The organism is Paenibacillus sp. RC67, from assembly GCF_030020805.1.
Classification (GTDB): Bacteria; Bacillota; Bacilli; order Paenibacillales; family NBRC-103111; genus Paenibacillus_S.
The window spans coordinates 3,398,872-3,456,542 of sequence record NZ_CP125098.1 but is presented as its reverse complement, the minus strand read 5'-3'; the positions used below and the strand labels follow the sequence as shown (position 1 = coordinate 3,456,542).

Annotated in this window: 52 protein-coding genes (2 of these 52 only partly in view); 10 read left to right on the top strand and 42 right to left on the bottom strand. The window is 44.7% G+C overall.

Annotated features, from left to right (window positions below):
- From QMA13_RS15840 to pdxR, 9 genes are all read right to left on the bottom strand, one after another.
- Positions 1 to 2,012, bottom strand: the 5' portion of a protein-coding gene (locus QMA13_RS15840; RefSeq protein ID WP_282942536.1) for a DUF5682 family protein. It extends 391 nt beyond the left edge of the window; only the first 2,012 of its 2,403 coding nucleotides appear in the window; it begins with the start codon at positions 2,010 to 2,012; its stop codon lies off the left edge, out of view.
- Entirely contained in the window at positions 1,970 to 3,061 is a 1,092-nt protein-coding gene (locus QMA13_RS15835; protein ID WP_282942535.1) for an ATP-binding protein, read from the bottom strand. The genes QMA13_RS15840 and QMA13_RS15835 overlap by 43 nt, the downstream gene beginning before the upstream one ends.
- Complete coding sequence (locus tag QMA13_RS15830; protein ID WP_282942534.1) at positions 3,037 to 4,854, bottom strand: HEAT repeat domain-containing protein; 1,818 nt, start codon at positions 4,852 to 4,854, stop codon at positions 3,037 to 3,039. The genes QMA13_RS15835 and QMA13_RS15830 overlap by 25 nt, the downstream gene beginning before the upstream one ends.
- Before the next feature lie 22 nt (positions 4,855 to 4,876).
- Positions 4,877 to 6,355 (bottom strand): SWIM zinc finger family protein, encoded by a 1,479-nt coding sequence (locus tag QMA13_RS15825; protein ID WP_282942533.1) that lies wholly within the window; start codon positions 6,353 to 6,355, stop codon positions 4,877 to 4,879.
- Positions 6,356 to 6,599: 244 nt separating this feature from the next.
- Positions 6,600 to 7,589 (bottom strand): GNAT family N-acetyltransferase, encoded by a 990-nt coding sequence (locus QMA13_RS15820; protein ID WP_282942532.1) that lies wholly within the window; start codon positions 7,587 to 7,589, stop codon positions 6,600 to 6,602.
- Positions 7,590 to 7,873: 284 nt separating this feature from the next.
- On the bottom strand, positions 7,874 to 9,037 hold the full coding sequence (locus tag QMA13_RS15815; RefSeq protein ID WP_282943416.1) for an MFS transporter: 1,164 nt from the start codon (positions 9,035 to 9,037) through the stop codon (positions 7,874 to 7,876).
- A gap of 202 nt (positions 9,038 to 9,239) precedes the next feature.
- Complete coding sequence (locus QMA13_RS15810; RefSeq protein ID WP_282943415.1) at positions 9,240 to 9,920, bottom strand: M24 family metallopeptidase; 681 nt, start codon at positions 9,918 to 9,920, stop codon at positions 9,240 to 9,242.
- A gap of 41 nt (positions 9,921 to 9,961) precedes the next feature.
- Positions 9,962 to 10,732, bottom strand: coding sequence for an HAD-IIB family hydrolase (locus QMA13_RS15805; RefSeq protein WP_349254227.1), 771 nt, complete (start codon positions 10,730 to 10,732; stop codon positions 9,962 to 9,964).
- A gap of 117 nt (positions 10,733 to 10,849) precedes the next feature.
- Positions 10,850 to 12,235, bottom strand: a complete 1,386-nt coding sequence (gene pdxR / locus QMA13_RS15800) for a MocR-like pyridoxine biosynthesis transcription factor PdxR (RefSeq protein WP_282942530.1) — start codon at positions 12,233 to 12,235, stop codon at positions 10,850 to 10,852.
- A 236-nt stretch (positions 12,236 to 12,471) separates the two neighbouring features.
- On the opposite strand from pdxR, the gene QMA13_RS15795 reads away from it, so the two are divergent.
- Positions 12,472 to 12,900, top strand: coding sequence for a PH domain-containing protein (locus tag QMA13_RS15795; RefSeq protein ID WP_282942529.1), 429 nt, complete (start codon positions 12,472 to 12,474; stop codon positions 12,898 to 12,900).
- Between the two features lie 100 nt (positions 12,901 to 13,000).
- Here the strand turns inward: QMA13_RS15795 and QMA13_RS15790 are convergent, their stop codons facing one another.
- From QMA13_RS15790 to QMA13_RS15750, 9 genes are all read right to left on the bottom strand, one after another.
- Positions 13,001 to 13,819 (bottom strand): hypothetical protein, encoded by an 819-nt coding sequence (locus QMA13_RS15790; RefSeq protein WP_282942528.1) that lies wholly within the window; start codon positions 13,817 to 13,819, stop codon positions 13,001 to 13,003.
- Positions 13,820 to 13,887: 68 nt separating this feature from the next.
- Entirely contained in the window at positions 13,888 to 14,217 is a 330-nt protein-coding gene (locus QMA13_RS15785) for a sialidase family protein (RefSeq protein ID WP_282942527.1), read from the bottom strand.
- Positions 14,218 to 14,230: 13 nt separating this feature from the next.
- On the bottom strand, positions 14,231 to 15,133 hold the full coding sequence (locus QMA13_RS15780) for a carbohydrate ABC transporter permease (RefSeq protein ID WP_282942526.1): 903 nt from the start codon (positions 15,131 to 15,133) through the stop codon (positions 14,231 to 14,233).
- 10 nt (positions 15,134 to 15,143) lie between these two features.
- Positions 15,144 to 16,100 carry an ABC transporter permease gene (locus QMA13_RS15775; protein WP_282942525.1) on the bottom strand — a complete coding sequence of 319 codons (957 nt, stop codon included), beginning with the start codon at positions 16,098 to 16,100 and terminating at the stop codon, positions 15,144 to 15,146.
- A gap of 43 nt (positions 16,101 to 16,143) precedes the next feature.
- Complete coding sequence (locus QMA13_RS15770; RefSeq protein WP_282942524.1) at positions 16,144 to 17,778, bottom strand: extracellular solute-binding protein; 1,635 nt, start codon at positions 17,776 to 17,778, stop codon at positions 16,144 to 16,146.
- Positions 17,768 to 18,730 (bottom strand): dihydrodipicolinate synthase family protein, encoded by a 963-nt coding sequence (locus QMA13_RS15765; protein ID WP_282942523.1) that lies wholly within the window; start codon positions 18,728 to 18,730, stop codon positions 17,768 to 17,770. The genes QMA13_RS15770 and QMA13_RS15765 overlap by 11 nt, the downstream gene beginning before the upstream one ends.
- A gap of 77 nt (positions 18,731 to 18,807) precedes the next feature.
- Positions 18,808 to 20,283, bottom strand: coding sequence for a hypothetical protein (locus QMA13_RS15760; protein WP_282942522.1), 1,476 nt, complete (start codon positions 20,281 to 20,283; stop codon positions 18,808 to 18,810).
- A 2-nt stretch (positions 20,284 to 20,285) separates the two neighbouring features.
- Positions 20,286 to 20,885, bottom strand: a complete 600-nt coding sequence (locus tag QMA13_RS15755) for a hypothetical protein (protein WP_282942521.1) — start codon at positions 20,883 to 20,885, stop codon at positions 20,286 to 20,288.
- 405 nt (positions 20,886 to 21,290) lie between these two features.
- Positions 21,291 to 23,522: a helix-turn-helix domain-containing protein gene (locus QMA13_RS15750; RefSeq protein ID WP_282942520.1), complete on the bottom strand. Its 2,232-nt coding sequence runs from the start codon at positions 23,520 to 23,522 to the stop codon at positions 21,291 to 21,293.
- Between the two features lie 314 nt (positions 23,523 to 23,836).
- Here QMA13_RS15750 and QMA13_RS15745 point away from each other — a divergent pair, with 314 nt between their 5' ends.
- A complete protein-coding gene (locus tag QMA13_RS15745; RefSeq protein ID WP_282942519.1) occupies positions 23,837 to 25,450 on the top strand; it encodes a type 2 periplasmic-binding domain-containing protein in 1,614 nt (537 codons plus the stop codon).
- A 125-nt stretch (positions 25,451 to 25,575) separates the two neighbouring features.
- On the opposite strand, the gene QMA13_RS15740 is transcribed toward QMA13_RS15745, so the two are convergent.
- Genes QMA13_RS15740 through QMA13_RS15725 form a run of 4 tightly spaced genes read right to left on the bottom strand, consistent with a single transcriptional unit; the run spans position 25,576 to position 30,732 of the window.
- On the bottom strand, positions 25,576 to 26,874 hold the full coding sequence (locus QMA13_RS15740; protein WP_282942518.1) for an NCS2 family permease: 1,299 nt from the start codon (positions 26,872 to 26,874) through the stop codon (positions 25,576 to 25,578).
- A 59-nt stretch (positions 26,875 to 26,933) separates the two neighbouring features.
- On the bottom strand, positions 26,934 to 28,439 hold the full coding sequence (locus QMA13_RS15735; RefSeq protein ID WP_282942517.1) for a bifunctional metallophosphatase/5'-nucleotidase: 1,506 nt from the start codon (positions 28,437 to 28,439) through the stop codon (positions 26,934 to 26,936).
- A 12-nt stretch (positions 28,440 to 28,451) separates the two neighbouring features.
- A complete protein-coding gene (locus tag QMA13_RS15730; protein WP_282942516.1) occupies positions 28,452 to 29,909 on the bottom strand; it encodes a sulfatase family protein in 1,458 nt (485 codons plus the stop codon).
- A gap of 1 nt (position 29,910) precedes the next feature.
- Entirely contained in the window at positions 29,911 to 30,732 is an 822-nt protein-coding gene (locus tag QMA13_RS15725; protein WP_282943414.1) for a purine-nucleoside phosphorylase, read from the bottom strand.
- 327 nt (positions 30,733 to 31,059) lie between these two features.
- Between QMA13_RS15725 and QMA13_RS15720 the strand changes: the two genes are divergently transcribed.
- Positions 31,060 to 32,277 (top strand): ROK family transcriptional regulator, encoded by a 1,218-nt coding sequence (locus QMA13_RS15720; protein WP_282942515.1) that lies wholly within the window; start codon positions 31,060 to 31,062, stop codon positions 32,275 to 32,277.
- Positions 32,278 to 32,448: 171 nt separating this feature from the next.
- On the opposite strand, the gene QMA13_RS15715 is transcribed toward QMA13_RS15720, so the two are convergent.
- From QMA13_RS15715 to QMA13_RS15680, 9 genes are all read right to left on the bottom strand, one after another.
- Positions 32,449 to 34,629 (bottom strand): arylsulfatase, encoded by a 2,181-nt coding sequence (locus tag QMA13_RS15715; RefSeq protein WP_282942514.1) that lies wholly within the window; start codon positions 34,627 to 34,629, stop codon positions 32,449 to 32,451.
- Between the two features lie 65 nt (positions 34,630 to 34,694).
- Positions 34,695 to 36,104 carry an MFS transporter gene (locus QMA13_RS15710; protein ID WP_282942513.1) on the bottom strand — a complete coding sequence of 470 codons (1,410 nt, stop codon included), beginning with the start codon at positions 36,102 to 36,104 and terminating at the stop codon, positions 34,695 to 34,697.
- Between the two features lie 377 nt (positions 36,105 to 36,481).
- The gene (locus QMA13_RS15705) at positions 36,482 to 37,810 is read right to left on the bottom strand and encodes an ABC transporter substrate-binding protein (protein WP_282942512.1); all 1,329 of its coding nucleotides are present in this window, start codon (positions 37,808 to 37,810) and stop codon (positions 36,482 to 36,484) included.
- 284 nt (positions 37,811 to 38,094) lie between these two features.
- Positions 38,095 to 39,237, bottom strand: coding sequence for an NAD(P)/FAD-dependent oxidoreductase (locus QMA13_RS15700; RefSeq protein WP_282942511.1), 1,143 nt, complete (start codon positions 39,235 to 39,237; stop codon positions 38,095 to 38,097).
- A gap of 24 nt (positions 39,238 to 39,261) precedes the next feature.
- Entirely contained in the window at positions 39,262 to 39,975 is a 714-nt protein-coding gene (locus tag QMA13_RS15695; protein ID WP_282943413.1) for a methyltransferase domain-containing protein, read from the bottom strand.
- Positions 39,968 to 41,119 carry a type III polyketide synthase gene (locus QMA13_RS15690; RefSeq protein WP_282942510.1) on the bottom strand — a complete coding sequence of 384 codons (1,152 nt, stop codon included), beginning with the start codon at positions 41,117 to 41,119 and terminating at the stop codon, positions 39,968 to 39,970. The genes QMA13_RS15695 and QMA13_RS15690 overlap by 8 nt, the downstream gene beginning before the upstream one ends.
- A 316-nt stretch (positions 41,120 to 41,435) precedes the next feature.
- Positions 41,436 to 42,629, bottom strand: a complete 1,194-nt coding sequence (locus QMA13_RS15685) for a GTP-binding protein (protein WP_282943412.1) — start codon at positions 42,627 to 42,629, stop codon at positions 41,436 to 41,438.
- 200 nt (positions 42,630 to 42,829) lie between these two features.
- Positions 42,830 to 43,048, bottom strand: coding sequence for a DUF6171 family protein (locus QMA13_RS36595; RefSeq protein ID WP_481858179.1), 219 nt, complete (start codon positions 43,046 to 43,048; stop codon positions 42,830 to 42,832).
- Positions 43,049 to 43,099: 51 nt separating this feature from the next.
- Positions 43,100 to 44,587 (bottom strand): alpha-N-arabinofuranosidase, encoded by a 1,488-nt coding sequence (locus tag QMA13_RS15680; protein ID WP_282942509.1) that lies wholly within the window; start codon positions 44,585 to 44,587, stop codon positions 43,100 to 43,102.
- 199 nt (positions 44,588 to 44,786) lie between these two features.
- Between QMA13_RS15680 and QMA13_RS15675 the strand changes: the two genes are divergently transcribed.
- The gene (locus QMA13_RS15675) at positions 44,787 to 45,695 is read left to right on the top strand and encodes an ArsR/SmtB family transcription factor (protein ID WP_282942508.1); all 909 of its coding nucleotides are present in this window, start codon (positions 44,787 to 44,789) and stop codon (positions 45,693 to 45,695) included.
- 63 nt (positions 45,696 to 45,758) lie between these two features.
- Here the strand turns inward: QMA13_RS15675 and QMA13_RS15670 are convergent, their stop codons facing one another.
- Both QMA13_RS15670 and QMA13_RS15665 read right to left on the bottom strand, forming a co-directional pair.
- Entirely contained in the window at positions 45,759 to 46,418 is a 660-nt protein-coding gene (locus QMA13_RS15670; RefSeq protein ID WP_282943411.1) for an NAD-dependent epimerase/dehydratase family protein, read from the bottom strand.
- 417 nt (positions 46,419 to 46,835) lie between these two features.
- A complete protein-coding gene (locus QMA13_RS15665; protein WP_282942507.1) occupies positions 46,836 to 47,240 on the bottom strand; it encodes a YhjD family protein in 405 nt (134 codons plus the stop codon).
- Between the two features lie 143 nt (positions 47,241 to 47,383).
- Here QMA13_RS15665 and QMA13_RS15660 point away from each other — a divergent pair, with 143 nt between their 5' ends.
- Entirely contained in the window at positions 47,384 to 47,620 is a 237-nt protein-coding gene (locus QMA13_RS15660; protein ID WP_282942506.1) for a hypothetical protein, read from the top strand.
- A 39-nt stretch (positions 47,621 to 47,659) separates the two neighbouring features.
- On the opposite strand, the gene QMA13_RS15655 is transcribed toward QMA13_RS15660, so the two are convergent.
- Complete coding sequence (locus QMA13_RS15655) at positions 47,660 to 48,022, bottom strand: winged helix-turn-helix transcriptional regulator (protein WP_282942505.1); 363 nt, start codon at positions 48,020 to 48,022, stop codon at positions 47,660 to 47,662.
- A 193-nt stretch (positions 48,023 to 48,215) separates the two neighbouring features.
- On the opposite strand from QMA13_RS15655, the gene QMA13_RS15650 reads away from it, so the two are divergent.
- Positions 48,216 to 48,944, top strand: a complete 729-nt coding sequence (locus tag QMA13_RS15650) for an SDR family oxidoreductase (protein ID WP_282942504.1) — start codon at positions 48,216 to 48,218, stop codon at positions 48,942 to 48,944.
- 263 nt (positions 48,945 to 49,207) lie between these two features.
- The gene (locus tag QMA13_RS15645; protein WP_282942503.1) at positions 49,208 to 49,534 is read left to right on the top strand and encodes a hypothetical protein; all 327 of its coding nucleotides are present in this window, start codon (positions 49,208 to 49,210) and stop codon (positions 49,532 to 49,534) included.
- A 19-nt stretch (positions 49,535 to 49,553) separates the two neighbouring features.
- Here the strand turns inward: QMA13_RS15645 and QMA13_RS15640 are convergent, their stop codons facing one another.
- The 4 genes from QMA13_RS15640 to QMA13_RS15625 form a co-directional block, all read right to left on the bottom strand.
- Positions 49,554 to 50,096 carry a P-loop nucleotide/nucleoside kinase family protein gene (locus QMA13_RS15640; RefSeq protein ID WP_282942502.1) on the bottom strand — a complete coding sequence of 181 codons (543 nt, stop codon included), beginning with the start codon at positions 50,094 to 50,096 and terminating at the stop codon, positions 49,554 to 49,556.
- A gap of 100 nt (positions 50,097 to 50,196) precedes the next feature.
- The gene (locus QMA13_RS15635) at positions 50,197 to 50,757 is read right to left on the bottom strand and encodes a GNAT family N-acetyltransferase (RefSeq protein ID WP_282942501.1); all 561 of its coding nucleotides are present in this window, start codon (positions 50,755 to 50,757) and stop codon (positions 50,197 to 50,199) included.
- A gap of 50 nt (positions 50,758 to 50,807) precedes the next feature.
- Positions 50,808 to 51,992, bottom strand: a complete 1,185-nt coding sequence (locus QMA13_RS15630; RefSeq protein WP_282942500.1) for an MFS transporter — start codon at positions 51,990 to 51,992, stop codon at positions 50,808 to 50,810.
- 122 nt (positions 51,993 to 52,114) lie between these two features.
- Positions 52,115 to 52,426: an ArsR/SmtB family transcription factor gene (locus QMA13_RS15625; protein WP_282942499.1), complete on the bottom strand. Its 312-nt coding sequence runs from the start codon at positions 52,424 to 52,426 to the stop codon at positions 52,115 to 52,117.
- Positions 52,427 to 52,814: 388 nt separating this feature from the next.
- On the opposite strand from QMA13_RS15625, the gene QMA13_RS15620 reads away from it, so the two are divergent.
- Positions 52,815 to 53,051 (top strand): hypothetical protein, encoded by a 237-nt coding sequence (locus QMA13_RS15620; protein WP_282942498.1) that lies wholly within the window; start codon positions 52,815 to 52,817, stop codon positions 53,049 to 53,051.
- Positions 53,052 to 53,057: 6 nt separating this feature from the next.
- On the opposite strand, the gene QMA13_RS15615 is transcribed toward QMA13_RS15620, so the two are convergent.
- Positions 53,058 to 53,645 (bottom strand): NAD(P)H-dependent oxidoreductase, encoded by a 588-nt coding sequence (locus QMA13_RS15615; RefSeq protein WP_282942497.1) that lies wholly within the window; start codon positions 53,643 to 53,645, stop codon positions 53,058 to 53,060.
- Between the two features lie 119 nt (positions 53,646 to 53,764).
- On the opposite strand from QMA13_RS15615, the gene QMA13_RS15610 reads away from it, so the two are divergent.
- Positions 53,765 to 54,196, top strand: a complete 432-nt coding sequence (locus QMA13_RS15610; protein WP_282942496.1) for a MarR family winged helix-turn-helix transcriptional regulator — start codon at positions 53,765 to 53,767, stop codon at positions 54,194 to 54,196.
- Between the two features lie 108 nt (positions 54,197 to 54,304).
- On the opposite strand, the gene QMA13_RS15605 is transcribed toward QMA13_RS15610, so the two are convergent.
- Positions 54,305 to 55,411 (bottom strand): AbrB family transcriptional regulator, encoded by a 1,107-nt coding sequence (locus QMA13_RS15605; RefSeq protein ID WP_282942495.1) that lies wholly within the window; start codon positions 55,409 to 55,411, stop codon positions 54,305 to 54,307.
- 28 nt (positions 55,412 to 55,439) lie between these two features.
- On the bottom strand, positions 55,440 to 56,177 hold the full coding sequence (locus QMA13_RS15600; protein ID WP_282942494.1) for an MBL fold metallo-hydrolase: 738 nt from the start codon (positions 56,175 to 56,177) through the stop codon (positions 55,440 to 55,442).
- A 147-nt stretch (positions 56,178 to 56,324) separates the two neighbouring features.
- On the opposite strand from QMA13_RS15600, the gene QMA13_RS15595 reads away from it, so the two are divergent.
- Positions 56,325 to 57,209, top strand: coding sequence for a TetR/AcrR family transcriptional regulator (locus QMA13_RS15595; protein ID WP_282942493.1), 885 nt, complete (start codon positions 56,325 to 56,327; stop codon positions 57,207 to 57,209).
- Positions 57,210 to 57,310: 101 nt separating this feature from the next.
- Here the strand turns inward: QMA13_RS15595 and QMA13_RS15590 are convergent, their stop codons facing one another.
- Positions 57,311 to 57,671, bottom strand: partial view of an MFS transporter gene (locus tag QMA13_RS15590; protein WP_282942492.1) — the 3' portion only. It continues 1,055 nt past the right edge of the window; 361 of the gene's 1,416 nt are visible here — the last part of the coding sequence; the start codon falls outside the window, past its right edge; the stop codon is at positions 57,311 to 57,313.

The window sequence follows — 57,671 nt, the reverse complement described above, 5'->3', positions numbered from 1 at the left end:
AGGATGGCAAAGGCAAAGCCAGACAACTTAGCATTGCGATCGTCACGAGAGGCCAGTTCTTGTAGTTTACTTTGCCAAAGTACATCGTCAACTTCTTCAAAGTGATCTTGAGCAATGCCGTGGAGCTGTTGAATTGCGCCTGCTATGCCATGAGCGGCATCATCGTTGCAGGCAGAAGCGGTCGGCAGCAGCAGCGCACCCCGCAGGAACAGCTGCCTGAGCAACGGCACAAGTGCAGCCGTCTCGATGCGGCGAATCGAACCGTAGCCAATCAGTACAGACAGCTCGTATGCGGAGGAAGCAATCTGCTCAAAGCTCCCAGCCTCCACCGCCAGCCCCTGTAGCGCTTCTTTAGCCTGCTCCATAAGCGGCATGAGCGCACACTCACAGGCAATACGAATGATCCGTGAAGCTTCAGCGATATCCGTGCATGCGTCTAGTCTCTCTTTGAGCAAGAATGCTGCAACCAGCTCTATGGTCTCACCTTTCAACGTAGACTCTACCGCTTGAATCTCCGCTTCCGGCGTCCAGCGAAGAGTCCAATTCTCAGCCCATGTAGCCGAATTCTGCTGAACTCGCTGCTTCTTAGCAAAGTCAATGCCTAACAGTTCCAAACGGTGGAGCAGCACGGAACGGTTCAAATCCAAATACGTCGCTTCCTCTGATTTCACCCTGCGATTTTCTCGCAAGTCGAGTTCTAACGTCGCAGCGACTGGTGTTCTATACTTTTCCAGCTTAAGCCGCTTCAGTTCTCTATTTAAATCATCCTGAACCGGTGTCTGGCTGACTCCTTCCGGAAGGCGACCGATGGCCGTGCCTACGTTTGTCCTTGCCAGCGCCTCAGAGATCGTGGACATCTCCCCGTAGCCTAAGCACACGATGGCCGCATCTTGCAAATCCCTCCATGTTGGATGACTACCGTCATGCAGGGTTGCGAGTGCCTCAGCCAAACGGACGGCTTCAATCAGCGATGCAGTTGAGCGGAACGTTCCGTGAGCACGCAAATGGGCGGCAACCTGTGAGAAATATAGCGCCGGCAATCTACTAAGATCCCTTGCTTGCAGACACTGCCAGAACAATTCAAAATAAGCAGGGGCTTGATTTCCTGCTCCGTAGCCGGAATGTGTGGATAGTTTATAGTATGAATAGGGCATTAATGTGAGCTTCGTTCTCACCCTGGGAAGCGCTTTGAATTCCTTATCCGACATAATCGGTAGACGGAAATCCATCGCAGAAGAATGATGCGCTCCAGTCACAACGACGATTCTCTCCGGATCGTGACCCGCCAGAATCGCTTTCTGAATACTGCGTCGCATATACGACTCACGTATTTCATTATAGGCCGCATCATGAGGGGCATACTGCCACTCTTGATCCTCCGTCAGCTCCCTCATTTGTTCAGAGAATCGGTGAATCCCGGATCGGTATGCCCCCTCCTCCAAGCGATGCTCGAAATGACGCTCCCAATAAGCTTCGTAATCGGGTTCCCCGGATAACTCGGTTAATTGCTCATAAAGCTTTCTCTGCTGATGGAGATAGGTTTGATAGTCATCAGAATCCCCTGGTTGACGGATTTCTTGAGCCGGTTCTTCTCCCTCCGTCACAACTTTCCCCGAAAAACCTCCGGTTCGTTTCGTCTCATGCAAAGCCAAAGCCTGCTCGGTAGGCAAATCGATGAAGGTCGCCCAGGCTCCGTTGCGGTTAGCCCACTTAAAAGCCTGATATTCCGGCGAATACTCCGCATACGGATATAACAATGTCCGAACCGGAAGCTGATCCGTATAGGCAAGAATCGCAATGGGAGGTACAACGCCGCGTGAAGTTACTTCAGAAATAAAGGCAGAAGCATCGCTCGGCCCTTCTATCAACACAGCCGTTGGCTTAACCTCATCAAGAAAAGTAAGTAAGTGAAAGGCGCCGGCAGGAGATAGATGCCTTATACCGAAAACATGAAACCCTTGATTATGGTTCAGTTGTTCATCTCCGAGCACGCGTAGTACAGATTTCGCCATGTCGCTCCCCGCTTTTTCATCACATTTTCCAAATATTCTTTCCATACAAGACGATCTTTTTCTTCATCCTTCACAATGGCGCCTTGCAAACCTGCCGCGATATCCTCTTCACTGATCTGTCCACTTCCAAAGCTCCCAGCAAGCGCCATGCTCCCGGTGAGAAGAGATATCGCTTCCGCTGTTGATATAACGCCGCTCGGCCCCTTTACCTTCTCCTTTCCATCCAACGTCATCCCGCTGCGCAGCTCACGGAATATCGTCACAACTTTACGCACTGCTTCTTCCTCTGGAAGCGATGCACGCAGCTCGTAGCTTGCAGAGATTTCGCCCACCCGTTTACGGACAATCTCGACTTCTGTCTCAATGTCTGAAGGTGCAGGTAACACAATAATATTGAAGCGCCGCTTAAGGGCGGCAGACATCTCATTCACTCCACGGTCCCGTGTATTTGCCGTTGCAATAACGGAGAAGCCTCTTGAAGCCGACACTTCGCGTCCAAGCTCGGGAATCGAGATCGTCTTCTCGGACAATATGGAGATTAAAGCATCCTGTACCTCCGATGCACAACGTGAAATTTCTTCAAACCGGGCGATGCCACCTGTTTCCATAGCTCGAAAAATAGGACTTTTGATAATTGCTTGATCGGATGGCCCTTGTGCCAATAACATAGCGTAATTCCAGGAATAACGGATATGTTCCTCGCTTGTCCCTGCGGTGCCTTGAATTACTTTACCGGAATCGCCATGGATTGCCGCCGTCAAATTTTCGGATAGCCACGATTTCGCCGTTCCCGGTTCGCCTATCAGCAGCAGTGCGCGGTCCGTTAACAGGGTAGCGATAGCCATCTCGACCAATCGTTTATTACCAATATACTTGGGTGTAATAGTAACGCCTTTAACGCTGCCCCCTGTCAGAAAGGTAAGCACCGCTTTTGGCGAAAGCTGCCAGCCGGCAGGTCTCACATCCTGGTCCAATTCCTTTAGCGCCTCTAGTTCCTCCGCATATAAACGTTCGGAAGGCAATCTTACGACATCTTGCTTCTGATCCATCCCCATAATCCCTGTCCCTTCTCTTCAATTTCCGACACTTTTTCTCCATCCGTCTTTACTGCTAACGTCTCAGTAATGTCCAACAATTGATCCTTCAAGCTCTGATAACTTAGTTTCTCGGCATACTCACGGAGTCGTTGAGCATATGACTTTGGAAGCAATGACAACAGCGTCAACTGCACACGATCCAGATAGTAATACTGTTTATTGCCACCCTTCTCCAATATGTCCATAAGCAATTGAGGAGCGCTTGGTTCTTGCATTCCGAATAGTACAAGCAGCATATTCGATGTCTGGCCCCGGTTGAAATGAGGCTGTTCCTCACATTTAGCTTTTAGGTATGCAATGACCTTCACATCCGCAGCTTCTACCAGTCGGCATACCAAATCTGCCTCATCCACTTCTACAAAAAGCTGTACCCAGCGTGGATCCCACACACCCTTAAGATCCGCATCAGCTCGAGCAGGATCGTACCCCACCCTGTGTTGGTAAGGAAGCGTTTCTTCATGAAAAGCACGCAAAAGCGTCTTGGCATTAGACTGTTTTTTGTTTCTAAAATAACTGTGAAACCTGTCATAGACTTCTTGAGGTGGAAGAATCTTCACTGCTGCTTTGAAGCTATAAGCGATAAACCTCCCATCGTACGCTTCGTGCAAGCTAACCGCGAAATCATCCGCTTCCGGTAGGTCGATATCAAGCAGCAGTTCTGCCGCAGCCTCCTGTGCAGCTTCCGTTTCAGTCTTAATGAACGCAGGCGTTGATAGCAGCTTTTCCAGCAAGCGTACAACCTCCAGCGTTCGCTTTCCTTGTAGACAGTGAATGTCAGAGAGCATATGCTGCACAGTCTCTTCGATACCGTTCTCGAGTACGATTCGCTCCAGAGTGTGTTCCGCATGAGCTACGACCTTTTGTGTCAAAGAATTGGCTTGGCACCGTCGGATCGGCTCGATTGCCAGCTCACGATCTTTGGATACTAACGCTTGATACAACCTCTCAACGGCCTGCTCAGAGCCTAATCGTGCTAGAGCAAACAAAGCAGCACTGCGGATCTCCTTCTTCTTATCTTCGGCTTGTTCCAAAATAAAATGGATCTGCTCTGGATAATTACCAAGCAGCTCAATAGCAGCCGAACGTACTTCAACCGAACCCTCACGAGCCGCTTGCCCGATTAGCGACAGTCCCTCGCCATGCAATAACTCATGAATCAGCTCTAGACGCCTACCATCGCCTTTACCCCCGTCCAGCTTGAATTGTTGGAGCAGAGCAGGCAATGCCTCTTTACCATAGGCAGGTAGCACTTTATGTTGAATAAAATCAGGAATTTCCGTGTAGCTGTCATCCAGAGCGGTAACGGCGGGCAATATAGAGCGAAAGTCTTGGAATAGCCCTTCTTCATAACCCTGCCGCAGCTTCTCCAGCCGCCCTTGACCTTTTGCTGTCAACGCTTGTATCAGTGGAGACAGTTTTCGGTAAGGAAGTGAGGTCGATAGATTGGCATCGGCTCCTTTGACAGGAAAGAGCACGTCTGTCGTTTCCGTCTTGCCAAGAGTATAAAGCATGGAGTTGAGCAGGATACCCAATTCAAGCAGTTTAGGCGCTGATTCCCCCGAGCCCGCTTCCACGACTTGGGTAACAGCTTGCGCCACGCGACCCATTACTGGAACCGATTCAGACAGCTTATCAAGCTGGGGAATCATTTTTTGCAATCGAATGTCTCCTGCTGCTACAGCGCTTCCTGCAATAAATAAACGCCGAACTTCATGTTGAAGCTCAAACAAAACATGTACACTCATAGTTCGTCTCCTAATTATTTCATCAATAAAGCAAACGGATAACCTTATCCGCAGTCACAATGCTAAGCGGTTGAGCTTCTAACCGGTTCCGCTGCATGTTTTGTTCGAAAATAACCAATATCGCTTGATTCAGCAAATAAGCCCTATTTAACAGGGGCAGCAAATGGGTCGTCGGTGCACTAACGAAGGGAATGTCTGTCAAGGGCAGCTGTTTGCCTTGATCATCCACAAGGACATAAGCTGTATCTTCCTTGAGTATTTCTTTGAAATGCAAAAGAGCAACCGGATTTTTGTGTGATAACGGGTTTTTGATCTGATTTTTAATCCGTTTTATTACTTCTGCAAAGGATCGCTCCGCCGAAGCCATCACGTTCATATAATCCTTTGAACTAGCCTCCCGATAAACGGCTTCGTCCCAGCGCACCCGCTTGTTCAGATCACCTGGATATTCTGCCAGTTCCTTGGCTGTTACCACATGGAAGATCGAGTCTTCCTCACGAATATATTTAGATGCTCGAAAAGGACGATAGGTCCGGGTGAACTGGATCTGACCCGTACTCAGATTTGCCCAGCAGCCCTCGTCCACATATTCACCACGAGGCGCATCTGTATAGGAACGGAACGCCAACTGCAGCAGATCTACATCGGTGCGAACGTGGCCTTGCTCCCGCAGCTCAGCGATTTGCCAAGCATGGCCTATGCGTTCCTCTAGCGTTGTATCGGCATCTACTGGTGCATCGGGATTTCCCAGCCTGCCTTCTAAATATTTCTTGCTTTTTTGAATAAGTGAATGCAGCATCGTTAGCTGTTCGATGGCTTGTGTATAAACCGTTTCACGTTCATTCTCGGAACGGAAGAGCTCTGTTAGCTGACGAAGCGCAATCTGAATACCAGGAATGTAATAATTGCCAAGCTGCTTTGCCTGCTCATCCGCAGTTTGCAATACTTTCTTGTCTAGACTTCCAAATCCCTGCTGTGTAAGCTGTAAAAGGAGTTTCTCTGCAATGGCTATACCTTCTAACTGAGCAGCTATTTTTTTGGTAAGAGCTGCCTTATTCGTCTTCCGTTTTGCAGCCGGAGCGTCAGAGACGGCCGTTTCCTTCTTTTTCTCCTCGCGCTTCTCGGCTTTCTCCCTCTTCTCAGCAAGGTCTTGCGGAACCGGTGCCGTCTCAAAGGACTTGCCTGAAGTGTAGGCATACATCAAGCCCAAATTATGCTTGCATGGGAACTGACGGCTGGGACAAGTGCAGCGGAATACAGGATTTCCTTCCTTAGCCCAATCCACAGAGCATCGATAAGGGTCTTTACCGCTTCCCTTGCATTCTCCAAAAATGACGCTAGCATCCTCAGATTTGCACAACAAGGGAAAGCTATTCTTTTTTACTAAATCCTTCCCATTCTTAATCGCAGCGCTGTTAAGCGCCAAACTGTCTACATAAGCTTCCGTAAGCTGCTCCATGGTTTCCCTCTCAAAAAATGGTTTGTTCTTATTGTTTTCCACACAATTCCTGAATCACCTTCATTTCCACCCTTTACCTTACGCCGATAAAATGAGAAATATAATAACAGACTGCCAAAAAAACAATCTAAATTAATGAAATCATTCCATGTTTTTCATCTGTTTGCAAGTCCTGTGTCCAGAACCGCTTAGTACATTACAAAGTCCCTTATGAAAAGAATTGATATGCTCCAAATTGAACAAAAGAGACTGCCGAACGGTGTCGGCACCCTCTTTTGTTAGGGCTTTATTTCAACGAAACGACCATCAGATACTTTCCAAGCAGTGGCAAATAGCCAAGCCGTCTGTTAATAGTGAGGATAGGCTCATTGGTAGAGTCGTTGTCGGTTCGGATATAGTCAGCTTTTCTCGAAACGGCCAATTCAATCGCTTTGACCTTAAGAGCTAATCCAATGTTACGGCGACGATAGTCACGTCTGACTCCCGTATATTCGTGATACATTCCGTTAGTTTGCGCATTATGAAGCACATTGGTCACTCCCACATATCGTTCACCGTCTGCAGCGATCAGTACCTGCTCAGGAGCGTAACCGTTGGCCATTAAGTACCATTTGCGCCATTCTGAGATTTCTGGAACTTTACCCGTGAAACCGGGAATGTCCTCCATCGTTTCCTTGTAAAGCTGGTGCAGCTGGATCTCTCCCTTATCTACACCTTCTTCTGCGAGTGTTGTGAATCGTATGCCCTCTCTCTCCAACTGCTTGGAAGCATCGCCTCCATATATATTAGCAGCATCTAAGCCATCTAACGAAAGAACAGATTGAAACGTATGACGTTCAACCACAAACCCATGATTGCGGGCAAAGTGCAATGAAGCTTCATCATTGTCCCATACCTCGGTTACAATCTTACTCGCACCAAGAGTATGAGCCCAGTCTAAGGCCTGATGGAGCAAAAGCTTACCGACTCCCCGCCGGCGAAAGGTTTGATCGATGACCATCGTGTGGTTTAGGGTTCCATGCTCGGTCCACGGAGCACGCCATGTCCACAAGTAGCCAACAGCTTCATCCTGCTCGGTGACAGCAAGCTGCCTCAGCCTATCATAACCACCAAGCTGGCCATTTTCATCTAGGAACGTACGGCCAATAGAAAATAATTTGCTGTCATCTTCCTCGAGCCTTGCAGCATCTGTGGGCTCCGACCAATAAGTATTTACTAATCTTGCGATATCTTCATAATCATCTGGTAACCTGAGCGACCTTACTGTAAACGACATGCAATCCCCCCTAAATCCTCTAATCAACCTATGACTCAAGCTAAGAATGGCATATGTAAAATGGGATTTAAAGGTAATAAATGTTTTATATTTGTATTTTCACATGCAGGTCCGTTAGCACTGGCATCTTAGTTTCAACCGTTATATGCTATGCCATCCATCATCATAAGGCAATCAGAGTCGATAAAAACGAGCAGACTGCCAGCGCGCCTGCTCGTTCATTATATGCGTTCTTTTATTATGTACCATGAAACATTCAAATCTTTTGACGCTAGTGTACGACGTCAATTCTCCAACTCAATGCCCTTGGTCTCCCTCCCAAGGAAAAATACACTGAGTGCTCCAATTAAGATAGCCACGAAAAATAGATAAAAAATCGTCTGCAGCTCCACACCCCGAGCTACAAGGACTCCAACCAGGAAGGGGGCTATGACGCCGCCAACACGGCCAAAGGAGGTTGCCATGCCGACTCCTGTCGAGCGTACTCTTGTAGGGTATAGCTCAGGAGTATAGGCATACAGCCCGCCCCACGCTCCAAGATTGAAGAAGGACAAGCAGATACCAGCAGCGATCAGGCTCGTTTCCGTCTGGGCAGAACCGAACCAGATTGCACTTAATGCCGTGAAAACCAGATATAAGACTAGAACGAATTTGCGCCCGAACTTCTCTATGGCGTACGCCGCGGTAAAATATCCGGGTAATTGAGCCAGAGTCATAATGAGCACATACTGGAAACCTTTGACCAGACCATAGCCCTTCATTACCATCACAGTCGGAAGCCACAGGAACATGCCATAATATGAGAAAACTACAGTGAACCAGAGAATCCACAGCATTACGGTAGAACGACGGTATTTCAACTGCCACACCGACGACCATTGTTCGCGAAAAGATGGCTTTCGTTCAGCTTGACTCTTAATGAACCTCTGAGGATCTTCAATTGAGCGCCGCAGATAAAGTGCATACAGCGCTGGAACCGCACCGATAAGGAATCCGGCCTGCCAGCCGTACCTTGGAATGACAAAATACGAAATGAGTGCGGCTGCAAGCCACCCTCCTGCCCAGAAGCTTTCGAGCAGCACAACCGTTCTCCCTCTCTCCTCTGCCGGTACTGTCTCCGATACAAGAGTTGAAGCTACTGGAAGCTCTCCTCCCAGTCCTACACCCGCAATAAACCTCAAAATGCATAACACCGTGAAGCTCGTAGCAAGCGCGGATAAGCCACTGGCCACCGAGAAAATAAGCAGCGTCCAGAGTAAGACAGATTTACGCCCAAACCGATCAGCCATATACCCTGCAATAGCTGCTCCAAAAACCATACCAACCGAGTTAATGCTTGTAAATACCCCCACTTGCTCAGGGGTCAAATGCCATTGTACCGTCAATGTCGCTACAATGAATGAAATAATCCCAACATCCATTGCGTCAAACAGCCAGCTTATTCCCATACTAACTAACAATCTACCGCGCTTGGAGCTGCGCAGGTCTGCTGTCTTCTCCAAATTGCTCCCCCTGCCTACGGTTCTGTCGTTTGATATTTATGGAAATTAGTATTTCCAGTGTGAATGACAATAACCATGGGATCTATTTGCACCTGCCTAACGACTCGACTCCACTATGATTTATGTCCTTCTTCGGCAGGACTCTCTTCTAGTCGACTGTTAATAATTGCTCTAAGAATCCACCGATCTCCAACTCCCGATCGATAAAATGGATTTCCAAGATCCAATCTCGAGGATGACCGTTGGTATCCGGATCACGCATTGGAATATGGTTGTCGGGATGAATATAATTGTCCACTTCATCGCCTTGGATCTGCTCGTGAGGGAATTCTCCGATGAGATGACCCGCATGAGGCCCTCCGTACTCCCAACCATATTTGGTAGCAAGCTCGCATGCATATGCAAAGAGCTCACTGCCTGTAATATCGGGCTTGGAACGGAAATAAGCCTTCCCTTCCTCCCAAGCCAATGCAATATCCCTCTGCAGCTTTAATTTGATCGGATCATCGCCAAGCACATAGGTTCTTCCAAAATCGGCCTCCCAATCTTCAAAGATCGGACCAAAATCAAGAAATATAATATCATTATCATTGACTGTCAAATCAGGAGGGTTTTCTCTGTACGGGTATAACGTATTTTTCCCTGCTCTTACAATGCGTTTATGCCAGTATTTCTTAATTCCAAACATTTGGAATGCCAGGTCATAGATTTCGCGATTGATTTGCTTTTCGGTAACGCCGCTGCGCATAATTTGTTTTTCCTCGATGGCTTTAAACAGCTGTTCGGCTTTTCTTTCAGCCTCTCGCAGCGATGAATGTCTTTTTTCCATATACGAACTCAATACGGTCACTCCTGTCTATGCATTAGAATTTACCCTATTTTAACAGGGCTTGATTGTGAGACAAACATCCTTCCAAGCTCCTGCAGCTTGTCAATAATTTGATACTCTACCCTATCGTCGACCGGGATCTGATGGCTGGCTATCCTTCGCAATGGTTCATATTCTCCGATCAATACGGAGTATTGGGCTTGTTGGAACAATGGAAGATCATTCATATCATTTCCCATACAGATAAATGGAGAGAGCTGAAGACCGGTTTGCTGCATCCCTGTCATTTTATTAACGTTTTTGTAGGTAATATCCAAGATCCCTTCGGCTGAATGGTAATGAATGGTGACATCAAGCTCCGATATTCTTTCCGATAATTCCTTGAAATGACTGCAGGATAGAACAACAATTTTTACAAAAGAATTAATTTGATCCAATTCCACTTGCTGTGCAAGACTACTTTGGGCGATGTTCATTAGAAGAGGATGCTCTTGTTTTGTCTGAACTGCATAGTTCAAAGTATCATCAATAAGATAATCAGCCTGATAATCATTAAGGATTTCAATAATTTCAAGCGCTAGGCTAGTTGGAATTGAATTAAAGTAGAGAGGCTTACCCTCATAATAAGCCATCGCCCCGTTCGCACCAATTAAAAGATGTTGATGAAAACGCTCGTCTAATATAGGAAGCATGTCACGGAAAGGCCTTGCAGAAGCAAAACCAATAAAGTGACCTAATTGCTCCAGCTCCATTAAACAATCCTGAATCCTTCTGGAAATCGGTCTGCCTTTGAAGCTAAGAGTCCCATCCATATCAAAAATAAAGTTCATCCTTATCCACTCCATCCGCTTGTTGTATCCCCAATAGTAATGAGAACTTCCTATCGAATAAAGGGACAGAATGAACAATTTGGGCAGGACACAGTGAAGCTAGGACTCTCCAAACCAAGCTTCAATCAATAGTTTGATGCCCTCTTGTATTTCATTGCAGGTAAGTGAGCCATAGCCAAGCAGTACTGTGGGATACTTGCCGGTTGTCTGATACCTGTACCTAGAGGTTCCATACACTTGTACACCATGCAATAATCCTTGCTCAATGAGTTCGGACTCCAATTTATTTGTTTTTATGGTAACGAATGCATGCAGTCCCGTATCTTTGCTCTCTGCCTCTACAAAATAGCATTGATTTTGAGCGATGGCTTCAAAAAACGCTTTTCTCTTCTGTTCATATTGCTTTCTCATTTTTTGAAGATGCTTGAACCAATAGCCATCCGCTAAGTACTGAGCAAAGGTTAGTTGATCAAGTCTCGGGACGGGCTGATCGTATTCAGTTATCTTAGAATGAAATAATGACAATAAGTCTGATGGAAGCACCATGTAGCTTATATTGGTTACCGGTAAAAGAGATTTGGAGATGCGGCCGATATAAATGACCTTGTCCGGAGCCAGACTTTGAATGGACGCCATGTAGCCATCCTCATACTTGTATTCCCATTCATAATCATCTTCCATGATAAAAGCGTGACAAGAAGCCCATTTCCTTAATTCTAGTCTTTTTGCCTGGGACATCACCATTTTATTGGAAAACTGTTGAGAAGGACTCACATAAAGCATGTTCACCGGACTGTTCTCAAGCTCTTGACTGTCTACACCATCTGCTCCCAGCGGTATTCCAAGCACATGAAAGCCATGGTTCCTAAAAGTATTTCTGGCGCCGTCGTAGCCCGGGTCTTCTACACCTATCACATACTCGTCTTTATTTAGGAGTTCGCATAGCAAGGATACTAGCTGTTGAGGGGTAGTGCCGATAATCATTTGCTCCGGAGCTGAAATGACACCTCGTGTTTCAAAAAGCAAACGTGACAGTTCGGTTCTTAAACTCAGCTCACCTTGAGCAATACCTTCAACTTCATAGTAGGTTTGATATTGCGCTATGATGAGATTACGAGCTTTGTTCCATTGATGGAACGGAAATGCGGACAGCTCTATATTGCCATATCGAAAATCAATTTTTATTTGCGAGCTCTTCGGAGTGCTATGACGGGAGTTAGGATCATTGTCCGGCTTTTCAAAAACATGAACGATAGTATATCCTTTTTTGGGGATGTTGCTTATATAGCCTTCCGATACGAGAAGCTGATAGGCGCTCTCCACCGTATTTTTACTTACCTTGAGCGTTTGAGCCATGCTTCTAATGGAAGGCAGAAACGTACCATTGGGTAATTGACCCTGCATGATGCCTTGTTTAATATAGCTATAAATTTGAAAAAACAACGGCCTTTGATTTGAAGAGTAATCCAATGCAAGCTCAAGCAAGCTATCGCCTCATTTCCAGACGTAAAAAAAGCCACCGCCGACAGTGACTCTAACGTATTTGCTACTTTATAGGTATACCTTCATTATTTCGTCTCAAGAAATATTAAGTCATATAAATATGTATTATACCTATGACCTAAGGAGTTGTAAACTTAGCTGGTCATAGCTATAGCCTCGGGCATACCTTTTTGGTTTGCTGAATAGACCTTTACAAATAGCGTGAAGGAGGAACGGAATTGGCTAACCTGTTAAGCGGATTATTCGGTAACTATTCAGAGGTGTCCATCCAAGAACTGACGAACCAATATGGGGCGTATCTCATGCCTGATGAAAAAATTCAGATGGGATTTAAGCTTATAAGAGATACTTTTATCGTTACAGATGAGAGACTTATATTCATTGACCATCAAGGCGTCACTGGCAAAAAGACAAGAATTGCTTCTATTCATCTGGATTCTATCTATGAGGTCACTATGGAAACCGCAGGAACAGGCTTTGATGACAGCGAGCTAACGATCCATTATATAACGTCACCTTATTATAAAGCGACCAATCTGCAAGTCTCTTCATACAAATTTGAGTTTGGAAAAAAGTTCAATCTACAGCCCTTCTATGTGGCATTGTTGACCATTGCACATCATAATCATAAAAGGTTAAATGCCTAAACGCACAGACGAATCAAGAGAAGGCATTTTCTCTTACGACAATAAATCGCGAGGGCAAATGCCTTCAACTTGTATTCTCTCTCTTCATTATAGCTTTACTTCAATACACAAGCTCGCGAAAATGCTTGACGGTATGAAAAGAAATGAAATTGCCGTTATGTGCGCTGTAAGCCCGCTCATCGCCCGACCGGCTGAGGATATGCAGGTCCTCCCCGTCAAACGCCATTGCAGCGTAATGACGGGACTGCCTGGCCGAAGGTCCTGCCACCACTAGTCCGGCAAAGCACCAATCGATGCAGTTTTTGGAAAAATGAAGCTGCATTCTCGACCTTTCGTTGTTCGGCAGATTGTAGCGGTCATCTGGCAGCCGTTCTGCTTTGGTCATGCTGTCGGTCGCCTGCGTACTCAATAGCCAGTAAAGACGGGTCACATCGTCATAGAGGATGTGAAATTTCATTTGCCCTCCCGGACAAGGGACGTACACTACCCGTTTCCCAGAAGGAACCTGCTCCAGCTTGGTAATCATCGAACCGTCCTCCTGCTCGACGACCTTGGCGATGGCGGCATAGCCGCTTCCTCCCGTATGAGCCCGCATCCATAAATGGAATGTTCGCCCACTCGGATCATGCCAATAATGATCGGGATCTACAAACTGCACCACATTGGTCTCTAGCCACCCCGCCGCTGCGCATCCCCTGCCCGGAGCGATATCGATATACCGCTTAGGATCTGCGTGAAAGAACGGAACTCCGAAATAATCTAACTCCTCAGTAGGAACGGCGTCACAAAAGGCAAGTTCTGAGGCGAACGTCCAGTTTTCAGTCTGCGTCAAATCCATATCTGTTTTGCCACGCAGCAGAACAGGCGCCAATTCGCCGACGGCCCAAACTTCGATTTTGTCATAAAGCTGCTTCTCCATGACCAAGTACACCGAGTCATTCGCATAATGAACATTGCATGGCGCCTGATGCCACTGGTCTTCATTCGTCAGGGATGTCGGGTCCGTCCAGCTTTCTCCTCGTCATCAGAGCGAATGATCGCTAAATCGCCATGATGGCCTAGTACATAGAGGGATTTGCCTGCAACGAAAGGCCTTGCATGACCAAACGGAAAGTCCCCTCGATGGATCCACGTTTTCCCCTTGTCATCCGACGTGAATATTTTTCCAATGGGTTGCTTCACACCGGGACCTCCAATGTCCATGGTCGCCACCAGCCTCCCCGAAGTAAGCCGAACGAGACCCGGGCTATAGCAAAAAATGGATGACGGATCATTCGATTCATACATTTTGACAAACTCGTCCGCGAGCGGTTTCATATCCGTCTACCTCCTATCCTTTAAGCGAGCCAATCATGACTCCCTGAACAAAATATTTTTGGGCAAAAGGGTAAATACATAACACGGGCAAGCTTGAAACGATGATAATTCCGTATTTGACGGATTCAGCCAAAAACGTTTTTTGAGCCATATCCTGATCCCCTATTCCCATTTCAAGCTGCTGCATCATTTGCGTCTGACTTGTAAGGATTTCTCTCAGCACCAATTGGAGAGGGATCAAATTTCTATCGTTCAGGTAAATGAGGGCATTGAAGAATGAATTCCACTGCCCGACCGCAGAGAATACGACCAGTACGGCAATAATCGCTTTGGAAAGCGGTAAAACGACCTTAGTAAAATAGCTGATGTTCCCGCATCCGTCCATTTTTGCAGCTTCGAACAGCTCGTGCGGGATGGTGGATTGAAAAAATGTCCGGGTAATGATGATATTCCACATGCTGACGCAGCCCAAAATAATAACAGTCAACGGATTATCCAGCATATGCAGATTTCGTACAAGCAAATAGGTGGGAATAAGGCCCCCGTGAATGAACATGGGAATGATAAACAGGGTAACGATAAATCCCCGCCCGACCATATCCTTCCGCGAGAATGCATAAGCGGTCATAAGCGTCAGAGAGACGCTAAGCGCCGTCCCTCCGATCGTATACAATACAGTGTTCCTATAACCGATCCATAGCTGCTTAAAGTTAAAAATCAATTCGTACCCGTTTAGATTAAACCCTTTGGGGAATAAAAAGACCCTCCCCGTTCCGACAGCGGATGGGTCGCTGAAGGAGGCGATAACGACAAAATACAGCGGGTACAGTACGATGATGAATAGGACCGCCAGAAAGGTAAAATTAACGATATCATAAACCTTATCGGCCCTGCCTCTGCGCACAACGATGCTCATGGGTCCCTCCTCAGAGAATGCCGGTCTGGCCTAATTTCTTGGCTAATTTATTGACGGTGAGCAGCATAACTAAATTAATAACCGAGTTGAACAGCCCGACCGCAGCAGAAAAGCTGAATTGAGATTGAAGCAGCCCAACCTTGTACACATAAGTCGAGATGACCTCCGATGATTGCAGATTCAAAGAATTTTGCATCAGAAAAGCTTTTTCGAACCCGACCCCCAATATACCTCCGCAGTTTAAAATCAATAAGGTTACAATGGTCGGCATAATGGAAGGCAGATCGATATACCAGGCCCGTTGAAACTTATTGGCGCCGTCTACGGTTGCCGCCTCATGCAATGAAGGGTCTACTCCCGATAACGCAGCCAAGTAAATGATGCTTCCCCAGCCCATTCCCTGCCAAATGCCCGACCAGACGTAGAGATGCGCAAAAGCATCCGGATTCGTCAATATCATGAGCGGCCCGTCGATAACCCCGATAGAATTAAGTAATTGACTGACGATTCCTAATCTAGGGGAAAGAAAGACATTCAGCATTCCCACCAAAATGACCATCGAAATAAAATGAGGCGCGTACGTTACCGTTTGCACGATATGCTTAAACTTCTTGCTTGCGGCGCTATGCAGCGCCAAGGCAAGGATGATAGGCATCGGAAACCCTGCCACCAAGGAGTACAGACTTAAAGACAATGTGTTTTTGATCAGCATCCAGAATAGATCCAATTTAAATAATCGCTGAAAATGATACAGCCCCACCCAGTCGCTTCCCCATATTCCTTTGATAGGCTTGAAATTCTCAAACGCAATCAGAACTCCATATAAGGGCACATAGTCGAAAAGAATCACATAGATCAGTGCAGGCAGCACAAGAAAATATAGACCGACATTTTCTTTGACCTTATGAAGCTTTTTACTGAACAATCTAACAGAAGTGCTCGTAGCTATAACTTGATCCGGATTCATGGTTCTCATTTCCTTTCTGCCAATGCGGACCTTAAAGACCAAATTATTTTCTAAGCTTGTTTGCAGCGTCTAGTTGTTTTTGATTCAGTTGTATGTACTCATCCAGCCCAAGGTCTTTCAGCTTTTTGGTATAAGCATCCCAATCGGCATCGACGCTTCCTTTTCCGGAAATCCAGCCTGCAACCGTCGTTTTGATGTAATCGTTGATTGACTTACTTAAATCGGCCATTCTCAGCTTTTCCGTCTCGCTCAACAGTCCGCTTGGCAAGGGAGGAAAGTTCAGTTCCTTGGCTGGCAAAAATTTCTTATAAATATTTATATATGCCCACTCTCGCGTACCTTCTTTTGTAAAATTGGTATTGACGATCTTGTTATTGAACATATCTTCGTCAAGAAGCGCTATACCGTAGTTACCTAGTCCCTTATCCGCATCCGCAACCTCAGACGCCGGCGTCAATAACTCATATTTGCCTTCCGCATTTTTCTTCCACATCACACCCTGACTTCCGTAGTTTTCCGATAAAGACCACTCCGGATCGGCCAGCAACTCCGCTAGTCTTGCTGATGCAACGGGATACTTGTTGTTTTTGAAGATAACGAAGTTTCTCGGCCAAATGCTTTTCGTTTGTCGGCGAATATAAGGATCCTTGCCATTAGGCGACTTCAAAGGGGCCATTGGATACCACCACTTACCGTCCGTGCTATTTTGCCCTTGGTCCAAGAATGAGGTCATTGAACCGACTAAAGGAGGATTGGATGAAATGGCTGCCGTATATTTGCCCCAGTCATCGGTGAAGGCTTCCGGAACCATCAGTCCATTTTTATATAAATCAGCCATATATTGGATCGGTTCCTTCAAGTCGGGATTCGTCGCCTGCGATTTGAACTTTCCGTCCTCCACAATAAAGTAGCTGCCGGGGATATACACGCCAAATGTCCCGTAAATGTCAAACTGACCGCCGATATTACTGCCATATAGAGCGTAGTATGGAATGACGTTTTTAGGGATCGAACCTTTTCCTGCATTATTTTTGAAAGCCAAGAGCACGTTTTTAAATTCTTCCGTCGTCTTGGGAATCTGAAGTCCGAGCTCATCCAACCATTTTTGGTTGATAAACCATTGATCGCGCAAATTATAGGAGGTTTCATTAATAACCGCGTAAGGAAAGCCGTATAATTTGCCGTCCGGCATCATCGCCTGAAGCTTCAAGCCGGGGTTTGCACTAAAAAATTTTTGCCATGTTGGGGTATAGGGCAATAATTTATCGATACCGATTATATCTCCGGCTTCGATAGCATCGGTCATGGACTGATCCGAAGCGTCCATTCTTAGCCCGATATCCGGATAATCACGGCTGCTGAACATCAAATTTGTTTTTTCCACATCACTGTATAGTTTCAAGTTAATCTTTATATTCGTTTTTTCTTCTATTTTTTTCCATATACTATACTTGGTAATATCACCCATATGGGCACCATACGCAATTCCTACCGTTAATGTAATCGGTTCTTTGGTGATTGGATATCCCGTTGCGTTCGTTATTCCGCCGTCCAGCTTGGTGCTATCGGAAATCTCATGTTCAGGTTGATTCTCAGAATTCTTTGTATCCGTACAGCCTATCAATGTTCCACCGATGAGCACGGTACTTAGTATGCTGGCAATAGCTTTATTCCCCATCGAATAGTCCCCCTTGTATAGATCTATGGTTTTGCAATAAAGCAGCATCTACCATTGTTCGAATCTCACGCTCCATACCTCTCAGCTGCTCAATTTCCAGCTTCATCGAAGCGGTCAGGCTTCCGGTATTGCTGGAACGAGCCTGCAGTTGGATGGGCAAGCCTTCCAAGCCCAGATAATATTTGGCATTTAGCGGATAAGGCTGGCGTTCTATGCTTGACGCCAAGCCGAGGAATTGCTGCAGCCTGGCTGCTGCTTCAGGTCGGCTCCGCACTAGCCGCATCAGGCTGACGTACAAGTCGGGGTGGAAATTGGCCATCACCCCGCTGTATCCGGATGCCCCGGCCTGCAGCGACATCAGCAGAGTGGCTGCATTTGCGTTGAATAGTTTTAGCCGGGTCCCCTGAACGGCGTCCAGTTTGGTTGTAAGCTGATCGGGATCACAACTGGTATCCTTCAAAAACAGGAACCGCTCGGTATCCGCGCACCACCGAAGCAGCTCGGGAGTTAGCAGCCGCTTATAAGGATGTGGACACTCGTAGATGCCGAAGATCGTCTCAGGGATTTGGCGCAGCAGCTGCTCAGCATGTCGCTTCCAAACGTCGTCAGGTTCTTCCTTTCCAGCTAGCCGATTGCTGACGATGACAAAAGCATCGATCCCTGTCGCCGATATGGCACCTATTTCTTTCGCCTGATCCTGCAGCGAATCCGATATATGTCCCGAGGCGATGACCTGAACGCGTCCTGCCGCCTGTTCGACCACAAACCGGGCCAGTTGCACCCGTTCATCCAGCGATAAATGAAACATTTCGCTCGATTGGCATACCGCGAAGAGGCCGTCGACGCCTTTGGCAATGTACCATTCGATCAGGTGCTCCAGCGCTTCGTAATCGATTTCTTTCGTTTCCGTAAACGGTGTAATCATTGTAGGCCAGACGCCATCCTTCAACATGTTTCGTACCCCTTTTTTCCTGTATTGTGCTTCAGACTCCATTTCAACAGAATGTTTCGTCTAGCCTTTACGTTCTATCACGATGGCCTAAACCGGTTGTTAAACTGCTTTCTCCCCCATTCTACTGCCATTATGATGTTTCCGGACCCGGCAGGTGTCACGGATTTAAATGTGATTGTGATGTTGCTCTTGTCGGCGGTAACCGAAGAAATTCCAGTCATATTGGCATCGGCTGATAACGCCGAAGCCATATACCACTCAGGGGCAATGCCTAGCAGGTGGGGTACATAGTAAGTGATATTGCCGCCGTTTACCGTAACGATAGACCGCTGCCCTGTGAATACAATTTCATCACCGATATATGAGGATTGCGACGGGTACGATACAGAGTCCCACACTTTGGTCAAAGCAGTATCCGTCTCCGGCGAATCTACCTTATCCCAATATTCGAACGTGCCTTGCGGATACAAGTCGTATGTGTACTCAAACACGCAATAGTTCGTATATTTGGGACGACGAAAATACAGCCAGTAATTACCGGCAGCGTCGGCATACACAGCAAATTTCGCGAACAAATCCCCCGATCCGTTAAACCCGTCTCCGTCAACCGTAAATACTGGTTTAAACCCTCCCGCCTCATTGCCTCTAACTCCGAAAGCAAATTCGGCTGATGCAGTACGGTAAGATGCTTTGCCGTAATCTGTAACCGTTCTGACTCGACCGCTGAATAACGATTTATCCGTTCCTATACGACACACCCGAAACCATTGAGCATAGTTTTGTACACCGGGCTTAGGTTCACCTATATCCCGAAGCTTCTGGTATCGAAGATCGCGCCATGTATTTTTCCAATCCTCCGCTTTGCTTAAATGAGAGGTTCTTACCGGCCCGTCGAAATTAATGATTCCAGACGTTTCCGGATCATCGATTTGGATGAATCTGCCAGTAAATCCCGCTCCTTCCGGCGGCGTCTCGCATCTGAAAATACCGCTCGAGTCACGAATAGTGCCATTTTTGCCAAATCTAATGCCAATCGAGCCACCTGATGTCCAAATATTCACTTCCAAAATGGCATTATATATTTCATGCAGAGCGTTGTTATAAGCATTGTCTCCGACTAGCATCCCGATCTGACCATCCCGAACATTTAGGGAGACATTGCGGAACGTAGTATAGCCATACGATGGCATGTTAGATGTTCCCGGTTGACGTTTGAATACGATATGGCGCTTACAGTTACTGATTGAGACATTTTCCAGTGTCGTTCCTTCAACCCAGAAATTACGGGTATGTAGTACAAGGCCATCGCCGCCTGTAAAACCGTACAGACTTACATTGCGAAGCTTGAACCCATACGTATCCGAGATTTCAACTGCAATCGAATTTGGATTGTTTCCTCCGTTTATGGATAAATCCGTAATGGCATGGCTAGTACCTACAGCTCCGCTCCACGTGGTCGAATTTCTCCAGTAACGGAACAAGCAGCCTGCCCCATTCCACTGTAGGTTTGTAACGCCAACCCCTTCTCCGCAAATAATTACATTTGGAGGCAAGTCTATATTACCTCCCGATGCTGTAAAGTCGTACGTACCGGCGGGAAGCAGCACCGTCCCCCCTTCTCGGCTGCTAATTCCAGAACAGACTTGACCGCTGCAGTCGGATCCGTGAGCCATAAACCCGAATCATCAACGCGCCAGATCGGTTTGACGCCACCAATCAAGCTTGCACCGCTGGTTTGGCCCAATGCTTTTTCAAGCCCAGTCTGATATACAGCCATCCATGCGCTTTCACTAATGCCTCCGTCAGCAAGCGGGTTATCTGCTGTAGTCGTGTGCGGTCGTGCTCCGGCCCACCGATATCCGGTTGTGATGCCATCTGGTGTGGTTACTTCCAGCACTTCCCACTCCTGCGTGATTCGTACCTGAGGTCTGAACACACCACGGGCTCGGATAAAACTGCCTGCCGGATGATCCGGTTCACCATGATTTCCATAAACAGTATCAGAGACGGAGGAGGATTCCCTGGCACTTGCTCCTCCTGCAGAAACTCCATATAGAAGTGCTGCTACTCCGGCCATGCCCATTGAAGCAAGCAGTTTTCTTCGGGTTAACGTCTCCTTTAAATCTTTCTCATCGGAATCCTTCTCATCGGTCATGTTTCTTTCCTCCTCAGCATGTTTAAAGCATCACGAGAACATAGGCTAGCTCTCTTGTCCATCCAAAAGCTTGTAAAATCATGCTCGCTATTTAGTTCCTCCTGCAGAAATAATGCGTGTGAATTGTAATCGTTTGCATATGCATATTACGAATCGATCGCTTTTTCAAGCTAGCAGATGTACGCTGAAAACGTAAATAGGCCGTTAAATGGCGATATGCCATTCTTCAGCAAAGCCTGTTTGCCCAAGCAGCATAACCTCTAACTTGCTGCCAAATGGATATACCGCCTTCTGTATAGCTGCCCGCAACAAAAGAACCGGCTCCCGATTAGGCATCGATGATGCGCTATCGGAAAGCCGGTCTATCCATTTCTATTGTATGGCATAAGTACAATTTTGTACCCCTTAAATACTTTTGTACTTGCGAAACCCTCCCGGAGTCGTCCCAACTTCTTTCTTAAACTTCCGAACGAAACTGGATACGTCGCAATAGCCGATCTCAGAAATAATCTCAATCAGCGGTTTCTTGGTCGAGCTTAGAAGCTGTTTTGCTTTTTCAATACGCAGATAATTGATGTAATCGGAAATGCTTTGGCCGAAGCATTTCTTGAAATAATAGCTTAAGTTGGAAAGAGACATGTTAAAATGATCTGCCATGCTCTGAACTGTAAAGTTCGTATCGTGATAGTTCGTTTCTAAATAGGCGACCCATTGCCGCAGCAGCTCGTCATCCTGCTTCTCGCGATTATCTTTAATGTAATTGCACAGAGTCTGACAAACATCCGTGATGCTCTGTCCAAGCTCTTTCACCGTTTCAAATTGGGCTAGGGATAGGACGTCTATATCTCCTTTGTCTAGGCCTACGAACTTTTTATTGATCTGCTGCATCGCTTTCAGCACCGTATTGATAATATCGAAGCATAGACAACGGGCTTCGAACAATGCTATGTCACACTCGGTTATTTTGCTCACAAGCTCCTCCACAATGAAGGAAATTTGGTCCGTATTACCTTCTATAATAGAAATCTCCAGCGCTCTTAGTTCTTCTACCGGGTAAGGAAAACCAGATCCGGCGGCGATACGGATGTCTTCAAAGTAAATGATTTGATCTGTTCCCTTGACCAATCGGTAATCGAGCGCCGTGTACGCTTCAAGACACGATTTGCCGATCTGTCCTGCTGCCTCGTACGGATTGCCGACACCAACCGCAACATGAGAGTGCAGCTCATTCGTTAATAGCTGCTGCATATCCGCTAAGGTATTCTGCAGCATTTGACGGTCCGATTCCCGGCCGCAGGCCAGTATGAAAATCAAGCGATTGTCGATATTTATGCGGCCATAGCCTTCGATTTCGCTAGGAAGCACCTGTTCCAATAGTGCAGGAAGCATAGAAGCCGTCACTTTCTGCTGCGGTTCCAAAGCAGCAGCTGAGAAGATAACGACACGAAAGAATGGATGGCTAAAGGAAAGGCCAAAATCACTGCCTTTTTCGTTAAACGCTTCGGCATGCGGGAAAACCCCGCTGAGCAGATGGGTCAACAGGTAATCTTTAACTGCGCTATGATTGCTCTTGACCTGATCTTTCAGTATCTTATTCGTATGATTGATCCGGTTTATTGTCATCCTTACCGCATCGAACTCATTTCCGGTTTCCGCTACACTTCCTGTCTCCCTTTCAGCAAACAAGCGCAGCTGGCGAATAGGCCGATAGTTTAAGCGCATGTTGAACAAGATGGCCATTCCACCTGCAAGCACAATAACTAGAAGTGCTCCAAGGAAAGCATCCTTGGCGGCATATACTTGGCTCATTGCTTCTTTTACGGGCATGACCATAAAATAGCTCCAGCCGGTTTCCGAGGACTGGATGTAAGAAACAAAATGGGACGAGGAACCTATATTCGTGATAAGAGAATGTTCGGTCTGACCCGGTTGAATGAAATTCATTAAATCCTGTTCTTGAGGTCGATTATTCTCTTTCGACGCAGCGACGATCTTGCGCTCCGGATTTATTGCTATGATATTGCCTTTATTGCTGCTCATCATTTGTTCAAAAGCATGCTGTTTGATAATAAACAATACCATGCGTTTGTCGTAATTAGAGCTGTTGGGTACAAGATAGCTTACAACCTGGCCCAATTCTCCTCCGCCGGCGTCACTATCCGGTACCCACACCCCATTGCCGTCTATGTCTCGGGCTGCGGTTAAAAATTGCTCCTCTGAAACCGCACCTCCATAATAGACTGCCAAAAATTCTTTCATGGTATAAGTCCTCGTTGAGGAAACAAATTTATTTAATTGTTTGTAATAAACGACGACATCGCTTATAAAGTTATTTCCGGAAATATAGCTTTTTAATTGGCGAATCCCTTTGGAAGTAGTATACGGGCCATCACTGATTTGCTGTGTGGTAAGGTCCGGATTGTTATAAATTTGGTAGGCAACCGTATTCATGCCTGCAATATGATGATCTACCGCAGTTACGACGTGTTGGAGAATATTGACGTTATTCTTGATTACTTCTTCTTTCAACTGATGGAAAAAGTAATTGTAAACCAGTAGGGTGATGATCGAGAGAGGAATAGCCAATACCAGCATATACGAAAACAAATAGCGCAGAAACAGTCGGTTTGTTTGCAAAACGTTTCGTTGTGGCCAGAACAATAGTTACACCCCGCTTTGGTAGCTTCTTACGCTCTTGCATTCCATCATGATGCGTTCACAGAATTCTGTTCGCAATCAAGAATTGATTACGCTTTCAAGGTTGGTCGTATTCAATATAGCATATCCTTCATTCATTGTATATTTCATCCATCATGGATTTGCCTTTTTAGAACAATGAACCATGTCTCTACAATCGCATATTTACTAAGCGATATTCTTTTTGTTATTGTTAGGATATTTAGAGATATAGAAATAACCGATGAACCATAAGTGAAAGGGGAGATAGAGTCGTGAACAATAAAGCCGGTTTGCTTCTCATCGTCACATTATGGAATGCCATCTTCTTATCGGGATGTAAACAATCGGTCATTTCTAATTCCAACAACGCTTCAGGCAGCTACGTAGAAACGACCGGCAACCAGATCATGGAGAACGGCATCGCCGTCAATTTGACCGGATATCCTATTGTCAATCAGCCCATTACACTGAAAACCGTGGTGGTTACTTCCTATAAAGGTGACTACAATCAATCGAAGTTTTTTCAGGAACTGGAGAAGAAGAGCGGAATTCATCTCGATATTAAGCAAATCTCCGTCGATAATAGGGATAAATTGAATTTAATGTTTGCTTCGCGTCAGTATCCAGATCTCCTGCTTCGTTCCGACGCATCTGCGCATCAAATCGCCACTGCGCAAAGTGCCGGGGACATCATCCCTTTTTCAAGCCTGCTGCAGTATGCACCCAATTGGATAAAAGCGCTCGAGTCAAATCCAGCGGCAAAAAAGGCGATGACAGCCGCAGACGGTAGCATTTACAGCTTAGGGCTTGTTCAACAAAATCCCGTTTATTTGGGCATACGCGATCAATGGTTGATCAACAAGAAATGGTTAGATCAGCTCGGCTTGGAGATTCCGTCGACTACCGAGCAATTTGCGTATGCCCTAGGACAGTTTAAAGCAAATGCCGGCAACGGAGTTATTCCGAAAGATGTGATTCCCTATTATTTTCGCTGGGATCAATACGTAGGCGGTCAACTGGATTTATATGGCGGCTCCTTCGGCCTCTTGGTACCGGATGACACCTATGTGGCGGTCGAGAACGGCAAAGTCCTCTTCCAAGCACTCAACCCCGAGATCAAAAAGCCCTTGGCTTATTTGCATCGGCTCTATAAGGACGGTTTGATTCCTCCCGAAGTATTTACGGACGACTGGGGAGCCTATTTTGCCAAGCTAGTAGCCAAGCCGGAGATGGTCGGTTCCATTGAAGCCTACAGCAATCCCAATCCTGACGTTTATGTCCCCATGCTTCCTCCCGCAGCCGAAAGCACCCAAAGGCAGCTGTACCGGCAGCAAACATGGATTGTCCGGAATAATCAATTTACTATTTTCAAAAATAATAAGTATCCCATCGCCTCTGCACGCTTGGCCGATCTGCTAGCTGATCCGGATTGGTCTGTCCAGGAAACGTACGGTTTGTTCGGAGCAGGCACGAGAAAAAATAGTGACGGTACTTTTGACATTATGCCGGAAACTGGAGACGAAGGTGAGGTTCCCAATGTGGACGCGGTCTCGGCCGTTACACCGGATTTGGCATCTAAGCTCCGCTACTTGCCTGGAAACAGCAATTATTACCGATCTAAAGCCGTAGCGTTGTATGAACCGGTTATCGCTCCGCTCGACAAGTTTTTTCCGGATTATGTAACTTATTCACCTGACGACCGCGACAAACTCACACAATTGCAGATAAATGTCAAAGATTATGTGAGACAGACCTTCATTCGATGGGTCGTACAAGGAGGCGTCGATCAAGAATGGGATGCCTATGTCGCGAAGCTCAAAAGCATGCATGCAGATGAAATGATTGCTATCATGCAGAAAGGGCTGGATGACTACAACAAACCATAAGATTAACCAATGAATATTGCAATTGCAGCTGAAACAGCCCCAACATCATGTTGTATAAAGGAAAAGAAACCAACGCCACCAACATGGTTATTGGTTTCTTTTTACTTCCTTCATTCAGGGAAGACTCAACTCAGGGCGTGAAAGATAAAGTTAATAAGAAACAGACCTGCAATCAAATATAAAGGAAGTGAGATTTCCTTCGCTTTCCCCATAGCCAGCTTCAAAATAACATAAGCCATAAAACCGAACGCCATTCCATCGACAATACTGTATGTCAGAGGAATTAATGCCACAATAAGAAAAGCAGGGAATCCTTCCGAGAACTGTGTAAAATTGATACGCTGTACTCCGGCAATCATTAAACCGCCGACAACAATTAATATCGGAGAAATGGCACTATCCGGAATCAGCTTAATGACTGGAATGCAGAACAACGAGACCAAGAACAAAATGCCTGTTGTGATGGCAGTCAGTCCTTTTCTTCCCCCTGCCGATATCCCCGCGGCGCTTTCTACTGTCGACACTGTAGGACTCGTTCCAAAAATTCCCGCAGTAATAACAGATATCGCATTAGCCTGCAAGGAGCGGGTAAATTTCTGAGGAGCTTCCACCATTCGCAGATGACCGTGAATCATTCCGATATTTTCAAACACAATGACCAGCGCCAATGTAAAGGCTGCAACCCAAAATGTCGCCGAGGCTATGCTATCGAAAGATAAAGCTCCAAATACCTCCAAGTATACTTTCATCGAAAGATGCTCGCTGGTAGCTTTACTCAAAGTCACTTGACCTAATCCAATGGCCAGTAATGTGCCCGCCGCTATGGTAATCAGGAAATTCCCAGGTACATTGCGAATGAACAGCACAAGAGCAATAATCAGCGTTACCAATGTCAGAATCGTATGAGGGTCCGCGAAATTACCTAACGCTACGAACGTTTTTTCACTGGCTACTACAATACCGCCTTTTTGCAGGCCGATAAACGTAAGGAATAATCCTATGCCAACCGTTGTCGCCTCTTTTAGCGAATCAGGGATGGATTGTGAAATCGATAGAGCAAGCGGCGTAAAGGCAACGATAACAAATAAGATTCCCGACACGCAAACCGCACCTAATGCTTCCTGCCATGTTAGTCCCATCGTCTGAACGATCGTGTACGTAAACAGCGCATTGATCCCCATTCCAGGCACTAGGATAATCGGAGAATCTGCCCATAATCCCATAAGCAGGCAGCCGACAAAAGATGTTAGTGCAGTAGCAATAATGCCCGCTTCAAGCGGAATACCTGCGTCCTCCAATATGGATGAATTAACGGCAATAATATACACAATCGTGAAAAAGGAAATGACGCCTGCAAGGAGTTCTTTTTGTACTGTGGTCCGCAATGTTCCAGCATTCTTAATCCGACCGGCTTGTTTACTCATTCATGCTGATCCTTCCTTCTATTTAGCCCCTCGCCCACCCTTTGCTTCAAAAACAACGTTTAAGATACTGAAACCGAATTAGTGACAACAATCCTATTCTCAAGCATCGGCTTGATATGACCAAGCTTTCGAATATGCTCAATCACGAGATCACGCATGATCATCGAAGTATCTTTAACGTGAGCAGCAGCTCCAAATGCTGTAAAGCCATCTCCGCCTTTGCAAGTAAAATCATCAGAGGCAATTTTGTACGTACGGCTTTCATCCAGTGGCTGTCCGTTGATCAACACTTCTACGAGACGTTCGCTGGATTCGGCTGACGGATCGATCACTATCGTCACTCCTGACTGCTCCAGTACCCCGGCACTCATTCTTGCGCTTTGCTCCAGTACTTCCTTCAGTTCACGCCCTGTCATATCCATGACGAGAACATTATTGTTGAATGGAACGACACTAATGATATGTCCGACCGTGATATCTCCCTGTTCTACGTCCGCACGTAAGCCCCCAGGGTTTGTGAATACTACATCCGCCTCTGTATAGAGTCGAACGGCATCGGTAATGATGTTCCCAAGCACCGATTCGCCAAAATAATTCCGGGTTAGCGCCTCCTCGGCGTAACCGATTTTTTGATCGATTAGCTGCTTCAGACGATCATCCCAATACTGCACACGTGCCGCAACGACTGGATCCGGTTTGATCTGGTCCGAATAAATCGGCTCCAGATGTCCTTCATATGAAGTAATCTTCCTTATCGACTTGTCAACCTTCAGCTTCAAATAACCGACGAACGTACCAAGTCCACGAGTTGAACAAAGCATTGTTCCCGTTTCCTTTACTAAATAAGGCTTTAGGATGGATTTGTGGGCATGCCCTGTAATCATTAAGTCAATGCCTTTGATGTTACGACACATGCGCACATCCTCTTCAAAATCTTCCTCTACATGAACCTCGCGATCTGTGGTCGATTGCTCGGCAGGAACTCCTTCATGGGCAAGCACAATAACCAGATCCACATGGGGTCTCAACAGGTTTACATATTCTTGCAGAAGCGACTCCTGTTCTCGGAAGTCCAGATCTTGAACTAGATCGACTTGTATCGTTTCATAGCCGGCTTTTTTCCCATGAATGCCGATCACTGCGATTTTCAAGCCGCCCTTTTCCAATATTTCATATGGTTTGGCAAATAAAATATTAGTTCCTTTATAGAATATGCTGCCTGATAAAAAAGGAAATTGCGCTTGAGCGACCAGTTTCCTTGCATTAGGAACCCCGTGATCAAATTCATGGTTTCCGATGCAGGAGGCATCAAATCCGATAGCATTAAATAAATCGACTGGAGCCTCTCCATTCGTAAGAAAGCTGATCGCAGGACCAGTGATAATATCCCCGGCGTCCAGGACAAGGACATTCGGTTCACTTGCCCGTATCTCGTTGATATAGGAAGCCATGTAAGCAGCGCCGCCCATCATAGGTTCCCCCTCGATCCACGTTGCTTTCACAGGCTTATCTTGTGCATGGAAATCATTAGTATACAAAATGGTTAGTTCTATTGGGTTCGACATTCGCATTCTCCCCTATTCTTTGTTTAAAGCTGACCTTTTCAGCCGCTCCGCGTTTTGCTTCTCCTTAAACAATCTCGCATTTTGGTTAAATGCAGGCTGACCAGAAACATCTGGCCCTACCAGATTGCTTTGCCCCGTCCCGGTTACAGGCAACCGCGCGCCGTCTATAGCCGGGTCGACGTACTGAAGGAACCAACAATCCAACTGATTCCGTAATGTTCGAATCCGTTCCTGATACTCGGGATGATCGTACAAATTAGTACATTCCTTTGGATCATGATCCAGATCATAAAATTCAAACGGTCCGAAGGGGTATCGATGAATATATTTATAACGCTGAGTACGTATCATTCTTACCGGGCCATATTCGTCATAGACGACTACATGGCGCCGTTCATCGCAGCCCATCCCTTCCAAAATAGTCAGAAAGCTGTGTCCTGGTAATGGATCCGCTTGGGGATTATCAATAGATGCATACTCCAGAAGAGTTGGCATAACATCATATTGACTTAGCAGTGCCGAATGAACGCGGCCTTGCGGAATGCGACCCGGATGGCTGAAAATGGCAGGAACTTTCACTGAATTTTCGTACATGTTCTGTGGGTACGTTCCGTTTCCTTTGCCCCATATTCCGCCCTGACCGCAGCTGAAGCCGTTATCACTCATAAAGCAGATTAGCGTATTCTCACGAAGATTCAGTCGCTCCAGCTGCTCCATGAGCAAGCCGACATTATAATCCATCGCAGTAACCGCCGCGAAATAGCCCTTCAGATTGTCTCGTGGATTCGTTCGTACATCTGAAGGATTCGTCAGTTCCAGAAACCAAGGATGCTCCGGCTCCTGCGGACAAGTCTCGAACAGACAATCGTCATACATCTCCACATATTCCTTAGGATGCTCTCCGACCCATAGATGGTGGGGAGCCGTATAATGAACGCTTATATAAAACGGCTGGTCCTCCCGAGCCTGCTTATCGATAAATGCCATAGCATCCTGAGTGATCAAGTCCGTTAAGTACCCTGTTTCCTTCACTGCTTCCCCATTGCGTACCATCGTCGGATCGAAGTAATGACCTCCATCATAAATGTAGGTGTACCAATGGGAAAATCCCTTTTGTGGCGCGTAATCATTACACAAGCCCCATTTGCCGCTGATACCGCATACATATCCCGCTTTAGCAAGAAGCTCTGTATAGGCCGTATGGCCATCCAAATATTGTAGATGCGGATTGTCATTCTCCCGGATAAAATCATGAACCCCATGCTGCGAGGGCATTTTCCCTGTCAGAATGGTTGCACGAGCAGGTGCGCATACCGGAGAGCTGCAGAAAAAATTCTCGAATCGGATTCCTTGCTCTGCAAGCCGGTCCAGGTTAGGTGTCCTGATCTCTGGGTTGCCTGCGCATCCTAGTGCCCAAGGGCCTTGATCGTCAGTTAAAATAAATACAATGTTCGGCTGATTCCGGTTCATATTACAACTCCCCGATAATGCCAAGCACAAGCTTCAAAAACCTCGGCTTCACTTGCTCCGCAGCCTCCATGACCTCTTCATGCGATAAAGGCTGCTCCAATATTCCAGCCGCTTTGTTCGTAATGCAGGAGATGCCGAGAACTTCCATACCTGCGTGTCTGGCGACGATCACTTCTGGTACAGTGGACATGCCAACCGCATCAGCACCTAAGACTCTTGCCATACGAATTTCCCCGGGTGTTTCATAGGTCGGCCCCAGATTCCCCATGTATACGCCTTCACGGAATGAGAAGCTTTGGCGTCCTGCCACTTTGTGCGCCAATTGAATGAGGCGTTTGCTGTAGGCATCGGACATGTCCGGGAATCTCGTTCCAAGCTCACTGTCATTAGGACCTATAAGCGGATTGGTTCCCATAAAATTGATATGGTCGGTAATTAACATCAGGTCTCCAACCTCAAATTCCGTGTTGACTCCCCCGGCAGCATTAGTAACGATAAGCTGCTTAACACCAATAGCTCTCATTACACGTACAGGGAACGTTATGGATGATGCGGCGTAGCCTTCATACAAGTGAAAGCGTCCTTTCATCATAATGACGCTCTTCCCATTAATTTGGCCTGCTACCAGTTCCCCAGCATGGCCTTCTACAGTCGATACGGGAAAGTGAGGAATAGCATGATAAGGGATCACTTTAGCTTCCTCTATCAGATCAGCGATAAGACCGAGACCAGATCCAAGGATCAAACCGATTTCCGGTTGAAACCCTATAGTATTTTCGATAAATGTCACTGCCTCCTGGATATGCTTCTTAACATCAGACATCATTTGCACAGCACCCTTCTAATGAATTGTAAGCTTTCATTTCTATGTGATCATCATAATGCACACCTGAGAATTTGTAAATATAATTTTATTCATTTTGAGAAAAAGTATGCAGAATATTAGTTATAATTACTGAAAATCCCCCTAACAGTCTTTAACTAATTAACCAATAACCAAAATATCGTATCGTTTTTATCAATTATATTTTTATTCACTTATTGCAAGCGGTTTACTACAGCGTCCCGAATCGTGTACAATAAAGGGAAACTTATCCGTTCCTATGTTTTCAATACAAGATGCATTTGCTGCTTAAATTGGAGGATTATTATGTTACAAGAATTCGTCGGCTTAATGTCTCCGAAGATGAAAAGCTTGAAGCGGCTTTACTATTTGATCAATAAGCTGGGTCCAGTGCGAATTAATACACTAGTAGAGCAAACTGGGTATAAGCACTCCACCTGTTCTCGTTTGGTTGAAGAGCTCGTGCAAAGCGGGTTAATCTATGACAGCGGTTTGGGGGAATCAAAAGGTGGGCGCAAACCTTCCCTGTATGTCATTAAGCCTGACTCCCACTATTTAATAGGTATAGAAATATCAAGTCTTTTTACGACGGTTCTTCTTCTCGATTTGCAATTAACCATAGTAGCAGAGCATAAGCTGAAAATGCTTGAAACATGTACTCCCGACTATACGCTCCGCTTTATAAGCGAGCGTATCGATCAGCTGCTTGAGGAACACAGCGTTCCACACAACAAGCTGCTTGGTATCGGAGTTGGGGCTATCGGCCCCATCAATCGTGAAGGCGGGACTCTTCTCTCGCACGAGCATAAGCTAGATGGCTGGGAGCAGGTCAATATTATCGATTATTTACAGACGCGTTTTCATACGACCGTCCTTCTCGATAACGGAATCAACCTGGCTGCACTTGGAGAATATCGCAGTAAATATTGGAAAGATGCGGACAACCTTGTCTATACCTCGTCAGGCGTCGCGATTCGCTGCGGTATCATTTTGCAGGGGCAAGTGCTCGGCAGCAAGCTCGATATGGATAATTCCCTGGGTCATATTACAGTGGACGTTCACGGGCGTCAGTGCTCTTGTGGTGCTTATGGCTGTCTGGAAGCCTACAGCAGCTTCCCGTCCGTGCGTGAAGAAATTGTACGCCGCATCAAGCGCGGCAAAGCATCTGTACTGCAAAGCATGGTCGATCAAGTGGATGATGTACAGTTCCATCATATATTGGATGCTCTAGAGCAGGACGATCCGCTCTGTTACGATGTTGTAAGGGATGCCGCCTATTATTATGGCATCGGTTTATCCAACCTGATTCATCTCTTACGTCCGGATATGGTTATTGTCGGTGGAGGCTTGGGAGCAAACCTTACTTTCTACGAGATTACGGCAGAAACCGTACAGCAACGGCTTCAGCATTATCCTAACTGCAAGGTGAAGATCGTCAGAGCTTCAAGTGGATACAATGTGGTTGCTGTAGGGGCCGGCTGCATGGTGCTTGACTATTTCATTGAAGACAAACAAACCACGTGATGCTCACGCGGTTTGTTTGTCGAGAAACATTTAAATCTTGAAATATTGCTAGTATACTCCAGTGGAATATGCCCCTCCAGCCGCTGTTGAAACCCGTGAATTTGATTAGATTTAGTGGAATATTCACGGATTTCAAAGGCGGACGTAAACTCTTCCGAGGCATTCCCCACCCTAGGCAGGATCCTTATCGTCGCCCAATTCATAGACGACCTTCCGGATCGTCCCCCTGTAAGGATATTCGCCTTCCTCCAGGTACATCTCCGTTACTGTAGGAAGCGCATCGCGACCGATACTTAGACCTTTGCGAGATATTTTGTATTTATAGGTCTTAGGGAACTTTCTTTCCCCGACCAGTTTACCGTTAATATATAAGGAGCCCGTGCCTGCGGTCGACAACGGCTGCTTAGTGAAAACGAACCGGATTTCCAAATCACCGGATGGCACCTCACAATCCGAAATCATCGCGTACAAGGTACGCATATGGTTATATTCAAAATGGAGGCGGTTATTACGGATATATAGCGTATATCCGCCATCATAATTCCCCATTGCTACGAGCACTCCGTCGCATGAATCATCTGGCCGTTCAATATGTGCCGTGATCGAATACGAGCGGTTAACCGTCGGAGGTGCCGCAGCCGATCCAATGATCGCCACTCCGCCATAGTAGGTGAACTTGTTGCGAGCAGTTACCGACTCGGGATTGTGCTTCGCCAAATCTTGCCATCCTGCATTGCGCAGCGGCAGGACATCGTGCTGCTCCGCCTCCCCCCACCACAATTCGATTAGTTCCTGCAATCGATTCGGATAAACAGCAGACAAATTATTCACTTCATTATAATCGCTGCTAAGATCGTACAACTCCCATACATCGTCCTCGAAAGCCACTCCCCTCTCATGATTGGTCACGGCTTTCCATCCATTATGAATAATGGCACGGTTGCCCATCATCTCAAAATGCTGCGTCACCCTTCTCGTCGGCTCATCCGGCTGTGTGAACGTGTACGACATACTGCTTCCATGAATCGGCATCTGGGAGACACCTCGAATCTCGGCTGGTGGCTGGATATCTAATACCTCATATACCGTTGGTGTAATATCCGTAATATAGTGAAACTGTGAACGTACCTGTTCGCTTCGCTCGATGCTTCCCTGCGGCCACTGAATGATGAGCGGTACGCGGATACCACCAAAGTACGTCTGCTGCTTGTAGTAGCGAAGTGGAGTATTACATACTTGTGCCCAGCCACTAGGATACTCGCAGCTTACCCGATCTCCGTACATTTGTTCGTAGTAGGGTAAAATATCGTCCAAAGTCTCTGTATACCCTTCGACGATCTTCGAATAATCCACGCTGCCATTGGATCGTCCCGTACTGCTTGCGCCATTATCCGAGATCAGCACAATTAGTGTGTTATCGTATTGATCGATTTCCTTCAGGTAATGGATAAGTCGTCCGATTTGATCGTCGGTATGTGTTAGGAATCCGGCATAAATCTCCATGAACCGCGTAGCTACTTTTTGCTCATTGGCAGATAAGGTATCCCATGGTCGAACATCTGGATTGAATGGTGGCAGCTCCGCATCCTGCGGGATGATCCCCAGTTCCTTCTGCCGATGAAACCGCTGCTCGCGAATCTGATCCCAGCCGATATCGTATTTGCCTTGGTATTTGCGGATATATTCCAGCGGCGCTTGATGAGGCACGTGCTGAGCTCCGAACGCTAAATATAGAAAGAACGGCTTTTCCGGTGTAATGGAAGTTTGATCCGTAATAAATTGTCGAGCATGATCTATTAAATCCTCGGATACATGATATGGGCCTTCCTGCTTATCTGGACGCGGAACAAAGTGATTATCGTAAACCAGATCCGGATAAAATTGATCGGTCTCCCCTTCCATAAAACCATAAAAACGCTGAAAGCCTTTGCCTAGAGGCCAATAATCATAAGGTCCCGCCGGAGAAGAATGATGTACAGGAGCAAGATGCCATTTCCCTATAGCAAACGTGCTGTACCCATTGTCTTTCAACACTTCGGCTATGGTCCCAGCATGGTGAGAGATACGCCCTCTCGTATTCGGGCTATCGGGTCCAAGATCGAAATTCGTTATCGTCGCCATCCCGACCGAATGGTGATTACGTCCGGTCAATAAAGAAGCTCGGGTTGGTGAACAAAGCGGAGTTGCGTGAAAATTGTTGTACCTCAGTCCTCCTGCCGCCAATTGATCGATATTCGAAGTCTGGATTTCAGAGCCATAACAGCCCAAATCACCGAAACCCATGTCATCAAACACAATGTAAATCACATTGGTTTTCTCTTTATCTTGCCTTACCTCTTCTGCATTGTTCATTTGTGACTTACCTCCATCCAATCGATAAATAAATCAGATCACTCAGTTGCCCTAGGCGATCACAATTAAACTTGGGCTGATTTTCCGAACTCTTCAGTCCGGTTAAAGTTCTTATTAAATACATACATAAAGATTAGTGTAGCGACTCCAATCATCAACATGAGCACCAAGGCTGAATTACTGTATTGTGCAGACTTGTCATTGGATGAGAAGTCAATAATTTTATTCATCATATAAGGCTGGCCATACAGCATGGCAAGGAACGCACCGCCCAATGAGCTTCCTATGTTAAGGACTAGCTTTTCAATACCGATACCGGCGCCTCTCTGATGTTCCGGCAGGAGCTGTGTATAGTTCGTAAGGTACCCTGAGAAAAATAAGGCGTAGCCAATATTGAAAAGCCCCATTCCGATGAAGACTATGACTACGGAGTACCCTACCAGAAAAGCTACGAGAGTTAACCCGCCAAAAATAAATGCCCCTCCGAGTAAAGCGATATTCCGATAGCCGATCTGTTTAATGATTTTTCCTGATAACATTCCAACAATAAAGGCGGCAATATTCGTAAACATATAAAACACGCCTATCGTGCTAGTAGAAATACCATAAGTTTGTTTGGCAATAAACGGAAAGATGAAGGAAAAGCCCACTTGCGTTCCATAGAACAAAGCACAGACGATCAAAGAAGGAATAATCCCTTTCACTTTAAAAAGCTCCGGCTTCACGAATGGATCTTTGCTCTTTTGAGTATAGAACACAAAGATGGCAATAAAAACAAGAGCCAAGATCAGTAATATTGTATATTCCATTTTAAACGTCATGTAGGTTATCAATAAGGCAGAAATAACAGTCAGCAGAATTAAACCGATATAATCGAATGACCCTCGTTTGCTTTCATCCTTAGGCATATTTTTATAAATAATCGGGACGCCGATCAGGGTGATAAGCGGAATTAGAAATGTAACGTTCCAGTGCAAATACTCTGTAATGTAACCTCCGAATAAATGACCAGATGCTGAGGCGAGCTGAAAAATAGCTGTGTTATAGCCAAAATATTTGGCCGCCGTCAACTTGTCGAAATATTTGATCGCAATCATAACCTGTAAAGCCAAAGGCGCTGCAATGGTAATAGCAAACAATGCACGAAACACAATCAATAAGGTAAAGCTGTGCTGCGAGAAGAAACCGATCAGCGTGACAACTGGGAAAACAAAACAAGTAAACAATAATAGCTTCCTTATGCTAATCACATCAGATAAAGCTGTAAATACAATAGCTGCTATTCCGAAAAACAACTTGCCAAGCGTTACAATTAAGCTGACCGTTGACGGAGTTACTGCAAATTCTTGGGACAAATCTGGTGTTATTAAATTGAATACGTTTTCATTGAAAACTTGAAAAAACTCATACAGCAGAATCCAAGGCATACACTTGATGACTCTTCTCTGGATCTCTTCCTTCTGCAAACCACTCATGGTCTTCCCCCTCTTCATGGATGAATAGATAACTTCGTCGACAGCTGCTTGGTTCTTACATTGAGGACTTTGTTAGTCTGCCCTTTCTTCGATTGCTCATCCCCCTTAACACGTTCCACCGAATGAATATACCTATCATATACGATGCTCTGTCTATTTGTAAATCTAATATTATTCAAAATGATAAAAAGATTATAACAAATTGATGAAATTTGAATAAAAACCTTAAATTTCAGCTATTTCATTCTAAAATGATAGATGTTATTTCTATAATAAAATTATATAAGTCTCTATTATTCTCATTATGATTTTAAAAAACAAAAAAATCCCTCTGCATACAACAGTTTAACTGTCTACACAGGGGATTTCTTCAATTTTTATTTTTTCTTCGTCAATTCTTGCTCGATTGCCTTATCCGCATCCTCTTGCGTCTCTCTTAGAACGGTGTTAACATCCTTTGCTCCAGTTGCGAGATTAGTGACAACACCGTTGATTTTCCCTGCCACGAGCACATGATACGGATTTGGTGGAGCCATTTTGGCAGGCTTGATTTTTAAGGTGCCTTGAATATTTTTCCCTTTAGTCAAAGGCAGATCAGCCAGGAAATCTTTACGAATCCCTTCATCTGCTAGAGCCGTCAAGCGACTTGAGCGATTTAATATATTTTGGACCTCCGGCGAAGTGAGGAGTTGAATGACCTGAAATGCTTCCTCTTTGTGCTTCGATGTTTTGGAAATGACCATCATTTGTGCACCAGGATCGATCGTAATTCCCGGCTTGTCTTTGAAAGCAGGAGCGCCGACGATATCAAAATTAAGCTGTGACCCAGCTTTCTGTATAAAGCCTAGCGTATCAGGAATCCAGTTCAAGTACATCGCCGTTTGCTGGTCTTTTACGAAGCTATCCTGGTTAGGCGGCAGCTTTCCGTCAATGACCATGCCTGGAATTTGATAAAATTCCTGAACCCGATCCAGTACGGATTTAAACGCATCGTTGTTAATTAATGCTTTATTGGTCTTTGCATCCACCAGCGACATCGATTTCATTCTTGCAATAAACTCCGGATTTGGCGGGAGGCTGCCGCGGAATTGGACGCCGCCATCGTTATAAGTCATTTTTTTGACCAATGTGATATATTCATCCCAAGTTATCCCATCCGTAGGATAAGGCAGCCCGCGTTTATCGAACAAATCCTTGTTATAAAAGAGGGCCATATGGTTCAATGCAAAAGGGATGCCATAGATCTCACCCTTGGTGCCAAGCTCCTTAATCCAATCAATATTCGGACTGGCAAATCGGTTGAGATCCAAATTATTTGCTTTAACCAAAGCACTTAAGTCAGAGGGGATATCCAAATCCTGCAGTACAGAGAATCTGGAGTTAGCACCATAAATAATGTCAGGGGTCTGTCCTGCTGCTACAAGCTTAACGATATCTTCTCTCACAACTTTAAGTGTGATATGAGGATACTTCGCAGCTAACGGTTTCATCATAATCTGATCAAATTCTTCATCGGTCATATTCAGGAAATAAGGGGCTAAGGTTAATTCAACCGGTGTCTTAGGCACATCAGCGGTTTTTGTATCACTAGGATTCGATGCAGGTGTGCTTGGGCTGCTGCAGCTTGAGAGCAAGCCGATAAGCAGAGAACCAACAGTAAGGAAAGAAGATGTTTGTAGTAACCGACGTAGGTGTAAATTAGTCATAGTAATTAACCCCTTCTTGATTATATGGTTGATAATCTCCATGCTTACTTTGATATCTGCGTAATGGATATGTACAGCGCTCACTCTCATTAGTGTTACATAATGGGCCGGTGTGCGCGTTGCCTCGAACGAATCCCCCTTTTTATGTAAGCCCTTTCATATATTATAACAACTCCTTTAAGCCAGGAATGTCTTTTCATTGTTATAAAATGTCGTTGTATTGCTATTCCTTTACTACAAGGACAGTGATCCACAACTATTTTCAAAAAAACTATCGCCTTCTCTTACAGCTCTCTTTCTTTTAATCTCGTCGCTTGGACGAGGCCGTATGCCAATCGAGGTGCTAATTGCGCTGCTTGCAATAGAATTCGTGGCAGGATTGGCACTTCGAACAACCCTTGAATTAACCGCCCCCATTGCAAAGGTGCTGCAAATTCACTTTTTATTGAATGCGAGTATTCGCTCTCCCAACTGGATAATGAAATAGTCCCTGATAAGTAGTTGTCGGCGAGGGGAGCACATAATATCGCAGAACGCAGCGCCATCGACATTCCATCTCCACAAAGCGGAGGTATCGTTAGTATGGCATCCCCTACTAGGGGAATCGTATTCCAAGCAAGCAGCTTACGACTAAGATCTACTGGGGCTATCGCTGCTTGAGTTTCTTGAACAGGAATGGCATGAGCGAGCTTGTGTTGAAGCATTGGGTTCCTGCGGCTAGCGGCATCGAGTAGACCCAAGATGCTTTTATCGCTGTTCTGAAACGATTTTCGTTTTAATAGTGCCGTAACATTAACGAGCCCTCCTTCCACGGGGGCAAGACCTACATAACCGCCGTCAAAAAAATAAAGCTCCACAACAGGCTCCATCTCGACTCCACGGAAGTGGGATTTCACTCCCATATAGGTATGGCTAACGCTGCTATTAGGGTGAGGTCCAGGTAGAATCGAGCGACCATGAGCGCCCCACGCAGCAATGACAGCTCGTGCTTGATAAGTTGTTCTCTCTTCTCCTTGCCTAGCTTCAATTAGATATCCTTTGTTATTCGTTGAGACGGAGGTTATGGTTGTTGAAGTATGGATGTGTACTCCCGAGCTTTCAGCCGCGCTATGAAGAGTACTGTCCAATAAATACCGGCTCACCCCTATAGCATTCCCTGGGAGTGGAATCTCCAATATTTTCCCATTATTGAAAATCAATCGTGTTCGGTTGATGGAACTGGGCTGCAGTGATTCTACATAACCATGAACACCTAGAGATTTCAACATGCTCTGGGATTCAGGAGAAAGAAACTCACCGCACACTTTATGCCGGGGAAATGGCTTCCGATCCAACAGGATCGTCTCCCACCCTCGATCTGCTAATGATTTGGCTAAACAACTGCCTGCTATTCCCGCTCCCAATACCGCAACATCCAAGTGATTCACAGCCTTCAACTCCGGTTCTTAGAACTATAGTTTGCTTTTCCTAATGACAACCATATACCGAAATAACAGTCTCCACGAAAAGAACATCTCAGGGAGATCCAGAGTTTTTCGGAGATGCTTCCAATCGTCAGCGCAAAAGCCTTTGGCCACAGACAAGGGGCCGTCATTTAAAATGTATCGATTATTGGATATCAACCGCACCGTCAACCAGACCGCTGCCCAAGGAATCCAATGTCTGTGAATATCATTAATTACGACACCCAGTCGCGATACTTTAAGCATGCTTTGTATTACGTTGTGAAGCTCATCGGCTGCAAAATGATGAACAAACTGCGTACCCGTTACTACATCCACGCTTTTTTCTTGTAAATCAAACAGATCCCTTTGCATCACTTGAACCCGTGGTTCATCGCGAAAATAATGTCTTGCCTCTTCACAAGCTTCTTCGGTAATATCTACCAAAGTAATCTTAAGATCAATTTGGTTCATGTCCGCCCATCTAAGAAGGTGCTGGTTTACATCGCCAGAGCCTGATCCTATGTCCAGAATGGTTAAGCTGTCCGGTCTCCCCGCTTCTCTCCATATTTTCTGAACTCCATGGAGTGTAGGTGCTGCAGCACCAAAGATTCGGTTAAGTACTCGAAGATGGGACAATGCTTCCCGAAGCTCCGTGCCCCCAGTTGAAAAATCGTCCATTAGTTCTTGCTCCACAGCACGCTGCTTTAATCGGCTAAACATGGATTTCATCTACCAACTGATGATGGATTCGGACAGAGGGAAGATAAGCGATCTTCAGTATCTCACATGAAAGACCGGGTCCGAATGCAAGGGATACGCCACTCGTCAGTCCTGAGCCCCGTCTACTGAGGTCGTTCCGCATCTCATTAAGTACAAATAATATGGTGGCAGACGACATATTCCCATATTGACGCAGTACATTTCGACTATAAGAGGTTTGTTCCGTTGTGAGCTCGAACAACTGCTCCAGTGTGTCAATAATCCCTTTACCACCGGGATGAATTGCCCATAATTGCGGCTTATCCTCCCCGCTTAACAAGCGTTCCACTTGCTCTGGAACAAATCGGCCTAACAGCTTAGGGATGTTGGTTGATAAATACAGATCAAAGCCGTAATTGCCAACATCCCACAGCATCTCTTCAGCTGAATCGGGTAGAAGAACAGAGAGTTCTTCTCGTAATTGAAATATCCCTGGTTGGTGAGGTCCGCAGGCACCTATAAGACATGCAGAGGCTCCATCCCCGAAGAAAGAAGCGCTAAATAACGCCTCCCGCTCGCTCGAAGGCTGAATGTGAAGTGTACATAATTCGACGCACACCACCAATACTTTAGCATTCAGATTGCTCGAGACAATTTGGCGAGATAGACAAATCGCTTTTAATCCTGCCGCACACCCCAGAAAATTAAGCGGTATCCGATTAACATGGGGAGCTAGTCCCAGCAAACGGATCAATGCGGTATCCATTCCCGGGAGAAATTGACCTGTACAGCTTACCGTGATCAAATGCGTAATTTCGGAGACGTCCGCATTTGCATCCGATAGGGCTTTCTGTGCAGCACTCAACGCTAAGGGAACAGCCTCTCTCTTATAAGTTTCCATTCGCTCCGCCGTAGAAGGAGCTTGCAAGCTGGATATCCGGGAAAAATAACGGCAGTCCTCGCCGGTTTCTAATAAATTGGGTTCACAAGTATAACGGTTTTCGACTCCACATTGTCTAAAAATTTTTCTCGCCCAGCGCGCAGAGTCCGGGTACTCATTCAACGCCTGTGTCAGCCTGTGCGAAGTGTCTTGTTGTTCCAAAAGGTAATTCGGAACCGCCGTACCTATTCCTAAAATAGAAGGTAATATTTCATCTGCTTCCATTTCCCACATCTTCCTCTCATCTGTAGTCACTTATCAGCTAAAAATGGTTTAGAATGGCTTTACGGATGCTAAACGCATGGAAAACGAACAAAACAACAGCCCTCGGACTTGAGCTGTTGTTTCGATAAGTGCATTAAGTTGTATTATGTAAGGTCCGAATTCGATCTCCATAGTACACCTCTTCTTCGTATCCCTTATGGCAGTTAAGAGTTGATGTCACCCTTTATCTACCATTTTTAACATCAATATAACCATTGAGATGATTTTTTATACAGAAGAGCGACACTTCGTTTCCTTATCACGTCCTATTTATATGTTACAGTTCTGCTTCGCTGACATTGGGAAGAGTGTCAGGAAACGATTGCCAATCCCTTTGCATTTCTGTCTCATTTAACAAACAAGCATCCAAGCTGGCTTCGATTTCAACACGATTCATGTCAATTCCTATAAAAACGACTTTGTTGATTCGATCCCCATATTTCTCATCCCATTGCAAAGCTAACTCAGGATCATCTTGCAGCATTGCTTTTTGTTCAAATTCGGGCAGGGCAGCAATCCAGTAGCCGGAAGGACCAAATTGAATGGATGGACCTGCTTGGCTTAAGTTTTGACCCATTGTATCACGGGTGGCAAGCCACAAAGTTCCCTTCGCTCTAACAATGTCGGCTGGCCATTCTTCCATCCATTGCTTCAACCGTTCAGGATGAAAGGGCTTCACGCGTTCATAAACAAAGGAACGGATGCCATACTCTTCTGTTTCGGGTGTATGTGAAGGCTTTTGCATTTCTTTAATCCAACCTGCTGAGCTACTAGCTTCTTCGAAATTGAATAACCCGGTGTTAAGAATGTCGGTCGGATTCACGCGGCCATGCTCGGTCCGGATGATTTTGGCGCTAGGCTGCAGAGTATGCAGCACCTGTTCCAGTTGTGCCAGCTCGTCCTCATCCACTTTATCGCACTTATTTAAGAGAAGCACATCGCAAAATTCAATTTGATCAATTAACAAATCGACAACTTCGCGAGTATCATCCTCTCCTACTGCCTGGTTTCTGTCCAGCAGCATTTCACCAGATGAATAGTCATGCCAGAACCGATAGGCATCTACTACCGTTACCATGCAATCAAGCTGACAAAATTGTGATAGATCGATCCCCTGTTCCTCATCGACATAACTGAAGGTTTGCGCGACGGGGAGCGGTTCACCGACACCTGTTGATTCTATTAGGATATAATCGAACCTGTTTTCCTTGGCTAGTTTTTCAACCTCACGAAGCAAATCTTCCCGTAGCGTGCAGCAAATACAGCCGTTGGACATTTCAACCAGCTTCTCGTCCGTTCTTGAGAGTCCACCCCCATCCTTGATTAATGAAGCGTCGATATTCACTTCGCTTAGATCGTTGACGATGACAGCGACTCTTAAGCCACTGCGGTTGTTTAATACATGATTAAGGACGGTTGTTTTACCTGAGCCTAAATAGCCACTCAATACGGTCACTGGAATTTTTGTCATGGTTGCCATTCCAACTCCTTATAATAGTTATTTTTACGATTTAATTCTTTTAAAGAAGAGGTGCTTAGCACCCCTTATTTCAAACAATTATTTATACGTAATTATTACGCTTAGTGAATTGTATCAGATATGTTTTTTACAGTCAAACAAAAACGTTAATAACCCGAAACAGTCTGCTCTGCTTCGGGTTAAGAATAAATTCAACATGTCCATTTTGCTGCATCAGGCAGTGGGCAGCTTCTCTCCTTGAGAAGCGCCCTTACTTGAACAAAGCAGCCGCAATACCTACAAGTATGGGAATGAACAAGAGCTTCGCACTCCCTACATGCCGCTAATCTTTGGTTATAAACTTCCTCTGACACACAATCCGTTGGTGTTCGTCTCAGCACTCCAATCAATCTTTCGATTTGATCCTCCATGACATCCACGCTATCGGAACAGCTTCTGCAATATATATTCCCCATCTGCAATTACTCAATTGTCAAAAGTACTACCGACATCGGCGGTAATTCCGTACTCAACAAGCTATTTTTCAGCGCAGCATGAATGAATTCCGCTGTATGTACGTTGTTAGGGTGGGCAAACGTGTTATGAGCCTGTATCCGATCTGCCGTTATGATTCTTCCTGACACTCTCTTGTCCGTGCTTGCCATTCCTCGCAGTTCTAACTGGACCTTGGCCTGCTGGTCATGATGAAGATTGCACAGGGTGATTCGAATTATCCCGTCAGTTCCTTTGGAGGCGGATAGACTGACTTGTGGGAGCACTTCACCGTCAAGCTCATAATGAGTCTGTTCGCTTACATGCATGTCAAGCAATTCCGCTCCCTGATGTTCTTTATACAAATCAAACACATGATAAGTAGGTGTCTTAATCATGCTGCCTCCTTCCGTTAAAATCATAGCTTGAAGAACATTAACGGTTTGAGCGATATTAGCCATATGAACCCGATCACAGTGATTATTAAATATATTCAAAGTTACTCCAGCCACAAGTGCATCTCGCAAAGTGTTTTGCTGGTACAGGAAGCCTGGGTTCGTTCCCGGTTCCGGATCGAACCAAGTCCCCCATTCATCCACAATCATGCCTACCCTTTTCTCCGGATCATATTTATCCATAATCGTTGCATGCTTAGTCACCAAATCATCCATCACAAGCGCTTTGCGAAGTGTCGTAAACCACTCATGAACCTCGAAATCCGTAGCCGAGCCCTTCTGCTTCCATACCCCTGGAACCGTGTAATAATGCAAGCTCAAGCCATGCATATATTTAGCAGCCTCACGCATCAATATTTCGGTCCAATTATAGTTAAAGTCGTTTGCTCCTCCTGCGATTTTGTAAATTTTGTTTTCTCCGAAGTTGCGTACATAGGTCTGAAACTGCCTATACAGATCAGCATAATATTCCGGTCTCATATTGCCGCCGCATCCCCAGTTTTCATTGCCAACGCCAAAATACTTTACTTTCCACGGCTTATCCCGTCCGTTCTTTCTTCGCCAATCTGCCATCGGAGATTCCCCGTCAAAGGTCATATACTCAATCCATTCCTGCATCTCCTGTACAGTCCCGCTGCCGACATTACCGCAGATGTAAGGCTCACAATCCAACAGCTCACAAAGTCTCAAAAACTCATGAGTGCCAAAATGATTGTTCTCCACTAGCCCGCCCCAATGTGTATTCACCATACGCTTGCGGGTTTCCCTTGGACCTACGCCATCCTTCCAATGATACTCGTCCGCAAAGCATCCTCCGGGCCAACGAAGAACAGGAATATTAATTTGCTTCAGCGCATCCAGAACGTCATTGCGAAAACCTTCCGTATTTGGAATTGGGGAATCCTCTCCCACCCAAATGCCTTCATAAATACAGCGGCCGAGATGCTCAGCGAAATGCCCGTAAATTGATTTATGAATGGTGCCGCGAGTGATATCTGTGTTGATGACGATATGAGTTTTCATAAGTATCATTCCTTTCGGTATATGAATTAATATATACATTAATCAATTAACAAATAATAATAACTTGATCTTAGTTAACCATAGGAAAAACGGTTTGACAAGCATTTATCTATGAGATTTATTGACTTTGTTGAATTTACGTTTATATTAATTACTTAGAAGGCTAACCAAGGGAGCTGCCATAGAAAGGAACATTCGAATGCTAAAAGCAACAACGAACACGGATTATTTGCCCTTATACGAGGCGCTTGCAAGCGAAGTGCGGCTTCGGATTTTGCAATTGCTTGCAGCGCAGCCTATGAATATAAAAGACATTGCACAACAGCTGCAGTTAAGCAGCGCTATAGTCACGATGCACGTTCGCAAGCTGGAAGCCGGCGGGCTGATCCGGACGAAGAAGGTTCGCAAAGAAGGCGGAACACATAAGATGTGCGAACTGGCTATTGAGCGGATTCAGATTGATCTGCCGCTTACAACAGAACCGATGCGTCAAGTGTACGAGAGCATTATACCTATTGGACATTACACAGAGTTTGATGTTTACCCCACCTGCGGACTCGCCACTAAGGATAAAATTATTGGGCAATTCGACGACCCCCGCTATTTTCTGGAGCCTGAGAGGATGTATGCGCACATTCTTTGGTTCGGTAAAGGATATGTTGAATACCGAATTCCGAACTATCTTTTACCCGGCCAAGAGCTGGAGGAAATTGAAATCACTATGGAGCTCGGCTCAGAAGCGCCAGGTGTCAATGATCATTGGCCTTCGGATATTCACTTTTATCTTAATGGAACTTTACTCGGTCAATGGACAAGTCCTGGGGATTACGGCAGCTGCAGCCGTGGCAAATACGCTCCAGACTGGTGGAGAACAGGCTTGAATCAATACGGTCTCCTTAAAGTTATCCGAATTAAAGAAGAGGGTACCTTCATCGATGGACAACAAATGTCATCTAACGGTTTATCCGCTCTATCGCTTGATCGTAATCATTGGATATTCAGATTGGCAGTCGAGGAAGGATCGGCTCATGTAGGTGGATTAACGTTATATGGAGAGGGATTTGGCAATTACAGCCAAGATCCGCTGTTTCGAGTGTATTATAGATAAAAATAAAAGACTTATCGGATCAGGTCCGGTAAGTCCTCTTTGAATTAAGAAACTTTATTCACTTTACATCTTATTAATATCGCTGCTTTCAATGATCGGTTTAGGATAACCTTTGCTCACTGCTCTGATCATCGCCCGGCCAAGCTGCTGTGATGAGGTGATCGATTGGGGAAACATTTTTTGGAGCAATGGATAGAACGGTCTCGTTAGGTCATAAATGATCTGGTATAGCTTAGTTTTGGATCGAATGTTCTTTGGAGGAAGAATCCCACCGGGCCGGAACATATAGGCTGCTTTAAATGGCAATTGAAGTAGATCATTCTCCGTTTTTCCCTTCACCCTAGCCCACATCCTGCTCCCACTCTCCGAGCTGTCTGTCCCCATTCCTGTTACATAAATAAACGTCATATCCGGATTCAATCGAGCTAATGTTCGAGCCACATTAAGGGTAATATCATAGGTAATCGCCCGATACTGCTCTTCCGTCATGCCAAACGAGGAAACACCCAGACAAAAGAAACAAGCGTCAAAGCCTGTCAGTGACGACTCAATGTCCGTTAACTGAAGGAGATCCTTATGTATCAGCTCATGCAGCTTGTCATGCCGCTGACCTGTTGCACTGCGTCCGACGGTGAGCACACTTTGCACATTAGGATCAAGGAGACATTCCTGCAGCACACCTTTCCCAACCATGCCTGTTGCTCCAAAAATAATCGCCTTCACGATTAACCCTCCATTATCATGATGAAGCTTCATTCAAGATGAACCCCACCCCTATTAATTGCAATTCAACTAAAAAACGCAACGACTTTATTAATCAATACAAACTCTAGAACAACAACCGCTATGCAGCTTATAGTATAAACCTTCAACCTCATGGTGCTGAATTTATCCTTCCAATATTCTCCTCTGAAGAAAGATATAAAATTGGGAGTAAATGAATATCTCACAGATTCTTCGAATTCATCTTCATCATAAAAAAACCAATTAAATAGGAACCTATAAACCGGATAATTGATGATCAGTAAAATAATAAGGATTAAGATGTTCCAATTCATATGGCACCTCCTCCCTATTAGTACGACATTAAGCCATGAAAGTTCCATTTAATTACATTTAAAAGTTTTGAAGGATACTCCTTCAAGTTAGGACACTTGTAGGGTTCGCCTGATTCAAAGCGACAATATGCACCACTTCAGCAACATAACGATGAATATGGGCTATGACTGAAGTCCGGATCACTTCTTTGTTTATGGCAAACATACCATGATGGCCACGCAGGACATACGGATAATGAACATACTCTCCCTCATGAAATTCCTCGGTATCTATAACAACAATACGGCGTTCGTCCAACTTCTGCCTCACCACGGATAGCTCCTCACGCATTCGATTCATCATGATCATAGCCGTATCTGAATAAAGCTTTCGCAATGTTGCCGTTGATGTCTCCATTTCAATCCGATTCGTATTAACTACCGTTATGGCAATAGGAAGTAATATATAGTCCCCCAATAATTTAAGCTCATGCTCTGAAGGTTTCATGAATATCACCTCAATCTCATTATATGAGAACTAGCGTTCCCATTCAATAAGATTTTATTCCACAAATTGTTGCAGATTCCTAAACCGGCATCCGTTATAATAAAAAAGCTACCTCCAACGCTAATTTTAAACGGAGACATATAATGACTTATAATATGACTGAAATCTCAAAATTTGTAGGTTTTTTCAGAAAACATCAACCCATACCTGACATGGATGATGTGTTACATACATACAAAGCAGCGATTGCTGGTGATAAAAACGCCGCTATTCGAATGCTAGATTGGAAGAGGCATTGTTTCTATGTTAAAAATGCTCATGATCAGCAGGTCATGAGCGTGGTTTTTGCATATTGCGGCCAGTTATTCAATGCTAAATAAACCATTACTCCCGTTTTCGAAACTTCACTAATCTTCAACTCAATTACTTCCACTCGGTTCTCTCCCCTTGCTCAGATCCTCCCGCATCTCCAGATGCTTTCTCCCCCAACTGCACATGGAATCCAAAACGGAAGATACCGTTTTCCCGTGATCTGTCAGACTATATTCTACTCTCGGAGGGATCTCTTGATAGATGACTCGGTTAATCAATTGATCCTCTTCAAGCTCCCGCAGCTGTTTGGTCAATGTTCCTTGAGATACATCAGGGATGAGACGTCGCAGCTCACCGAATCGTTTGGTTCCATCAACAAGCAATATAAAAAGGATAAGCGGCTTCCATTTGCCACCGATCATTTCGAGGGTTGCAATGACCCCTTTTAATCTGGGTTCTTTTAAATTCATCTTTGTTCTCCACCTCTTCACCTATGATAACTGCTGCACTAAACTTTTGCACGATGATTTCTGTGAGCCCTTACACCATCAAATAGTACGAATTTTCGTACCAAGTACGTTTGAAGTGCGTACTTGGCAGTTTAGGCCGCACAGTTAATAATAGGAGTCGAAAGCTAATTCTTACTATCCAGAGGTGAAAACAATGTCTCTTAACACATTGGAGAATCAACGTGTCGTTATTATCGGCGGCAGTTCAGGCATAGGTCTTGCCGTTGCCAAACAAACTAGAGAGCAGGGTGGACAAGTTGTTATAGCGGGTCGTACCATCGAGAAGCTAGAGCTTGCCCGTCAACTGCTAGGTGACGATGGTATCGAAATTTATTCTTTAGATAACCGCAATGTGGATGAGCTTCAGACTTTTTTTGAGACAATAGGAAGCTTTGATCATTTATTTACTCCTGGCGCCTCCTACGTAAGAGGTCCTGTCACATCCGAACTGGAGGTTGCGCACAGCTGCTTTGATGCCAAATTTTGGCCGCAGTATAACGCTGTGAAGTATGCTGTTCCGTATATTAACTCTAGTGGTTCTATCGTCTTAATGTCGGGAGCTTTTAGCCAACGCCCGTTGGCAGATGGAGCATCTTATGCTGCTTGCAATGGAGCTATAGAAAGCTTGGGCAAAGCTCTTGCCGTCGAATTGGCACCGATAAGAGTCAACGTGATCTCTCCTGGAACGATTCATACGTCCTTTAACTGGGAGGGGGCGGAACAAGCCGTTAGAGACAAAGCGTATGAGGAGTATACCCGATTGAATCTTCTGGGTCGAGTTGGTCATGCTTATGAAGCCGCGCATACAACGATCTATTTAATGACCAATGGGTATACGACGGGAAGTACTCTCTTTCCCGATGGGGGTTACATTCTAAGATAAGATTCTTTTTGTTCCATTAGTTTAAACACAAGAGCCGGCCAATGCCGGCTCTTTATACTCCAAGTTATTCCTCGTAATTATCCCCACGAAACCAAGTCGGCCCTAATACGTACCATAATTATATACTTATTCCATTTTAAGGATGGGAGGTAATAATTATCGAAAACCAATCATTCTCAGGATTGGATTTGCTGAAGCTTCTGTTGATTATTCCTTTCTTCGTAATCTCTTTTATTGTCCTTTCTTTTATGGGAGGACGCGTTGTGGATCTATTTGTTAAAAGCCTAACAATCAGCTCTGAGCTAAAATTTATCGTTGTTCATTTTTACTACGATTTTTTGTGCATTTTCTTACCCATTTACGGCAGTTGTGAGCTAGCCCCAAGATTTAAAGCTCTAATTGCAGCCTGCTTTATGATTTTTATCGTATGCTACAGCGGCTTGTATACTCGAACCCTTGGGATGTCACAATTATTTGGAACCTATGCTGTGTGGAAATCACATTTCACACAAACAACCGTCATTTGTGCGGTGGTGATTCCATTTCTCGTTTTTTTTATCAAGTATTTAAAAAATCGCCGTTCGGAATGAATGGTATATGGGCATTTTTTTACTCAATTATGTAAGAAATAACATTTTCAATATAGCTATCCAAAGGTTGTGACGTATCAACTATTAAAAACCCAGAATCCGTTGGTCGTTGGCTTTTACTGTTTTCAATGGTGAGCTTAAATGTACTTTTCATTAATGCGGGCATTTCCGAAATTTGGCTTATCCTGCGTTCGCGAGTTTTCAATCTTCTATCCAGCTCTTCAAAATCATTCAAGAAGCATTCAATATATTTATATTGAGCTTCATACTTCCTTGAAATCCTAATCCCTTTCTCCAAATGCTCGTTGTACATACATGGGCTGTCAAAAATAACGCTCTGCCCCAGAGATAGATGAAAGTTAACCAATGACCATTCAATGTGATAGGACAGTCCACCTAATTCTTTGGGTTCGATGGTTGAGTTCATCGTACCTGGCATGTCCATTAATGCTGATTTAACTACATCATGGTCTACTATGACTGCGCCCGTATGCTTTGATATTTCTTTGGCCAAAGTTGATTTGCCCGAGCCAGGATAACCTGACATTTGAATAAGAAACATTGCAATCCCCCATCTCTATTAAATAGACAACAGTTTATTTTACCATATTTATACATGGATGGATCTTGCAAAATAACAAAAAAAGCCTGATCACTCAGGCCTACTTTTCAAACAGAAGATACCAATACAGTGCGGTCTCCTCTCTCTCTTTCAAAAGACCTTTATAAACACAAAAATCAAATCCCCCTAGTACAAAACCGCAGCTCTCGTAGAATTGGCAAGCCTTAACATTATTGCTTTGCGTTTCGAGCATGATTCCAGGCATGTTTCCAGATTTCGCCCAGCACTTCGCCTTTTCTATTAGTTGACGACCGATTCCGTATCTTCTAAGCGAGTTATCGACTTTAATGTCCTCAATATACGCATATTGATTCCAGTTTCTCTTAAGAACAATTTGACCTGCCAGCTGACTATCAACAAACGCCAGGTACATAATCTGATCAGGGCTGTTAATGTATGCAGAATAATCCGTTTCGCCATCTTCTTCATCATCATGTGCTTCCAAGTAACTTTTCGTATAAGGTGGAACTGCCATGATTTCATAATGAATACGATGGCCTGTAATTGAAAGAATGAGTGTGGAATCAACTGTAAACCTATCATCGATATGCTGGTTAAGTAATTGATCCTCATGTGTGAATTCCTTAATACAAATATCCATTAGAAGAACCCCCTAATCATGCATGTAATTCTATTACTGAGCGGCTGTTTCTAAAGCTCCCCTTCCAATCCGTTCACCTTTGCGCTTCTGCTCTCCCCTCTCAACTTGACGATAATAGTCAGGAATGCAAGAAAGGCAAAGCCGATACCACTCCATATAAGCTGATGAATCCCCAAGTGAGCGATAACCCAGCCGCCAGTCGAAGTTCCAACAGTAATACCCAGATTCGTAAAGGAAACAAATAAGCTGTTGCCGAATTCTGGCGCTTCCTCCGTCTCTGATGTCAACCAAGCTTGGCTCACTATGAGACCGCCCGAATGAATAATTCCCCAGAGGATAACCATCACAACCATCGGAATGAAATAGCTGCCCAAGCCATAAACGACAGCGTATATACCTATAAATAACAAAGGAAATAGGATAACCGTCTTGGTCAAGCTTCTGTGCAGACATCCACCAAACAGAAAATTTCCCAATATCATAACCATACCAAAAACCATCAACATAAGGCTAATCCAAGAACCGTTCATTTGTGTCACTTGTCCGAGATATTCAGCAAAATAGCTATATACCGAGAACATCGCCGCGAAAACACAAGTAATGGTTGCGATATTCAGCCACAAGTGCGGTTTACGTAGTATACTGAGCTGCTTTCCATAAGTCATTTTTTGCTTCATGGGCATAGAAGGGAGCCAAATTAGTATCCCTACGAAAGCAATTGCATTGACAACAGCTCCAAACAGAAAGGCAGCTTCTAGCGAAATCCGATCCGCAAGGTATGAAGTTAATGGAACACCGAAGGCAAACCCAACCGTAATTCCCGCAAAAACCTTAGTTACCGCTTTGCCGCTTTTTTCAGGCGGGACTAATTGTGCTGCCGTTACTAGAGCTATCGAAAAAAAGATGGGATGAAAAATCGCTGGTAGGATACGAAAGGCAACCATCATTTCGAACTTTGTCGTGAAGGCATATACCAGATTGGAGATCACAAACAGGAATACAGCGGTTAATAAAATGGCTTTGCGATTCATCCCAGAAGCGATTAAAGTTACAAACGGGCCTGAAAGTGCCACGACAAAAGCAAATATGCTGACAAGCCAGCCTGCTTGTGTAGCGGATATATGAAAATGATCGGTTATTTGCGGGAGAATCCCAACGATACCCATCTCGGTTGTAATAATACCAAATACCCCCAAAGCCAACATGATAATTAATAAAGGGTTTACCTTGTTCATTAGTACTCATTCTCCATTTCAATTGCATCATTTAAATTTGGACCCTCGACAGATTGATCTATGTATTTATCTATCTATATTTATAGATGTATATTGGCAAAAAAAGAGAGCCTCCTCTCCCTTTAAAGTTCCTTCTGAACATACTCGGCAAATTGCTGAATCGTCTTCTCATTTCTCCGGTAAAACGTCCATTTTCCAATACGTTCCGATTCGAGTAAGCCGGCTTTGAGCATCGTTGACAAGTAACTTGAAACAACCGATTGCGCAAGATCTGTTTTGGCTTGAATATCCGCCACGCATACGCCGACTTTGAAGTCAATGTCATGTTGAATGTAAGGACTTTTATCAAAAAAATCCTCAGGATGCTTCAACCAATACATAATTTGACGTCGCGTCTCATTTGACAATGCTTTATAGATTAATGAAGGGTCCATATCAAGTATTATATCTATTTTTATAGATTTGTAAATACGTAATGTTGATACTGTGCTAGTTAATTGCTGTTTTGACTCGCTGTTCTTGTGCTTGGGGAGATAATCATAATAAGCGAAAACAAGAAGAACCAGCCTCTTAAAGCTGGTTTTTTTTCTACCTTTCTTTCGCGACTCTGATGGAAAAGCTCTCAGGAAATCCCCTGAGTTTTACGGTATAAGTAATGAATAGATTAAAGAGATCTTTCCCTTCCGGCAAGTTAATTCTGGGTATAATATGTTTTTATAATATATTTTGGGAGTGATTTTTGATGAAGAAACTACCTTTGTTTATTGTCGGCTTCCAAACTAGAATACCAAGATAGATTTAACATATTGTTTCATTTTGCTTATGCTGTTGCAAAATCCGGAAAGGGAAGATAACGCAATGTGGACCGATGAGATGCTTAAACAACATGAAGAATTTGCTCAATGGCTTATTCATAATGCAGATACTGCATACAACCCACCAATGCCCACAATTGAAACTACATCAACCCCACCATCACAAATAGCAGAGCAAATAAAAAGGTACGTCTTGAGTAAATGGAATGAACACTTGCCATTGAACCATCCGAATCAGAAATAACTGCCCTTAACCGCTAACCGTTTTAAAATAACGAAATATTGCACTTAACTTCTCATCATGTCTTCCCTTCGGACTTTCCATATTCCCGAATTCAAAAAACTTAACTTTCTTGATGCCTACAAATTGAAATAAGGCCTTCTTCATCAAGATTTTGTGGGCATTGTTCAGCCAAAATAGCGGATAATGCGTCGGACCCTTCATGGTCGAGATACATACGACGGACTTCCCTCTCAATAATCCTTCCGGTATAAGTCCTTTCTTGTCTCTATAAGCAAAATTAGCGGCGAACATTTTATCAATGTAGCCCAGTAACATAGCTGGAGGCCTTCCCCACCAGATAGGGTATACAAAAACGATTTTCTCTGCCCAAAGGATCTGCTCCCGGTATTTTTCAAGCACATGATCGGAATGCATATCCCTTCTCCGTTTATTTTCATTAAATATGAGAATCGGATCAAATCCTACTTCGTATAAATCGAGAACCTTGGTTTGGCTAATATGGGGATTTTCATTACTTCCTTGAAGCACTTTTTGAAAAAACGCATAGCTTAAGCTTTGATGATTAGGATGTGTATAAATAACCAGTACGTTCATCGAGCCACCTACTCACTTATCATTTGATAACAAAATCGTAACACAACTCGAATTTATTTGTCAATTGATAATTGTTATTTGAACATTATTTTGTTATTGTGATAGATAGAGGTGATTGTGTGGATAAGCACGCTTTATTCCAAAAATTCGTAGCTTTCTCAGCTGCCGTTCATCAAACGACGCATGAGATGACCAAAGACGTTAAGTCTGATGATATCACTCCCGTACAATACAGTATTCTTGAATATATTGCGCTCAGCCAGCCGGTTACTCCAAGCCAAGTGAGCGATTGTCAGCATATGTCCATGCCGAATACGAGCCGCGAGCTGAAAAAATTGAGTGAGAAACACTTATGCGAGAAGCTCGACGCCCCAGACGATCGGCGCAAGCAGTATTACCGCCTTACCCAAGAGGGGGAATCCATGATGAGTGAAGCGTTTAAACGGATCGAGGCACGGTTTCTTCGAAGGATACAAGATTCTTCAAATGCAGAGTTGGAAGAAATAGAACGCGCTTTGGAAGTGCTTCGCTCCAAGGTGTTTTCAGATTAACCATGATGATCTCATCTTCAGATGGCTTAGCCCATCTCTACTCAACAACGAAAAAGCTCCGCTTCCTTTTGACAGGACGCAGAGCTTTTTAATGTATAGAAACATTAGTTAAACAGCCGTCTTGCGAAGCACACGTTTGAACAAAGCCTTCAAGAGAGGCGGTACACCAATGAAAATAAATAAGGTGCGGAACAACTGGTAGCATATCACTACGGATAATTCGGCCCCCGCTTCCTGAGCAATGATCCCCATCTGATCCATCCCTCCAGGAGATAGACTCAAAAAGGCGGTGATTAGAGAAACAGGATGAAGCTTGGTTAACAGTATGCTCAAACCGATAGAACATGAAATCAATATGATTCCGCTCAAGATGGCGAGAACGATGATTTTGAGCTTCTTATCGAGCTGTTCCGGCTTTAGCAGCATGCCAACATAAATTCCAACAAACATTTGTGAAAAGTTAATAATAAGGGTCGGTAGCGTGTGACCATGATAACCTGTTAAATCCAGAAGGATAGTGGCAATCATAGGTCCGAGCAGAAAAGCAGTCGGGAGCTTGATCTTATTCCCTACTATCGCGAATAGGGTACATACAATGGCAAACACCAGGATTGAAGGAAATAAGTCCTTCCATCCGCTTGTCACAGCCGTTACCGTAGAAGCAAGCTGATTCTGATGCTCAACGCCAAAGATCGGGCTGAACACTAGCAGCGGCACGAAGAAAATGATCATCATCAACCGGGATACTTGCAAGAAAGTAACCACCGTCAGATCGATGCCCTTCAACTCCACGGCTAGCGTGACCATTTGAGTCAACCCGCCTGGAATACTCCCCATTAATACGGTAGGAAATGGAATACCCGAAACCCAAGATACAACCAGTGCAATAACAAAGCTGCAGCACAATAGTAGTACCGTTAAAAGCACCATAGTAGGCAGCTGACGACCAATTTCATGCAATGTTTCAAGTGTAAAGGAAAGGCCGATCGTGTAACCTATAATAATCATGCCAGAGCTTCTTATTGCAGAAGGCCAATATGGTTGAATGGATCTAATGGATTTAGAGCTTATAAGTACAAGGATCATCGGTCCAAGCAGCCATGGAATGGGCATATGAAGGAGCTGAAATAGAAGCGCTCCTACTATGCCAACGATCAAAGTGTAAAGGAATCTCCCCCACTTTTGTTCAGCTAGCTGTGGATAGTTCAATTTCATCACTTCTTTTCTTGGTACATTCGCATGATTATTTAACGGCTGATGTTATCTCATCCAACCGTTGGCTGATATTCCCTTTGTATAACCCGCCATGGTAGCAGATGACAGCTTGAATATCATAGCTTTTATATTTGTTTAGCGATTGAATCGCTTGTTCCATATTTGGCGTAACATTCGGATTTGGTCCTTGCAGCTCTCCATCTGTAACAACCATAGAATCCCCAGCAATCAACGTTTTGCTAGGCTCATGATACAAGCTCATATGCCCTGGAGTATGGCCTGGAGTATGAATAACTACTACACCACCGGCTAATGGAAGCTTCTCTCCATCATTCACAGTATGAGTTACAATACCAGGAGACGAGCTTGAGAATGTCGCATCGAACTGCTCACGTACATTTTCAGGCATGGATTGAAGCAGCATCTGCTTTCTCTCAGGACTCATTTTGATAAACGGAATCTCTCCATCGATATAAGGCTTGTCATCAGGATGTGCAATCACTTCTATTTGATCTCTGCTCTCAGCTAAGAATTGTGGAAGACTTCCCACATGATCAATATCTTGATGGGTTAAAATAATCTTGGTGAGCTGTTGCGTATGAATTCCCGCATTGTGAACAAGGTCTAATATAGCATTTCGGAAGCCTGGCATTCCTGTATCTACAAGTACATAAGAATTCGAATCATAAAACACTGTCGGGTGAATCACCATCGGAGTACCTGTTATAGCCAATTCAAGCATTTCAAGTCCTTCTGCAATTTTCATAGTCTCCAAAGCGTTCGCTTTGGTTCACCTCCTATTTGTCATAAACAAAAACCAATGAGTTCATTATATGACTCGTGAGTTTTATCTGTCAATTCAAATATTGACCTTATCATGGTATCATGTCAAAATACGGAGGGGGTGGATGGGTTGGAAGAACTAAAGAAGCAACAAATCATTCATACAGCAATGGATGTTTTTAAAGATAAAGGTTACATTGCCGCTTCGATGAAAGATATTGCAGAAGCCTGCGGCATGGCGAAAGGAAGCATTTATAAAATATTCCCTTCAAAAGAGGATTTATTCACAGCGGTTTTTGAAGCATGTCATCAGACAATGTTCGAACAGGCAAGGAAATTGGACCAGCAAGGAGGTCTATCTTCCCCCAAAGATAAGCTGCGGCGCAAGATTGAATTCCAGCTGCAATTCATGATGGAAAACTACTACTTCACAAGTGAATTCAAAGAGCTGCCCGTTAAGGATAACGAGCATTTTATTATAGCTTGGAAGAAAAAAAGAGTGACTCTCCTCAAGATGTTAAAGGATTGCTTCTACGAGGCGTACGGGGACTCCATTCAAGATTATATTTGGGATATCGTTGTCATTTATCGGGGATTATTAAAAGAATATTTATCATTTGCGATTCAAAAAGCGATAGCTCTCCCTATTTCCGAGCTGGCTCTTTTCTTGGTGGAACGTATGGATACGGTTATCAACGGCATGATTAAGCAGAAACCTAAGCCGGTGCTGAGCGAATCTAACGTTTATTTTAATCAACTGAACCCTATCGATCCAGCTACTCATAAGCATGTCATTCGTGAATTATTGACCTCAATTGGGGCTAAAATTAGCCAACTGACAGTTGCAGGTCCAATACTCAAGGAATTACTTGAAGTCTTTAACCTGCTGGAAAAAGAACTCAGTCAAGGAACCCCTAATAAGACACTGCTTCGAGTCTATGCTTCATATCTTGAAAACAACTCGGAACTTAGTCCCTATATCCGGCAGCTTCAATTCATGATGGAACGATATTAAGATTCTTCAACACAATGGGACCAAGCTGTTATCCGTCTACTGGACAAGAACTTGACCCCATTGGTTCGTAACATAACAAGTATAGAATACGCTTACAATTATCAGTCTTCGATTCGAAGCTGAATCAAATCTTCGTTCAAGTTAACCAATTTGCTCTTGGTCAAATTATAGATTAGGATCATGGCAAGCAGAGCGATTAATGCTCCTACAGCCGGCACGAGAGTAATGATAGCTTTAATCCCTTGCGCTACATCCACTGTTTGGGACTGCGCTCCTGAGTTATAACCAACATACACCAATGCAAAGCCGCCAATCCCTCCCGCAACCGCCTGTCCGATCTTGCGAACTAAGGAATAGACCGAGTATACGGTCCCCTCTTCTCGTCTTCCAGTAATTTTTTCTTGATAATCGATACAATCCGCTACCATAGCCCATATTAATATATTCATAAAGGCCAGTCCA

Excerpts from the sequence above, each read along its gene's own strand:
- QMA13_RS15625 (WP_282942499.1), bottom strand. The coding sequence starts at position 52,426 with ATGGACCCTTCATTAATCTATAAAGCATTGTCAAATGAGACGCGACGT.
- QMA13_RS15715 (WP_282942514.1), bottom strand. The coding sequence starts at position 34,629 with ATGAACAATGCAGAAGAGGTAAGGCAAGATAAAGAGAAAACCAATGTG.
- QMA13_RS15765 (WP_282942523.1), bottom strand. The coding sequence starts at position 18,730 with ATGTTGAAGGATGGCGTCTGGCCTACAATGATTACACCGTTTACGGAA.
- QMA13_RS15775 (WP_282942525.1), bottom strand. The coding sequence starts at position 16,100 with ATGAATCCGGATCAAGTTATAGCTACGAGCACTTCTGTTAGATTGTTC.
- QMA13_RS15605 (WP_282942495.1), bottom strand. The coding sequence starts at position 55,411 with ATGAAATTGAACTATCCACAGCTAGCTGAACAAAAGTGGGGGAGATTC.
- QMA13_RS15640 (WP_282942502.1), bottom strand. The coding sequence starts at position 50,096 with ATGTTTCTTATTCAAATGTCAGGTTATCCTGGCTCGGGCAAATCAACT.
- QMA13_RS15635 (WP_282942501.1), bottom strand. The coding sequence starts at position 50,757 with ATGGATATTTGTATTAAGGAATTCACACATGAGGATCAATTACTTAAC.
- QMA13_RS15835 (WP_282942535.1), bottom strand. The coding sequence starts at position 3,061 with ATGGATCAGAAGCAAGATGTCGTAAGATTGCCTTCCGAACGTTTATAT.
- QMA13_RS15650 (WP_282942504.1), top strand. The coding sequence starts at position 48,216 with ATGTCTCTTAACACATTGGAGAATCAACGTGTCGTTATTATCGGCGGC.
- QMA13_RS15680 (WP_282942509.1), bottom strand. The coding sequence starts at position 44,587 with ATGAAAACTCATATCGTCATCAACACAGATATCACTCGCGGCACCATT.
- QMA13_RS15735 (WP_282942517.1), bottom strand. The coding sequence starts at position 28,439 with ATGTCGAACCCAATAGAACTAACCATTTTGTATACTAATGATTTCCAT.
- QMA13_RS15710 (WP_282942513.1), bottom strand. The coding sequence starts at position 36,104 with ATGAGTGGTTTGCAGAAGGAAGAGATCCAGAGAAGAGTCATCAAGTGT.
- QMA13_RS15755 (WP_282942521.1), bottom strand. The coding sequence starts at position 20,885 with ATGACCGATGAGAAGGATTCCGATGAGAAAGATTTAAAGGAGACGTTA.
- QMA13_RS15615 (WP_282942497.1), bottom strand. The coding sequence starts at position 53,645 with ATGAACGTACTGGTTATTTATACACATCCTAATCATCAAAGCTTAAGC.
- QMA13_RS15690 (WP_282942510.1), bottom strand. The coding sequence starts at position 41,119 with ATGGAAGCAGATGAAATATTACCTTCTATTTTAGGAATAGGTACGGCG.
- QMA13_RS15770 (WP_282942524.1), bottom strand. The coding sequence starts at position 17,778 with ATGGGGAATAAAGCTATTGCCAGCATACTAAGTACCGTGCTCATCGGT.
- QMA13_RS15830 (WP_282942534.1), bottom strand. The coding sequence starts at position 4,854 with ATGAGTGTACATGTTTTGTTTGAGCTTCAACATGAAGTTCGGCGTTTA.
- QMA13_RS36595 (WP_481858179.1), bottom strand. The coding sequence starts at position 43,048 with ATGGAGGATCAAATCGAAAGATTGATTGGAGTGCTGAGACGAACACCA.
- QMA13_RS15790 (WP_282942528.1), bottom strand. The coding sequence starts at position 13,819 with ATGGAGAAGCAGCTTTATGACAAAATCGAAGTTTGGGCCGTCGGCGAA.
- QMA13_RS15675 (WP_282942508.1), top strand. The coding sequence starts at position 44,787 with ATGCTAAAAGCAACAACGAACACGGATTATTTGCCCTTATACGAGGCG.
- QMA13_RS15725 (WP_282943414.1), bottom strand. The coding sequence starts at position 30,732 with ATGTCTGATGTTAAGAAGCATATCCAGGAGGCAGTGACATTTATCGAA.
- QMA13_RS15740 (WP_282942518.1), bottom strand. The coding sequence starts at position 26,874 with ATGAGTAAACAAGCCGGTCGGATTAAGAATGCTGGAACATTGCGGACC.
- QMA13_RS15785 (WP_282942527.1), bottom strand. The coding sequence starts at position 14,217 with ATGAAACCGCTCGCGGACGAGTTTGTCAAAATGTATGAATCGAATGAT.
- QMA13_RS15665 (WP_282942507.1), bottom strand. The coding sequence starts at position 47,240 with ATGAAACCTTCAGAGCATGAGCTTAAATTATTGGGGGACTATATATTA.
- QMA13_RS15780 (WP_282942526.1), bottom strand. The coding sequence starts at position 15,133 with ATGAGCATCGTTGTGCGCAGAGGCAGGGCCGATAAGGTTTATGATATC.
- QMA13_RS15695 (WP_282943413.1), bottom strand. The coding sequence starts at position 39,975 with ATGTTTAGCCGATTAAAGCAGCGTGCTGTGGAGCAAGAACTAATGGAC.
- QMA13_RS15815 (WP_282943416.1), bottom strand. The coding sequence starts at position 9,037 with ATGGGAATAAGCTGGCTGTTTGACGCAATGGATGTTGGGATTATTTCA.
- QMA13_RS15730 (WP_282942516.1), bottom strand. The coding sequence starts at position 29,909 with ATGAACCGGAATCAGCCGAACATTGTATTTATTTTAACTGACGATCAA.
- QMA13_RS15660 (WP_282942506.1), top strand. The coding sequence starts at position 47,384 with ATGACTTATAATATGACTGAAATCTCAAAATTTGTAGGTTTTTTCAGA.
- QMA13_RS15620 (WP_282942498.1), top strand. The coding sequence starts at position 52,815 with ATGCTGTTGCAAAATCCGGAAAGGGAAGATAACGCAATGTGGACCGAT.
- QMA13_RS15705 (WP_282942512.1), bottom strand. The coding sequence starts at position 37,810 with ATGACTAATTTACACCTACGTCGGTTACTACAAACATCTTCTTTCCTT.
- QMA13_RS15820 (WP_282942532.1), bottom strand. The coding sequence starts at position 7,589 with ATGTCGTTTACAGTAAGGTCGCTCAGGTTACCAGATGATTATGAAGAT.
- QMA13_RS15630 (WP_282942500.1), bottom strand. The coding sequence starts at position 51,992 with ATGAACAAGGTAAACCCTTTATTAATTATCATGTTGGCTTTGGGGGTA.
- QMA13_RS15810 (WP_282943415.1), bottom strand. The coding sequence starts at position 9,920 with ATGGAAAAAAGACATTCATCGCTGCGAGAGGCTGAAAGAAAAGCCGAA.
- QMA13_RS15805 (WP_349254227.1), bottom strand. The coding sequence starts at position 10,732 with ATGGATGGGACTCTTAGCTTCAAAGGCAGACCGATTTCCAGAAGGATT.
- QMA13_RS15685 (WP_282943412.1), bottom strand. The coding sequence starts at position 42,629 with ATGACAAAAATTCCAGTGACCGTATTGAGTGGCTATTTAGGCTCAGGT.
- QMA13_RS15720 (WP_282942515.1), top strand. The coding sequence starts at position 31,060 with ATGTTACAAGAATTCGTCGGCTTAATGTCTCCGAAGATGAAAAGCTTG.
- QMA13_RS15600 (WP_282942494.1), bottom strand. The coding sequence starts at position 56,177 with ATGAAAATTGCAGAAGGACTTGAAATGCTTGAATTGGCTATAACAGGT.
- QMA13_RS15655 (WP_282942505.1), bottom strand. The coding sequence starts at position 48,022 with ATGAATTTAAAAGAACCCAGATTAAAAGGGGTCATTGCAACCCTCGAA.